Origin of the sequence: uncultured Plantibacter sp. (genome assembly GCF_963518075.1) — a bacterium.
In the GTDB taxonomy this organism is placed as follows: domain Bacteria; phylum Actinomycetota; class Actinomycetes; order Actinomycetales; family Microbacteriaceae; genus Plantibacter; species Plantibacter flavus_A.
Window position 1 is genome coordinate 1 of the sequence record NZ_CAUQHZ010000016.1, and the last position, 55,217, is coordinate 55,217.

The following is a 55,217-nucleotide window of genomic DNA, read 5'->3' on the forward strand; positions in this document are numbered from 1 at the left end:
CGCCGGAAGCGGCCCCGCCGCGGGGCGTGCGCGTGAGCGCGCCCCTCCGGAGGGGCGCGCTCACGCCGTAGACCCGCGCTCGCGTCAGCGCACCGCGCTGGCCCAAGGGCAGGGCGGCAGGTCAGTGGTGGAGGATCGCGACCGCGTGGGGACCGAGCCGGAGTGATCCGTCCGTCGTGACGACCTCACCGAAGCTGTCGAGGAGTTCGCCGACCCGCAGTGCGAGCTCGACCGGCTCCGTCCCGAAGTTGACCGCCAGGGTCGCCGAGCCTCGACGCAGGACGAACGATCCGGTCGCCTCGTCGACGATCGCCGTCGTGTCGGCGAAGGCCGGATCGGTGAACGCCGGGACCGTGCGTCGCAGCTCGATCACCCGTCGGTACCAGGTCAGCAGCGTCGCGTGCCGTCCGCCGGATCGCTCCGACCAGTCGAGCACCGACCGACGGTAGGTCTCGGGATCCTGCGGATCCGGCACGTCGTCCTCGTTCCAACCCATCCGGGCGAATTCGGCGATCCGGCCCTTCGCCGTCGCCTCACCGAGCTCGGGCTCCGGGTGCGAGGTGAAGAACTGCCAGGGCGTCGAGGCAGCCCACTCCTCCCCCATGAACAGCATCGGGGTGAACGGTCCGAGCAGCGTGACGGCGGCGGCGATGGCGAGCTGGCCGTCGTCGAGGGTCGCGGCCAGCCGGTCACCGGTCGCCCGGTTCCCGATCTGGTCGTGGTTCTGGTCGGAGACGACGAGCCGCCAACTCGGCGTCCGTTCGAGGTCGATGCGGCGGCCGTGGTGGCGCTTGCGGAAGCTCGACCAGGTGCCGTTGTGGAAGAACCCCTCCTCCATGACCTTGCCGAGCGCGCGGAGCGGCGCGAAGTCGGCGTAGTAGCCGGACACCTCGCCGGTGAGCGCCACGTGCAGTGCGTGGTGGAAGTCGTCGCTCCACTGCGCGTCGAGACCGTACCCGCCGGCACCGCCGGGGCCCCGGGGCGTGATGAGCTTCGGATCGTTCAGATCCGACTCGGCGATCAGCGTGAACGGTCGGCCGAGGTCGGCGCTGAGCGCATCGACCGCGGCGTCGAGTTCCTCGAGGAGGTGGATCGCACGGGTGTCGTGCAGGGCGTGAACCGCATCGAGGCGCAGGCCGTCGACGCCATACTGCTCGAACCACAGCAGTGCGCTGTCGATGATGTACCGACGCACCTCGTCGGAGTCCGGCCCGTCGAGGTTGAGGCTGTCGCCCCAGGTGTTGCCGGCGCCGTCCGCGAGGTACGGACCGAAGCGCGGCAGGACGTTGCCGGAGGGACCGAGGTGGTTGTACACGACGTCCTGGATGACGGCGAGCCCGCGCTCGTGACACGCGGCGACGAAGCGACGGTAGCCGTCCGGTCCGCCGTAGGCCTCGTGGACCGCCGACCAGAAGACGCCGTCGTAGCCCCAGTTCCAGACGCCGTTGAACGCGTTGACCGGCAGGACCTCGACGGCGTCGACGCCCAGCTCGACCAGGTCGTCGAGGCGTTCGATCGCCCCGTCGAAGGTGGCCGCCTCGGTGAAGGTGCCGATGTGGAGCTCGTAGAGCACGGCACCGATGAGCGAGCGACCCCGCCAGCCGGTCCCGTCGCACGGCACGGGGTCGGACGCGACGACGCGTGACGGCCCGTGGACGCCCTCCGGCTGCCGACGCGAGCGGGGATCGGCGAACGGACCCTCGCCGTCGACGAGGTAACGGTAGTCACTGTCGACGACCGCGGCACGTGGCTCGGCACCGTCGAGCGCGATCCACCACCCGTCGGAGACGTCGCGGTCCATCGGGTGCTGCTCGCCGTCCAGGACGAGGTCGACGCGCTGGGCCTCAGGTGCCCAGACGCGGAACCCGTCAGCCGGACTCGTGGTGCTGGTCGTCATCGTACTCACTCCTCGCCTGCGGTCTCTGCTGCATCGTCGGGCCGCGTCAGGACGGCGACGGGATACTGCTCCAGCAGCGCCGCGAGACGGACCTCGCCGCCCTGCAACTCACGGCCGGTCAGCACGTCGACGAGCCGGCCTTCCGGCAGCGTGACCGTGGTCGACGTCCAGCCACCGTGCTCCGCGAGCCGGAGCGAGAGCCGGGTCGCCACCGTGGTCACGCCACCACGTGAGAACGCGACGACGTGGTCGGCGGCCGGCCCGTCAGCTCCGATGGGGGTGTACTCGGCGAACCGGGACGGGTGCTCCCGTCGCAGGCGCAGCAGGCGACTGGTCACGAGGAGTTTCGCCGCTCCGTCGGCGTCGACCGGCGGCAGCCAGCCGTCGTCGAGACGGGCGAGCACCGCGCGACGCTCGGCGTAGTCGACCGGGCGACGGTTGTCGGGGTCCACGAGCGATCGATCCCAGAGCTCGCTGCCCTGGTACACGTCCGGCACGCCCGGCATCGTCAGCTGGATCGCCTTGGCGACCAGACTGTTCGACCACCCGGCCGCCTCGACGTCCGCGACGGCGTCGAGCAGCGCGGCGTTCGCACGACGGCTGTCGTACAGTCCGTCGACCGCCGCATGCAGGGCGGCCTCGAACGTCTCGTCCGGTGCGGTCCAGGTGGTCGAGTCGCCGGCCTCACGGGCGGCCTTCTCGACGTAGGCGTGCAGTCGCTCGCGCTCGATCGGCCACGCACCGACGGCCGCCTGCCAGACCAGCTGCTCGAGCTGCCGGTCGGGGAAGCCGTTCGAGGTGTGGAGGGCGACGGCGTGCTCCGCCCACCGGTCCGCGACCTCACTCAGCGCGTCGATGCGGGCACGGACGTCCTCGCTGCGCTTCGTGTCGTGCGTGCTGAGTGTCGTCATCGAGGACGGCCACTCCGCCTGCCGCCGCGCCTGTCGGTGGTGGAACTCGGCGACGCTGATGTCGGTCTCGGCGGGGTCTCCGCCGACCTCGGTCAGCGAGGTGAGCGCCGTGTAGCGGTAGAACGCGGTGTCCTCGACGCCCTTCGCCATCACCATGCCCGAGGTCTGCTGGAACCGCGCGGCGAGCGGATCGGTCGCGCTGCGGAGACGGGGCGCCAGCGCGGCGAAGGCGTCGGCGAGCTCCGGGCGGCGGGTCTCCGCCTCGTCGAGGGCGGCGTCCAGGTACTCGTCGCCGAGCGGCAGGTAGGAACGGTAGACGGGGAACGCGGTCAGGATCTCGGCGAGCGCGTCGACGGCGTCCGGTACCTCGGGGACGAGCCTCGCGAGGCGTCGGACCTCGGAACCGAGGATTCCGTCGGCGATGCCCCGCTTGGTGGTGTGCACGAGGTCGTCCCAGGCGTCGCGCGTCAGCTCGACGCCCGCGAGCTGACCGAGCGTCGGCAGACCGGTCGGGTCGACGAGCACCCGGTCGACGTCGCCCAGGGCGTCGTAGCCGGTGGTGCCGAGCGTGGCCCACTCGGCCGGCAGGTCCTCTTCACCCTCGAGGATCTTCTCCACCCAGATGGGTGCCCCACCGATGCGCTCGGACAGTCGCTCGAGGTAGGCACCGGGGTCGAGGAGCCCGTCCGGGTGGTCCACGCGGATCCCATCGGCGAGGCCGTCGTCGAACCAGCGACCGATCTCGACGTGCGAGCCGTCGAAGACCGCCGGGTCCTCGACCCGGATGGCGGCGAGCGTGTTGACGGCGAAGAACCGTCGGTAGTTCAGCTCGCTGTCGGCGCGGCGCCAGTTGACGAGTTCGTAGTGCTGCCGGTCGTGCACCTCGCGCGGGCTCGCGTCGTCGTCGGCCGTCCCGGGGGCGATGGGCAGTCGGTGGTCGAAGTAGCGCAGTTCGCCGTCCTCGACACTGAGGTCGTCGAGCGCGCTGCGGCCGTCCTCGTCGTCGCCGAGGATCGGGACCCGGATGCGACCGTCGCCGGCCTCCCAGTCGACGTCGAACGCGGCCGCGTGCTCTGCCTCCCGACCGTGCTGGAGCAGGTCCCACCACCAGGCGTTCTCCACCGGCGTCGCGACGCCCATGTGGTTGGGGACAGTGTCGATGAGGACGCCGAGGCCCGCAGCATGGGCCGCTTCGGCGAGTGCCTTGACCCCGTCGGCACCCCCGCGTTCCGGGTCGACCTCGGTGTGGTCGACGACGTCGTAGCCGTGGGTGGATCCGGGTTCCGCGCGGAGGATCGGCGACAGGTAGACCCAGTCGGCGCCGAGGGCCTGGAGGTAGTCGACGAGCGCCGCGGCGTCCTGGAGGCGGAAGTCCGCCGTCAGCTGGAGCCGGTAGGTCGAGACGGGCACGGCGGAACGCTGTGGCCCGTCGCCGGACACGTCGGTCATGATGCGACCCCCGATCGCAGGAGGGTGAAGGAGGTACCCTGCACGATCACCGTCGTCGACCCCTCGGCGAGCATCTGCTCCGGGTCACTCGACTCGACGAGCGTCCACGGCAGGCCGGGAGCCTTCGGCAGGTTGAACTCCACGCCGTTCTCGGCCGCGTTGAGCAGGAGAGCGAACGAGGCCGATCCGGCGTGACGGAACACGAAGGTGATCGAGCGGGCGTCGGGGTTGTCCCAGTCCTCGTCGGCGAAGGGCTCGTCGTCGGACCGGGTGATGAAGACCCGGTCGTCGGCCTTGGAGCCCGGCCCCTGGCGGAACCAGTCGGGTCGCAGGGCCGGCTCGGCGAGGCGCAGGGCGATCAGGCGCTTCGTGAACCCCAGGAGGTCGTGGTCGGCGTGCTCCCAGTCGAACCACGACACCTCGTTGTCCTGGCAGTACGCGTTGTTGTTGCCGCCCTGGGTGCGGGCGATCTCGTCGCCGCCGAGGATCATCGGGACACCGGCCGACAGCAGGACCGTCGCGAGGAAGTTGCGACGCTGGCGGTCGCGGCGCGCGTTCACGGCCGGGTCGTCCGTCGGGCCCTCCGCGCCGTTGTTGCTGGAGCGGTTGTCGCTCTCACCGTCGTTGTTGTCCTCGCCGTTCGCCGCGTTGTGCTTCCTCGAGTACGCCGTGAGGTCGGCGAGTGTGAAGCCGTCGTGCGCGGTGACGAAGTTGACGCTGGACAGCGGCGAGCGCCGGGACGCCTCGTAGACGTCGGGGCTGCCGAGGACGCGCTGCGACATCGTGCCGAGCACACTGTCGGCGCCGTTCCAGAAGTCGCGGACGTCGTCGCGGAACTTCCCGTTCCACTCCGACCAGCTCGCCGGGAAGCCGCCGACCTGGTAACCGGCGGTGTCCCACGGCTCGGCGATCATCTTGATCGGCGCGAGCACCGGGTCCTGCTCGATGAGCGACAGGAACGCGCTGTGGATCTCGGCTGAGCCGTCCTGGCGCGTGAGCGTCGTCGCGAGGTCGAAGCGGAAACCGTCGACGTGCATCTCGGTCACCCAGTAGCGCAGGGAGTCCATGATGAGCCCCAGGGCCGCGGGGTGGCCGACGTTGACGCTGTTGCCCGTGCCGGTCGTGTCGAAGTAGTGCTCGCGGTCCTCGTCGACGAGGCGGTAGTAGGACGCGTTGTCGATCCCCTTGAACGACAGGGTCGGGCCCATGTGGTTGCCTTCGGCGGTGTGGTTGTACACGACGTCGAGGATGACCTCGAGGCCGGCCGCGTGCATCGCCTTGACCATGGCCTTGAACTCGTCGACCTGCCCGCCTGCGTCGCCGGCCGCCGCGTACTCGCCGTGCGGGGCGAAGAAGCCGATGGAGTTGTAGCCCCAGTAGTTGCGCAGGCCCTTCTCCTCGAGGTGGCTGTCCTGCACGAACTGGTGCACGGGGAGCAGTTCGACCGCCGTCACGCCGAGGTCGGTGAGATAGCGGATGGCCGCCGGGTGGGCGAGGCCGGCGTAGGTGCCGCGGATCTCCTCGGGCACCTCGGCGAGCTGCTTGGTGAAGCCCTTCACGTGGACCTCGTACACGATCGTCTCGGAGAGCGGGATGCGCGGAGCGACGTCCTGGCCGTCGGCGTCCCAGTCGAACGAGGACGGGTCGGTGACCACGCCGAGCGCGACATGGCCGGCGGAGTCGCTGTCGTCCATCGTCTCCGGTGCGTCGAGCCGGTGGCTGAACTGCGCCTGGCCGAGGTCGTAGCGCCCGGTGATCGCCGTCGCGTGCGGATCGAGGAGCACCTTGGCCGGGTTGTGACGGAGCCCGTTCGCCGGGTCCCATGGGCCGTCGACACGAATGCCGTACCGGGTCCCGGGGACGAGGCCATCGACCAGTCCGTGGAACACGTGGCCGGTTCGCTGTTCGAGGCGCGTCTGCTGCTCCTCCCCACCCTCGGGGAAGATGCACACGGTGACGGCGTCGGCGGTCTCCGAGTAGATGGCGACGTTCGCACCATCGCCCCGAAGGGTGACGCCGAGCGGATAGGGGGTCGAGAGCGTCATGGCGCCCTTTCACTCGAAGGGATCGATCGTTGTTGAGACGGTACACCGGCCGGGTGACTTCCCCGGATCCGGACGAAACGTGGTAATGGGCCGATCAGAACGCGAAGATGCCGATGGCTACGCCGATCGCGAGGCCCGCGGCGGCCGTGGCGGCGGCGAGGAGCATGGCGATCCGCGGGTCGACGCCCTGGTCGACGACGAGTCCGAGTCTGGCCCGGACGCGGCGGACCCGCCGGACGCGCGACGCCGACCAGATCTCTCGCAGGCTCGACGCGACCTCGTGGGCGGCGGGTCGGTCCTCGGGCTTCCGGGCGGTCATCGACCGGAGCAGGGGGTGCCAGGCGGCGGGGAGTTCGGGCGGGATCACCGGGTCGCGGTGCAGACGCGCGACCGCGGCCTCCACGACCCCGCCGTCGAACTCCCGGCGGCCGGTGATCGCTTCCAGGAGCACGAGCCCGAGCGAGTAGATGTCCGTCTCAGTGCTGACCGTCTCGCCGAGCGCCTGCTCGGGCGACAGGTAGGACGCGGTACCCGAGATGGCCTCGGTGTTCGTCAGCCGGGACCCTCCGACGAAGTGGGCGATGCCGAAGTCGGAGAGCTTGACGAGGTTCGCGTGCCCGAAGGCGGCGATGTCACTGAAGAGCATGTTGTCGGGCTTGATGTCGCGGTGCACGATCGACCGGTTGTGGATGAAGGACAGCGCGTCGGCGACCTGCGCACCGAGCGCGGCGACGTCACGAGGGAGCATCGGGCCGGCCTGCAGCTTGTCCGTGAGCGTGGCACCCGGGATGTACTCCATGACGAGGAACCGGTGCTCGACCCCGCGGTGGACGACGGAGCCGGAGTCGTAGAGCTCGACGAGGCCCGGGTGACGGAGTTCGCCGAGGAGGCGGATCTCCCGCTCCTGGCGCAGCCGGTCGTTCGCAGTCGCGGCCTCGTCGCGGAAGAGTTTGACGGCGACGGGACGGGAGAGCAGTTCGTCGCGAGCCCGGTAGACGTTGGCGGACCCGCCGGAGCCGAGCTGCTCGCCGATGCTGTACCGCCCGTTCGACAGGCTGACACCGGTGACGACCGTCTCGGTGTGCTCGGTGAACATCACCGATGGATCGGTGATCGACCCGGCGTGTGCCGGCGGTCGGTGCAAGGAGTCGCTCACGGCCGCCCCCTTCACGGTGCAGTCGATGTTGGCCGCGCCACCGCGTTCTCGGCAGGCTGTTCCAGCGACCACGTTACAAGGCGTTCGTCGTTCAGCCGGATTCCTGTCGGAGTGTTGAGAACGGCTAGCGCACCTGGTAGGCGTCTGCAAGACCACGATGCTCCCTTGCGGGCCCCGAACCGCGACGAGGACCATGGAGGGGGCCGGGGAACCCGGGCCGAGTCGTCTGCTGCGAGGAGCACCCATGTCCACTGTCGCTGAAACCGTCGTCGCAACCCTCCAGGCCAGCGGTGTGCAACGCGTCTACGGCCTCCCGGGCGACTCCCTGAACGGCTTCACCGACGCCCTCCGCTCCTCGGGCGGCATCGACTGGGTGCATGTGCGTCACGAGGAGGCCGCCGCCTTCGCCGCAGCCGCGGAGGCGGAGCTGACCGGCGAGCTGGCGGTCGTCGCGGCGAGCTGCGGCCCCGGGAACCTCCACCTCATCAACGGCCTCTTCGACGCGAACCGCTCGCGGGTGCCGGTGCTCGCGATCGCCGCGCACATCCCGAGCTCGGAGATCGGCAGCACCTACTTTCAGGAGACCCACCCCCAGGAACTGTTCCGCGAGTGCAGCGTCTACGTCGAGCTCGTGTCCGTCCCGGAGCAGCTGCCGCGGGTGCTCGAGATCGCGATGCGCACCGCCGTGGAGCGCCGCGGCGTGGCCGTCGTGGTCGTACCGGGCGATGTCATGCTCCAGCGGGCCGTGAGCGAGCACGTCTCCGCCATCCGCGCCACGCAGCCTCGGATCCTGCCGTCGGAGCACGAGCTCGACGAGGCCGCACGCATCCTCAACGCCGGCAAGCGCGTCACGATCCTCGCCGGTGCGGGTGTCGCAGGGGCTCACGCGCAACTCATCGAGACGGCGGACGCCCTCGCCGCACCGATCGTGCACGCCCTCCGGGGCAAGGAGCACGTTGAATACGACAACCCCTTCGACGTCGGCATGACCGGCCTTCTCGGATTCGCGAGCGGCTACCACGCGATGCTGTCGTGCGACGTGCTCCTCATGCTCGGCACCGACTTCCCCTACCCGCAGTTCTTCCCCGAGGATGCGACCGTCATCCAGGTCGACATCCGGGGTGAACAGATCGGCCGGCGGCACCCGGTGGACCTCCCACTCGTCGGCACTGTCCGCGACACCCTCGACGCGCTGCTGCCGAAGCTCGAGCGCAAGACCCATCGCAAGCACCTCGAGGAGTCGCTCAAGCACTACCGCAGTTCGCGGAAGGGGCTCGACGATCTGGCGACGGCCGACCACGACGGTCAGGCGATCCACCCGCAGTACCTCGCGAAGGTCGTCGACGAGCTGGCGACGGACGACGCCGTGTTCATCCCCGACGTCGGCTCCCCCGTCGTCTGGGCCTCGCGCTACCTCACCATGAACGGGCGGCGCCGGCTCATCGGATCGTTCAGCCACGGCAGCATGGCGAACGCCGTCTCGCACGGGCTCGGGGCGCAGGCGTCCCACCCGGGTCGTCAGGTCGTCGCGCTCGCGGGCGACGGTGGACTCACCATGCTGCTCGGCGAGCTCATCTCACTCACCCAGAACAAGCTGCCCGTGAAGATCATCGTGATCAACAACTCCTCGCTCAACTTCGTCGAGCTGGAGATGAAGGCGGCCGGGTTCGTCAACTACGGCACCGACCTCGAGAACCCCGACTTCGCCCGCGTGGCCGAGGGCATGGGTGTCCACGGCGAACGCGTCGAGCGGGCGAGCGAGCTGGAGGGTGCCATCCGTCGGGCCTTCGACCACGACGGTCCGGCGCTCGTCGACGTCGTGACCGCCAGGCAGGAGCTGTCGATCCCGCCGACGATCACCGCCGAGCAGATGAAGGGGTTCACCCTGTACGCGCTCCGGACGGTCATGTCGGGCAGGGGCGACGAACTGCTCGACCTCGCGAACACGAACCTGCTGCGCCGCATCCTGCCCGGTCACTGAGTGACAGCCGGATTCCCCCGCGGTATCCGGAGACCGCCGGGTAGACTCGTCTACCGTGTCCAGACTTCTCGTTACCGGCGGCGCCGGATTCATCGGCTCGAACTTCGTCCACTACGTCCTGAACAACACCGATCACTCGGTGACCGTCCTCGACAAGATGACCTATGCAGGCAACCGCGCCTCACTCGACGGCCTCCCGGCCGATCGTTTCGAGCTCGTCGTCGGCGACATCCAGGACGCGACGCTCGTCGACGAGCTCTTCGCCCGTCACGACGCCGTCGTGCACTACGCGGCGGAGTCGCATAACGACAACTCCCTCCACGACCCGCGCCCGTTCCTCGACACGAACATCATCGGCACGTACACGCTGCTCGAGGCGGCTCGCAAGCACGGGACGCGGTTCCACCACATCTCGACCGACGAGGTCTACGGCGACCTCGAACTCGACGACCCGGAGCGCTTCACCGAGCAGACGCCGTACAACCCGTCGAGCCCGTACTCCTCGACGAAGGCCGGCAGCGACCTCCTCGTCCGCGCCTGGGTGCGTTCCTTCGGCGTCAAGGCGACCATCTCGAACTGCTCCAACAACTACGGTCCGTACCAGCACGTCGAGAAGTTCATCCCGCGCCAGATCACGAACGTGCTCGGCGGTGAGCGCCCGAAGCTGTACGGCACGGGCGAGAACGTCCGCGACTGGATCCACGCGAACGACCACTCGTCCGCCGTCCTCACGATCCTCGACAAGGGGGTCATCGGCGAGACGTACCTCATCGGTGCCGACGGCGAGAAGAACAACAAGGACGTCGTCGAGCTCATCCTCACCCAGCTCGGCCAGCCGGCGGACGCCTACGACCATGTGAACGACCGTCCCGGCCACGACCTCCGTTACGCGATCGACTCGTCGAAGCTGCGCACGGAGCTCGGCTGGACCCCGGCGTTCAGCGACTTCGAGGCCGGCCTCGCCGACACGATCGCCTGGTACCGCGACAACGAGTCGTGGTGGAAGCCGCAGAAGGCCGCCACCGAGGCGAAGTACCAGGAGCAGGGTCAGTAACCCTCCAGTGGCATGACGAAGGCCCGTCCGGCAGCAGCCGGGCGGGCCTTCGTCGATCCGTGCCCGGTCCCTGCACGTGAAGACCCGGTCCCGAAGACCGAGCACCGGTCCCTGAGCCTGTCGAAGGGCGACGCACCCCGTGGGCACTTCGACAAGCTCAGTGACCGAAGGAAGTCCCCGGGGCGAAACACGACTGCCCCGCCCGGAAGTCGGGCGAGGCAGTCGACGTGTCGGGTTCCGCGGCGTCAGTTGACGTTCGCGTAGAGCCATTCGAGCGGGTCGACCCAGGTGACGCCGTCGAGTCGGATCTCGAAGTGGAGGTGCGGGCCGGTGGACATACCGGTGCTACCGGTGAGTCCGAGGATCGTGCCGACCTTGATCGCCTGACCTTCGGTCACGCGGACCGAGCCGTGCTGCATGTGCGCGTAGACGCTCGAGACGAGGCGGCCGTTGATGGTGTGGTCGACGATGACGTTGACGCCGAGCGAGCCTTCACCGTCCTCGACGTGGCGGACGACGCCGTCGGCGATGACCTGGATGGGCGCGCCGTTACCGGGGTTGAAGTCCTGTCCGTGGTGGTCGCTGGAGCACCCGGCGCAGTCGCGGGCACCGAAGCGGTCACCGATGGTGACGCCGACCGCGAACGGCCACTGGATCGTCCCGTTCGGGTTGTTCGTGAAGGTGTTCGCGGGGCGGATGCCCATCGCGGCGGCGGCTTCCTCGACGGTGCTCGTGGTGTAGTCGTCGCGGGTGAACGTCAGCTCGGCCGAACCCTCACTGTCGAGCGACTGCGACGCCTGGTTGCTCAGCCCGTTGCCGTCGCCGAGCTCTGCCTGCGAGGCCTCGGCCACCGAGGTCGCGACGTCTTCAGCGGTGAGCAGCGCGTTGGCGGGCACGGAGGTGGCCACGGCCATGAGGGCGACGAAGCCCATCGCGGCACCCGCGAAGATCTTGGTCGTGATGCGACGCTTGCGCGCGATGCTCGTCGGGCGGGGCGACGCCGGTGCGGCGGCCGGGCGGGATGATGCGCGGGGCTTCGGGGCCGGCTTCGCTGCAGCTGCGCGGCGCCCGCGGGGGGCGTCGACCGTGGACGCGTCGACCGTCACGGTGATGGACTCGGCGGCCGGAGTGGAGTCGGAAGCCACGGCAGGCTCGGTGATGAGGGGCTCTGCCTCGACCGGCGCGATGTCGGAGACATCGGGGGTGTGCACGGCGTCGATCGCCTCGGCGATCATCTGGTCGACCGGGTCGACGGCCGGGGCCGTCTCCTCCTGGTCGGCGCTGGCCTCGTGCGTCGGGTCCTGCAGCACGGACTCCTGGTGCTCCAGTGCGGCCGCCGCCTGACGCTCACGTTCGCGGAGTTCACGGCGGCTGAGCGGCGGCGTCTGCACGGGTGCAGCGTCGTTCTCGACAGACGTGTTCTGCGGGTCCTGAGGGTCGGGAAGCACAGGGGTGTCCTCAGGGCTGGCATGGCGTGACAAGGGGGCGGGGGCCTTTCAATGGGCTTGCAGGAAGGTCTCGACGTCCATCCGCGCGGGGGAACGCGAAGGTAACGAATGCATAAATGCTAGCAACGGGAGGCTGAAAAAGCCATGGCAGTGCTCGGTTTTACTCGGGAAAACCCTGGTCAGAGGCCATATGAGAGTTCTCTTATGAACGAGTCGCCACCGGAGCGTTACCGCGAGCGGCTCCAGCGCGCATGGAGTTTCACCCGGTCGGCGTCGCGAAGCCCTGCTCGACGAGGAGCCGTTCGAGGACCGCGAGCAGCGGCGCATCGGCGGCCATGATGAGCTGCGTGGTGGCCGGGGCACCGTCGAAGCCGGCGACCGTCGCGCCCGCCTCGGCAGCGATGAGTGCGCCCGCGACCTGGTCCCACGGCTTCAGGCCGCTCTCGTAGTAGGCGTCGAGGCGGCCGGACGCGACGCTGCAGAGGTCGAGTGCGGCGGAACCGATCCGACGGACGTCGCGGAAGGTCCCGAGGAGGGCGCCGAGCACGGCCGCCTGCTCCATGCGCCGCGAGGCGGTGTACGAGAAGCCGGTGCCGAGCAGCGCCACGTTCGGTGCCACGCCTCGGTTGACCTCGAGGGTGCGGCCGTTCAGTCGTGCGCCACCGCCGCGGGAGGCGGTGTAGTGCTCACCCAGGACCGGGTTCACCACGGCTCCGGCGAGGGCGGTCCAGGTGGCCGGGTCCGGTTCGCCCTCGACGACCCCGATGCTGACGGCGTACGCAGGGATGTCGTAGAGGTAGTTGACGGTGCCGTCGATGGGGTCGACGACCCAGGTCAGGCCGGAGGTTCCCGTCGCTCCGCCCTCCGTGCCGGTCTCCTCGCCGAGGAATCCGTCGTCCGGTCGTGCTGCGAGGAGGCGGTCGCGGATGAACTGCTCGGACTCGCGGTCGGCTCGGGTCACGACGTCCTCGACCGACGACTTGCTCGCGGCGATCTCGACGCCCTCACGGCGTCGGCGCAGGATCAGCTCGCCGGCCTCTGCGGCGATGTCGGTGGCGATCTGGAGGAGTTCTTCGTGTCCGGTCACCCCACCACCCTATGGCGGCACGACTTGAGTGCCCTTCGACAAGCTCAGGGACCGGAGCGTTTCCGGGCACGCCTCTCCCGGTCACTGAGCTTGTCGAAGTGTCCACGAAGGAGCCTTCGTTGACGGGGTCAGAACGGTGCGGGATCCGGTTCGGTCCGGTGGTGTTTCCCGTCGGGGGTCGTCCACTCGAGGACTCCGCCGGGTCTGTGGTCGAGGTTCCATCCGGGGAGGTGTTTCATGCGGTGATGATGTCGACAGAGACACGCGAGGTTTCCGACATCCGTTGTGCCGCCGTCCTCCCACGCGACGGAGTGATCGAGGTCACACGCTCTGGCGCGTCTGCCGCAGCCCGGTGCCCGACAGGTGCCGTCCCGCAAGCGGACCGCGCGTTGCAGATCGGCCGGAACCCGGTACTGATTCCGCCCGACAGAGAGGACCGCACCGGTTTCCGGTTGGACGAGGATCCGGGTGAAGCTTGGTGCGTTCACCGCGATGCGGGCGGCGGTCTCCGGGTCGATGGGGCCGTATCCATCCAGCGTGGCCGGGGCGTCAGAGACGCCGGCCATGCTGAGCGCTGGGACCGTGATCTGGACGGTGGGGACGATGTGTTCCTGCACTTCGATCGGGTGCGGCAGGACCGGGCTCGACATGACATCTTCCGGGGTGACGCCAGTGAGTGCGAGCGCCGACAGGGCGTCGGCCTGCAGCTGGGCGCAGGTGCGGGTGTCACCGGCATTACGCGATTCGGCGGCGGCTGTCTCGATCCGTTCGACGATGCCCTGCGCGATCGGTGCCGTGGTGAACAGATGCACCCACGCCATCCCGTCCGCTGCGGGTTCGAACTCGACCCGGCGGTCTACCTCGGAGCGGACCGCTCGTGCCGTGATCGATTCCGGATGGAGGCGCTCGCGGAGCACTCGGGCGCGGTTCTTGAGTCCTGCTGCGGTCAGGCGCTCCGCTTCAGGCAGGACCTGCTCGAGGAACGCCGCCCGCCCAGCAATCGGGACGTCGCAGAGTTGGTCGGTGATCACCTGCGCATGCCGCGCCGAGATGCGGCCTGCCTCGAGCGACGCCAGGACCGCCGGCGCCTCGTTCACGAGCCGCTCGGCATCGTTCGTCGCACACTGAACCGTCCGCTCCGGGATCCGGGTCGCCATCGCGAGAGCCGCGCACGTCGACCGGCGGGACAAGGCCTGGCGCTCGGCCGGCGGGAAGACCGCCGGGACCGTCGCGTCCGCGAAGGCATCGGCATAGGCGGCGGAGCGGGCGAGGAGGCGCGCCTTCCGTGCGTCGAGGACAGCCTGCTGCCGGTGAAGGTCCGCCCACTCCTCCGAGAACTCCGCGAGCCGCGCGGCGTACTCGTCGCTCGCGCGGGTCGCGGTGAGGGTGGTCTCGGTCATGGGACAAGTCCACCATGGACCACTGACATTTCAGATGACGAGTCGGTCGGTTGTGGACGTCTCCTCGGGTGCCCTTCGACAGGCTCAGGGACCGGGAGGACGGGCGCCGGACTCCCGAGGTTCCCCGTGTGCCCTTCGACAGGCTCAGGGACCGGCGGGGGCTCCCCGGCTCGCCAGCACCACGAAAAATCGCCCCATCCGGAGGATGAGGCGATTTGTCCGTGGCGAGTGAGGGATTCGAACCCCCGAAGGCTGAGCCGTCTGATTTACAGTCAGATCCCTTTGGCCGCTAGGGTAACTCGCCAAGCGCGCCCGACCGACTTTCGAACAGCCAACCGAAAGCGCTTGACCAATATAGCCGTCAGACCGCCGGACGCGAAATCAGCATCGGCATCCGTCACCGAGCCGCTCAGCGCTCGTCGGACGGCGCCGCTTCGGCGTACTCGTTCGCCGCGGCGGCGACCCGCCGAAGGTACTCGGGTGACGAGTTGTACGCCCGGATCCCACTCAGCCAGCCGTCCTCCGTCCGCATGTCGTAGTCGCTCGCCCGGCAGAGGTAGTTCGCGGCAGCCATCGCCGCGTCGTCGAGGTTCTGCGGGTCGAGCACGCCGTCACCACTCGCGTCGGTCCCCCAGTTCTCCCACGACTGCGGGATGAACTGGAACGGGCCGACGGCACGGTCGTGGACCGGGTCGCCGTCGATGACCCCCTGGTCGGTGTCGGTGATCCCCTCGGTCTCGCCACCCTTCAGCGGCACACCGAAGATCGGCGGTGTCACGACGCCGTCCTCGCCGAGCTTCGAGCCGTCGTGGCGACCGTGGTCGCTCTCGGCGAACCCGACAGCCGCGATCGTCGTCCAGCCGATGCCGCACTCCGGCGTCAGCTCGGCCTTGCGGATGGCCGCACCGGCATAGGACCGCAGGGCGCGCTCGGGGATGCCACTCGCCTCGGCAACGTCGGAGATCCACTGGGGATCGGCGAGGTCGACGTTCGCGACACCGCCGTCGGGGGCGTCGCTCTTCGGCGGGAGCTCGACGGGAACCGCATACGGGACGGGGGCCGGCTCGGGAGCACAACCGCTCAACACGAGCACACCGATCACCAGGGTCGCTCCGGCGAGCGCCCCTCGTCGTCCGACGATGGTCCGCTGGTCCTGCTTCACCGGGCTGCGCATCGCACCCACCCAACCACACCTGCCTGAGCGACACCGGCGCTACCATGGTCCACATGGCAGATTCATCGTTTGACGTCGTGAGCAAGGTCGACAAGATGGAGGCGGACAACGCCCTCAACCAGGCGCACAAGGAGGTCGAGCAGCGGTACGACTTCAAGAACGTCGGTGCCTCGATCGCCTGGAGCGGCGAGAAGATCCTCATGAAGGCGAACACCGAGGAGCGCGTGAAGGCGATCCTCGACGTCTTCGAGTCGAAGCTGATCAAGCGCGGCATCTCGCTCAAGAGCCTCGAGGTCGGCGACCCGTTCGCGAGCGGCAAGGAGTACCGGATCGAGGCGACCCTCAAGGAGGGCATCAGCCAGGAGATCGCGAAGAAGGCCAACAAGCTCATCCGCGACGAGGGCCCGAAGTCGGTCAAGTCGCAGATCCAGGGCGACGAGCTCCGTGTCTCGTCGAAGAGCCGTGACGATCTCCAGGCCACCATGGCGCTGCTCAAGGGCGCCGACCTCGACATCGACCTGCAGTTCGTCAACTACCGCTAGCTGGTCGGACGCGGTCGATCACCTCGATCGCGTCATGATCGACCTCCGCACCACTCTCTTCACCGGAGCACCCGATCCGGTGGGCTCCCGTTCGGCACGGTGCCGGACGAACCGCACCCGCGCGAGCGGGCTCGATGGTTGGAGTGCAGCAGTGGATCACCAGAGACCCGCGGACGGGTCGCATCTCGAACTCTTCCGGACCTCGCGCGCCGGCCAAGAGGTCGGTGTCCCGTGCTGGTGCGCGATCGGTGCGAACCACAGCTACGCCGACTGGCTCGCCGCCGGGCGACCGGATCCGCGCCGTCCGATGGGCTCGCGACGACACCTGCCGCCCACTGAACGCTAGCGGTACGCGGTCGGCGGCTTCGTGAGGTAGCCGCGTCCCCACGCGACGATCTGCTCGAACGCGCGCTGGCGGACGGGCTCCTCGGACAGGAAGACGTCGTGCAAGGCGCCGTCGAGCCGCACGATCGTGACGGTCTCGCCCAAATCGAGCGCGCGTTCCGCGACCGCGTCGACGTCGAGCGCCGTGTCACTCCGCATCATCGCGTCGTTCCACCGCGGCAGCAGGACACTCCGCGCCGAGAGCAGCGTGAGCGCCGGCACGCGCAGCTGCAGGCCCGCGTCGACGAGCCGATGCCCTCGCAGGATCGCGTTCAACCACCCGGGATGCAGCGGGAACCCGTGGACCGGCCGCCAGGCGAGGTCGTAGTCCCAGGCCCCGTCCATCGTGCTCGACACGGAGCGGGTGTAGAACCCGAGGTCGACGACGGGGAGCTGGGCACGCGGATCGATCCGCGATCCGGCCTGGACGAGCGGGGCGATCGCGAGCCGCCCGAGCTGCCTCGCCTGGAATTCGAGCCACGGACTGTTCAGGACGAGACCGGCGACGCGATCCTGGTTCCTGGCCGTCCAAAGACTCAGGGTGAGCCCGCCGGTCGAGTGGCCGAGGAGGACGAGTCGGCGCCGGGTCCGCCGCCCGGCGGCGTGTTCGTCGGAGCCGTGCCCCATCACCGAGAGCGCGGCCTCGATGTCCTCGTCGTAGGTGCGGAGGTCGTCGACGTATCCCGGCGTCTGGTGCGGGCGGAGGCTCCGGCCGTACTTGCGCAGGTCGAGTGCGTAGAACCGCGCTCCGAGCCTGGCCCAGAATCGCGCGAGGTGGCGGTGGAAGAAGTAGTCGGACCAGCCGTGGACGTACAGGACGTCGATGCCGTCCGCGACGTCGGGCAGCAGGAACTCGCCGAGCTGCTCGAGGGGCGGCATCCGGTAGCGGACGAGGGTCGCGACGACGTCACCTTCATCGTCCGGTTCGAGGGTCAGCGTGCGCTGCTGGAAGCCCTCGCCGAGGATGTCGGCGGTCCACCCGCGAGATCCGGCCATACCGCCACGTTACCGCGCCCCGTGATCGGTGGTCGGATGGTCGGGCTCGCCCGCCGACCATCCGACGTTCCGACTACTGCTGGTACGGATTGTGCTGCTGCGGGGCCTGCGGCTGCTGTCCGTAGGGCTGCTGCGCCTGACCGTGCTGCTGCGAGCCGTGGTCGTGCTGACCCTGCTGGTGCTGGCCCTGCTGGTGCTGGCCCTGCTGCTCGTGCTGACCCTGCAGGAACTGCTGACCGTGCTGCTGACCGCTGTGCTGCTCGTGCGGAGCGTCGGCGAGGCCCTCGGGTGCGACGAACCGCGTCGCGAGCACGGCACCGATCGTGAGGAAGCCCGCGAGGGTGACCCCGTAGAGGATCGGCGACAGGAAGCCCTGGTTGACGAAGAACGCCGGGGTGCCGTACTGCTCGACGACACCGCGCACGATGGTGACGATGAGCACCACGAGCAGCAGGACGCCGGTGCCGACGGCCGCGGCGATGCCCACCGACTGGATCAGGTCGCGGGCGGTGCGGACCCGCGTGAGCGGACGGACCATGATGAGGATGAGTGCCGCCCCTGCGCCCCAGAGGGCGATGTTGACGAGGTTCGCACCGAAGCCCAGCAGGACGTCACCGACGGGGAAGTACTCCGAGATGCTGAAGAACGACCCGATGATGCCCACCAGTGCGACGGCCGCAGCGATACCCGCTGCGATGCCGACCGACACGAGCGCGAGACGCGTCTCGCGTGCACGAGGGTTCGGCGCCTTCTGCGGAGCCTGCCCGTACTGCTGCGGCTGACCGTACTGACCCTGCTGCGGCTGACCGTACTGCCCCTGGGGGGCTCCGTACTGACCGGTCTGCTGCGGTTGGCCGTACTGCCCCGTGTCCTGACCGTACTGGCCGGTGTGCTGCGGCTGGCCCGGGTGCTGCGGCTGGCCGTACTGGCCCTGCTGCGGCTGACCCCACTGGCCCGCCTGCTCACCGTTCTGCGGCTGGCCCCACTGGCCACCCTGCTGCGGAGCCGGGGTCTGCTGACCCGCCTGGTCCCACTGCTGCTGCACGGAATCCGGGTGCATCTCGCCGTAGCGCGGCTGCTGCTGGTGCTGCTGCCGGCCGTCGGCGACGAATGCCGGCGGCTCGGACGGCGGTACGGACGTCGGCTGCTCCGACGGGACGTTCTGGGGCGCGTTGGGGTCGGTCATCCGTCCAGCATAGTGACCGACGCCCGTCGGAACCGGGTTCCGTCGAGCGGCTTGACGCGGGGCGATCGGCGGGATCGCGGGCGCGGCTCAGGCGGACGGTGTCCCGGTGCCCGAGGGCTGCGCGCGCGAGATCGCCACCATCTCCTCGCGCGGCACCACCTTGATGCGGGCGCGACCCTGTGGTTCACCGAGCGCGATCTCATGCTGGTCGAGGAGGTGCCAGCCCTCGAGGTCCGTGTAGGCCACGCCGCGCGACTCGAGCAGCGCGACGACGGCCTCCTCCTCGGGTTCGGCCGGCGCCCACCAGTCCGCCTGATCGTTGATGACGTGGCTGATGGTCTCCATCGCGTCCGACTTCGTGTGGCCGATGAGGCCGACCGGACCACGCTTGATCCACCCGGTCGCGTAGACGCCCGGGACGCGCTCGTTGCTCTCGGGGTGGAGGACCTTGCCCTCGTGGTTGGGGATGACGCCGTGCCGCGAGTCGAAGGGCACGCCGGGCAGCGGACTTCCGAAGTACCCCACCGCGCGGTAGAGCGCCTGGATCGGCACCTCGCGGATCTCACCCGTGCCCTCGACCCCGCCCTGACCGTCTGGTCTCGTCCGCTCGTACCGGAAGGCGGCGACCTTGCCGGAACCGTCGTCGACGACTTCGACCGGCTTCGCGTAGAAGTGCAGATGCAGTCGGCGCGAGGCCTGACCGGTCTCGCGCTTGCGCCACTGCTGCAGGACGCGGTCGATGACCATGACCTGCTTGTTGCTCGCCACCGCCGCCTTCGACGCGTCGTCGTAGTCGAAGTCCTCGTCGGCGAGGATCATGTCGACGTCGTTGAGCTCCCCGAGTTCGCGGAGCTCCAGCGGCGTGAACTTCACCTGTGCGGGCCCGCGACGCCCGAAGACGTGCACGTCGGTCACCGGCGACTGCTGCAGCCCCTCGTGGACGTTGGCCGGGATCTCGGTCGGGAGCAGATCCTCCGGGTGCTTCGCGAGCATGCGAGCGACGTCGAGCGCGACGTTCCCGTTGCCGATCACGGCGATCGACTCCGCTTCGAGCGGCCAGGTGCGTGGGACGTCGGGGTGTCCGTCGAACCAGCTCACGAACTCCGCGGCACCGTACGACCCGTCGAGGTCGATCCCCGGGATGTCGAGCGGGGCGTCCTCGACGGCACCCGTGGAGAAGATCACGGCGTTGTAGTGGTGCTTGAGGTCGTCGAGCGTGATGTCGACGCCGAAGCGGACGTTGCCGAAGATCCGGATGTCGCCTCGGTCGAGGACGTCGCGGAGCGCGTTGATGATCCCCTTGATACGCGGGTGGTCGGGCGCGACGCCGTAGCGGACCAGGCCGTACGGGGCCGGAAGCTGCTCGAAGAGGTCGATGGAGACGTCGAACTTCCGTTCCGCCTTGAGGAGGATGTCTGCCGCGTAGATGCCTGCGGGTCCTGCGCCGACGATGGCCAGCCTGAGCTTGGTCACGGTGGTTCCTTTCGTGTCCCCGTGCGGGGTTCCGGGTGCAGCCGGTGGAGCGCTCCGGCCGTCATGCATGCGCATCTGGGATGCCGTGCCGCCCCGGTGGAGCGGCGCCGCCATCAACTCCTTCGGTCGACGATCGCCTTCGCGAAGTGCACGAGCGCCTTCTTGACCGAGCCGTCGGGCAGTGGAGCGAGTGCAGCGATCGCCTCGTCGGCCCACTGCCGGGCCTCGGCGAAGGTCCGCGCGGTCACGGCGTGGTCGCGCAGGGTGGCCACGAGCGCGGCGAACCGGACGGGGTCGTGGTCCGTCTCCGTGACCTCGGCGTCGAGACGGGCGACGAGCGCTGCCGCCTCGGGGTCGGCGACGGCCTCGCGGCGCAGGTAGAGCATGGGGAGGGTGACGACGCCGGCCCGGAGGTCGGTGCCGGGGACCTTGCCGGTCTCCTCCGGTTGCGGCGAGAGGTCGATGACGTCGTCGATGAGCTGGAAGGCGATGCCGACCTTCTCGCCGAACTCGACGACCGCGGTCTCGTACGCCTCGGGGGCGTTGGAGAAGATGACGCCGCTCCGGGCCGCGGCGGCGATGAGCGACCCGGTCTTGTCGGCGAGGACCTGGATGTAGTGCTCGACCTCGTCCTGGCCCTCGCGAGGACCGGTGGTCTCGTGCAGCTGCCCCAGCACGAGCCGCTCGAACGTGGCGGCCTGGATCCGGATCGCCCGCTCGCCGAGGTCGGCCATGATCTGGCTGGCGCGCGCGAACAAGAGGTCGCCGGTGAGGATGGCGGTGTTGTTGCCGAACACCTGGTGGGCGCTGGGCACGCCTCGACGCTTGTCGGCGTCGTCCATGACGTCGTCGTGGTAGAGCGAACCGAGGTGGGTGATCTCGATCGCCTCGGCCGCCCGCAGGACGTTGTCGGTGATGCCGTCGCCGAGCTGGGCGATGAGCATGGTGAGCAGGGGGCGAACCCGCTTGCCGCCGGCCTCGAGCAAATAGCGCGCGGTGACGTCCACGAGGTCGTCGGTGAACCCGAGCTGCTCCTCCAGACCGATCTCGAGTCGGGCCACGCCGTCGTCGATGGTCTTGGCGAGCTTGCGGTCTGCACCGGTCGCGAACATGCGTTCGGCAAGCCCGGCCTGGCTGGCCAGGTTGCTGACACGGCGGGTCGCGCTGGGATTCACAGCTCTAGCCTAGCCGGGGCAGCCCGTCACCGGTGCCGGAGGACCGGAATCGACGGGCGCGGTCAGGCGATTGGCAGCTGTGGTCGGACCACATGACTCGAATCAGCGGAGTCGCACGCCCTCGGCATCGTAGAACGCCAGGTGCGGGAACTCGTGCGCGAGGTCGAGCAGCATCGAGTACCCGTCGGTGTTGAGGGGCGGCCACGTCCAGGCGTCGACGCCCTGAGCGGTCGGCAGCGCAGCGCGGAAGAGGCCGGCCTCGACGCCGGTCCCGAGGTGTTTCGGTGGCACGACGACGAGGGCGATCCTGGCCGACGGCCCCGACGCGACGAACTGGAGCCGCGCACCGGTCGCGTCGTCTCGCACGATGAACTCTCGGGTGCCCGGGGTGTCAGGCGGGATCTCCGTGGTGTCGTAGCGCTCGTACGGCTTCGCGAACGCGGACTTCGCCCGCCTGGCGTTCATGAGGATGACGACGAGCACGAGACCGACGATCGCGATGCCCCAGATCCACGGGCCGCCTGGCAGGGTGTCCAACATCCCTCCAGTATGCCCGGCCCGCCTGGACGACCCCGGGAGATGCCCTTCGACAAGCTCAGGGACCGGAGGAAAGCTCAGGGACCGGAGGAAGGCTCAGGGACCGGAGGAAGGCTCAGGGACCGGAGGAAGGCTCAGGGACCGGAGGTCAGGTGAGACCACCGTCGACGGAGCGGCCGTACTCGATCGGCTCGTCCGGCACGAGGACCTCGGTGTCGCGATTGAGGCTCTCCCCGCGGAAGAAAGGCCGCGAGGCCTTTCGGCCGTACCAGAGCAGCATGAGCACGAACCCGAAGGCCAGCGAACCGACTCCGATGACGAACGTGCCGCCGACACCGAACAGGACCGTGTAGCCGTAGTCCACGTCGAACATGTCGATGCAGCTCTGCACGAAGGCGTAGGTGAGCATCAGCGCACCCAGCAGCGGGAACAGCCCCTTGAAGAAGAAGTCCTGTGCGGAGCGGAAGAGCACCTTGCGGAAGTACCAGACGCACGCGTACCCGGTGATGCCGTAGTAGAAGGCGATCGCGAGTCCGAGCGACAGGATCGAGTCGGCGAGGATGTTCTCGCTCACGAGCGTCATGCCGACGTAGTAGACGATCGCCACGATGCCCATGACGAGTGTGGAGAACGACGGGGTCTTGAACGTCGGGTGGACGGTCGCGAACCGTTTCGGCAGCGCCTTGTAGGCGGCCATCGAGAGCGTTCCACGAGCTGTCGGCAGGATCGTCGTCTGCGTCGAGGACACGGCCGAGATCAGGACGGCCACGACGAGGATCCAGGCCCAGGGACCGAGCACGAGGTCCTTGAGCGCGAGGAAGATGTCGTTCGCGTTGTCCTCGTTGCCGAGCCCGGTGCCCGTGTCGCCGAGCCCGGCGTAGGCCATGGCGGCGACCGTCACCGTGACGTAGGTGACGAGGAGGACGACGGTCGAGATGAGCGCTGCGCGACCCGGGATCTTCTGCGGGTCCTTCGTCTCCTCGTTCAGGGCCAGGCAGGTGTCCCACCCCCAGTAGATGAACAACGCGAGCAGCACGGCCTCGATGAACCCGTGATAGTCGCCGAAGGCGAACGGATTGAACCAGTCGAGCGAGACCGGCGTGGCGTTCGGAGCCGTGCCGTTCGCGACGCCGATGAAGGCGAACACGGCGAACAGCACGAGCGCGAGGTACTGGATCGCCAGGAGGATGTTCTGGATCCGCTCCCCCAGCTCGATGCCGCGGTACGAGACCCACGTCATGAGGGCGATGAACACGACACCGGTGGCGGTGACGAGTGGGACGTTCGAGGCGAGGGAACCGTCGCCGATGAGCAGCCACAGGTACTGCCCCGCGATCTGTGCGAGGTTCGCGAGCACCACGATGCCGGCGAGCGCGACGCCCCACCCGCCGATCCAGCCGGTGACCGGGCCGAAGGCCTTCGTCGCCCAGGTGAAGGTGGTGCCGCAGTCCGGCACGTCACGGTTCAGCTCGCGGTAGGCGAACGCGATGAACAGCATCGGGATGAAGGCGACGATGAAGGCGATCGGCGCCTGGGCGCCCACGGCGAGCACGACGAACCCGAGCGTCGCGACGAGCGAGTAGACCGGCGCGGTCGACGCCAGGCCGATGATCACGGAGCCGAAGAGGCCGAGGGTGCCGGTGGCGAGACCCTTGCCGCCGGTGGGTGATGCCGGCTGCGACCCGCGGGCCGTGTCCTGTGCTGTCATGACGGAACGGTAGGGCCGGGTGCACCCGTGTGTCAATGCTCCCGTTCGGGACTGGGCTACGGAATCAGTCGCGCGGCCTCATGGGAAGTGACGGGATCAACCGGTTCCACCCCTCGAGAATGCCGAGACGAACCCCGATGGTGACGCGACTCAGGCCGGCTTGAGTCCCCGGTGCAGGGCGACGATCCCGCCGGTGAGGTTGCGGTACGCGACGTGCTCGTAGCCCGCTTCGCGCAGCCAGGCGGCCAGCTCCGGCTGGCTCGGCCAGGCGCGGATCGAGTCGTTCAGGTAGGTGTACGCCTCGGCGTTCGACGATGCGACGCCCGCCACGAGCGGCATGACCCGCTCGAGGTAGAGGTTGTACGCGGCGCGCATGGGCCCGAACGTCGGCGTGGAGAACTCGCAGATGACGATGCGGCCGCCGGGCTTCGTGACCCGGAGCATCTCGGCGAGGGCGTCCTTCGGACGGACGACGTTGCGGAGGCCGAAGGAGATCGTCGTGGCGTCGAACTCCTCGTCGGCGAAGGGGAGGTCGGTCGCGTCGGCCTCGACGAACTGGATGTCGGAGCGGTCGGCGTACTTGTCGCGACCCACGGCGATCATGCCGGGCGAGAAGTCGGCGGCCACGACCTGCGCCCCGTTGCGGGCCAGCGCCGCGGAGGACGTGCCCGTGCCGGCGGCGAGGTCGAGGATGCGCTCACCGGCGGCCGGACCGACCGCACGAGTGGTCGCGATGCGCCACAGGGCGTCGTTCCCGACGGAGAGGACCGCGTTCATGCGGTCGTACTTCGTCGAGACGTCGTCGAACATGGCCGAGACCTGCTCGGGCTGCTTGGAGAGGTCGGCGCGGTTCACCCGTCCATCCTACGTCCGCGCCGCTGGGAGCCGGCCGTCCGAGCACGGCTCCCAGGCTCACGCTCAGTAGTCGATGCGTCCGTGCCGGTTGTGGAACTCGCCGGTGGGACCGTCCGGACCGAGCAGGGCGAGCGCGACGGTCGCGTCCGTCCCCTCGGTCACCGTCTGGTGGCCGCCGTGCCCGTTGAAGTCGGTCGCCGTGTAGCCCGGGTCGCTCACGTTCACCCGGAACCCGGGCAGGTTCTTCGCGTACTGCACGGTGAGCGCGATGACGGCCGCCTTCGACGCGGCGTACGGGATCGTCGGCACCGCGAACTCGTCGGCCCCCTCGGTGGTGAGGAAGCGCGGCCACCCGACCCCGGAGGCGACGTTCACGATGACGGGTCGGGACGAACGACGCAGGAGGGGCAACGCCGCCTGGGTGACGCGGACGAGACCCACGACGTTCGTGTCGAGGACGTCCTGCATCGACTCCGGCGCGAGGTCGTCGACGCCGAAGGACGTGCCGAGCACGCCGGCGTTGTTGACGAGCACGTCGAGCTCCGGGAGCGCCGCGAGGGCCGCATCGACGCTCGCCTGGTCGGTGACGTCGAGCTGGACGGGGTGGGCGCCGAGTGCGGCGACGGCATCGCCACGGCCCAGGTCGCGCATGCCGGCGTAGACGGTGTGGCCGGCGTCGATCAGTCGGCGTGCGGTTTCGAGTCCGAGGCTCTTGTTGGCCCCGGTGATGAGTGTGGTGGTCATGGGTCCATGCTCCGCCCGGCAGGGTCGGCCCGCCAGGCCCCGGTCGACAGGAGGACCGGCAGTACCAGGATGCGGACCGCCGCCGGGGGCACAATGGCCGCATGGACGAATTCGCCGGTGTGCTCCGGGCCTGGCGCGAACGGGTCTCCCCTGCCGAAGTCGGTCTCCCCGCCGGCCCAGGACGACGGACTGCCGGCCTGCGCCGCGAGGAGCTCTCCGCCCTCGCCGGCATCAGCGTGGACTACATCGTCAGGCTCGAGCAGGGTCGCGCCAAGAACCCTTCGCCGCAACTCCTCCGGGCGCTTGCGGTCGCCCTCCGACTGACGGATCAGGAGCGCGATCACCTCTACCGGGTCGCCGGAGCCGCTCCACCACCGCCCGGGGTCGTCCCCCGGCACATCGGTCCTGGCGTCCAGCGCATCGTCGACCGGCTCGGCGACGTGCCGCTGGCGGTCTTCTCCGCCGCCCACGACATCCTGCTCTGGAACCCGCTGTGGGCCGCGGTGAACGGCGATCCGTCCGCCCTCGTCGGCGACGATCGCAACCTGGTGTGGCGGCACTTCACCGCGGGGCACGAGGGCACCGACTTCGACGAGCAGCACGAGGAGGAGTTCGCGAGCGACCTCGCCGCAGACCTCCGGGCCGCGGTCGGGCGCTACCCGCGGGACGACGAGCTCGCACGACTCGTGGCCCGGCTGCGATCGGTGTCGCCCGAGTTCGAGCGACGCTGGGCGGAGGCCAGGGTCGCGGAGCACCGGGCGAGCCGGAAGACGGTCACGCGGACGCCGGTCGGACCGATCACCGTCGACTGCGACGTCCTGTCCACGCCGGGCGGCGACCTGCGCATCGTCGTCTACACGGCGGCACCGGGCACCGAGGACGCGGCGAAACTCGCACTGCTCGGGGTCACCGGGTTGCAGACGATCGGCACGCCCGGCCGGTGAACGCCCCGCCGACCAGGCCGTGAGCACCCCGCCACCGGTCGGGCTGCGGCGGGGAGTGACCCCTCCTGCGCGGGCGTAGGGTTGAACGGTGACCATTCCCCTGACCTCGTCACTGGTCGCCCAGACCGTCGCCATCGACGACCCGCGCCAGCTCCTCCCGTTCGCCGACCAGACCTCGCCGCTCCTCTGGGTGCGGAAGGGTCACGGGCTGGTCGGACTGGGTGAGGCGCTCCGCCTGGAGTTCTCGGGCCCCGACCGGTTCGCGCGTGCCGCGGCGGCCTGGCGGGACGTCTGCGCCGCAGCCGTGGTGACGGACGAGGTGCGACGCCCCGGGACCGGCCTGGTCGCGTTCGGCACGTTCGCCTTCGACGACGAGTCCTCCGCGACGAGCGTCCTCATCGTGCCGCGCACGATCATCGGCCGGTACCCCGACGCGAGCTTCATCACGCGGGTCTCCCTCGGCGACGGCGCCGAGGACGTCGATCCCGTGACCACGGCGTACGGGCCGGAGTACCGCATCCAGCTGACCCCCGGCGTGCAGAGCCGCGAGGGCTACCTCGAATCGGCCGAGCGCGCCATCGCCCGCATCAAGGCCGGCGGCCTCAGCAAGGTCGTGCTCGCTCGCGACCTGACCGGGCACCTCCCCGAGGAAGCGGACCGCCGCCGGGTGCTCCACGACCTCGCCCTCGCCTACCCCGACTGCTGGACCTACGCGGTCGACGGCTTCATCGGCTCGAGCCCGGAGACGCTCGTCCGAGTGGATCGGGGTGCCGTCTCGGCGCGCGTCCTCGCCGGCACGATCTCGCGTGGTCCCGACGCCGAGAGCGACCACGACCAGGCCGTCGCACTCATGACGAGCGCGAAGGACCAGGGTGAACACCAGTTCGCCGTGCAGTCCGTGCTGACCGCTCTGCAATCTCACAGTCCGCAGTTGCGCCGCAGCGAGGTCCCGTTCACCCTCAAGCTGCCGAACCTCTGGCACCTCGCGACCGACATCGAGGGACGACTCTCGGACGGCTCGTCCTCGCTCGACCTCATGGACGGCCTGCACCCGACGGCCGCCGTCGCCGGAACCCCGACCCGCGACGCCGTCACCCTCATCCGCGAGTTGGAACCGTTCGACCGCGGTCGCTACGCCGGTCCGGTCGGGTGGGTGGACGCCTCGGGCGACGGCGAGTGGGCGGTGGCCCTCCGTTGTGCGCAGATCGCACCCGACGGTGACATCACGGCCTACGCCGGCTGCGGCATCGTCGCCGACTCGGATGCCGCGACGGAGCTCGTCGAGACGAAGATGAAGTTCCGTCCGATCGTGGAGGCCTTCGGCTGAGCCGAGGCCCCACCGGTTCAGCTCGCCGCGAGTCGCGCCTGCTCGACGGCGATGTCGTAGTCGGCCGGCGGCCACTGCGGATCGATGTCCTCGAGGGCGTCGAGCAGCAGACGTTGGACCGCGATGCGCGCGTACCACTTGCGGTCCGCCGGCACGACGAACCACGGGGCTGCCTCGGTGCTCGTGCGCTCGAACGCCACCTGGTACGCGTCCTGATACGCCGGCCACAGCTCCCGTTCGTCCACATCGCCGGGGTTGTACTTCCAATGCTTGTCCGGACGCGCGAGCCGATCGGCGAGCCGTTCCTTCTGCTCCTCGGCGCTGATCTGCAGCATCACCTTGACGATACGGGTCCCGCTCGCGACGATGCCCGCCTCGAAGTCGTTGATCGCTCCGTACCGACGCTCGATCTCGTCCGGCTCCGCGAGCCGACGCACCCGGCCGATGAGGACGTCCTCGTAGTGCGAGCGGTCGAAGACGCCGATCTGACCGGGCTTCGGCAGGTGCGGCTCCACCCGCCAGAGGAAGTCGTGGGAGCGCTCCTCCTCCGTGGGCTTCTTGAAGGCGTAGTGGTGCACGCCCTGCGGGTCGACTGAGCCGACGACGTGCTTGACGATGCCGCCCTTGCCCGCCGTGTCCATCGCCTGCAGGACGAGGAGCACCGCTTCCGGGGCTCCCTGCGTGCTCGCCGCGAAGAGTCGCTCCTGCAGTTCGGACAGGGCGGGCACCCCCGCGTCCAGCTCGAGCCTGCCCTGCTGCTTGTCGCCGTCGAAGCCCGGCGTCGACCGGGGATCGACGTCGGCGAGGCTGAACCCCTCCCCCACGCGCAGCGTGTCTCGGGGTGGTGCGGTCCAGGTCGATGCGTGCTTCGATGCCGTCATCCGCCCATTGTGGCCGCAGGTCGCGTCGGAAGTCGACCCCGGGAGGACCCACGGATCAGGCGCGCGGCAGCGGGACCTCGATGAGGACGGGACCGGTCACCGGCGCGGTGAACGCCTGGTCGAGTTCCGTGCGGGTGCGGGCCGAGCGGTACTCCCAGCCGTAGGCCGTCGCGAGCGACTCGAGCCGGACGTGCTGCGGCGTGTACTGGACGCGGTCGAAGAGCGCTCCGGGTGCACTCTGGGCGACCTCGAGCGCGTCGAAGATGGTGCCACCGCCGTCGTTGCCGACGATCACCTGGAGACGCGGCGCGACGCCGTCGTCCAGGAGGAGCGCGCCGACGTCGTGGAGGAAGGCGAGATCGCCGAGGAGCACCCGCGTCACACCGGGACCCCCGTCGGCCTGGCTCGCCAGCGCGATCCCCGTGGCGGTGGCGATGGTGCCGTCGATGCCCGCGAGTCCGCGGTTGGCGTGCACGCTGATCTTGCGGCCGGGGACGAGGCCGTCGGCCACGCGGATGAGCCTCGACGCACCGACGACGAGACGGTCGTGCGGCCAGGTGGCGCGCCAGACCGCGTCGACGAGGACCTCGCGGGTGACCGGGAGCCGGACGGCCTCGAGCTCGGCCCGGACGGAGGCCAGTCGCTCGGCGGGTGTCGTCGAGTGCAGCCCGTCGAGATCGGGGGCTGCGGGCGAGGGGTCGATCACCCGTTCGCGGGATCCGACGACCCACGCTCCGAGCCAGGCGCGATCCGCGGGGCCCGCCTCGACGGCGACCGAGGACACGATCCGGTCGGCCCGTCGTCCGGGGTTGTAGACCTCGGCTCCGGCCGGGGCGACGACGATCGTCTCGACCTGCGGCTGCTGGAGCAGGAGCGGGACCTCGCGGCTGAGTGTCGGGTGGCCGAACACGACGACGCGCTCGACGGCCTCGCGGTAGTCGTCCTCGCGCAGCAGCTCCCGGTAGGCGGCGATGACGTTCCGCCCGAACCGTGATCCGCTCGACACCTCCGCGATGAGCGGCCACCCGCCGTCCGTCGCGAGCTGCTCGGCGGCCGGGCCGGAGTCGTGCCCGGCGACGACGAGGGTCCTGGGTCCACGCTCGAGCACGAGATGCGGTCGACCCGGGTAGAGCGGTGCCTCCGTGACGGCGTCCGTCGCGACCGGGACATCGGGGGCCGTCTCGGTCACCTCGGGTTCGAAGCTGCCCGAGAGCGGCTCCCGGAACGCGAGGTTCAGGTGCACCGGGCCCGGGTCGAGGACGTCCGTCGCGGCACGGTACGCCCGCCGGGCGAGATCGCGGGCGGCGTCCTGCTCACCCGATTCACCGGTCGGGGCCTCGACGACCACAGCGAGGCGCGCGGCGAACCCGTAGAGGTCGTCCTGCTTCGTCGTCTGGTTCGCCCGGATGCCGTGCGCCTCGGCGGGCCGGTCGGCTGTGAGGACGATGACCGGCACGCGAGAGTGATGCGCCTCGAGGACCGCCGGATGCAGGTTCGCGGTCGCCGTCCCCGAGGTCGTGATCACGACGGCCGGACGGTCGGTCTCGACGCCGAGGCCCAAGGCGAGGAAGCCGGCGACCCGCTCGTCGATGCGCACGTGCAGGGTGATCCGTCCGGAGGCCGCGAGCTCGGCGGCGGCGAGCGCGAGCGCCTGGGACCGGGAGCCGGGACAGACGACGACGTCGGAGACACCCGCGGCGACGAGCGCGTCGAGGAGCGACCATGCCGACGCGCTGGCCGGGCTCGACGAGGGAGCCGAGCCGACGGGCTCGGGAGCGGCGGACGGGTTCACGAGGCGCTCGGGGCGCCAGGCGGTCTGCGGCCGGAGCCGTCGTCGGGCGTGTCTGATCCTGGCGCGGGGTCGTCGTGCGTCGTCGCGTCCGGGCTCTCACCCGACTCGTCGTCGAAGCGGCTGAGCTCGTCCTCGAGGTCGCGGATGCGCTTCGTCTGCGCGCGGTCGGCGTCGAGCTTCTTGAGGAAGTCCGGGTCGTCGTCCGGGGCTGAGCCGCGGGGCACGGCCTTCGGAGCGCGGACCCGGCCGATGATCCACCAGAGGACTCCGCCGATGACAGGCAGGAGGAGGATGGCGATGATCCACGAGGTCTTGCTGATCCCTCGGACACGGTCGCGCGGCATCGTGGCACAGTCGACCACCGAGTACACGATGAAGACGACTGCCGCGACGGCGAGGCCGATCCAGAGACGAACCATGTCTCCATCGTAAACGCCAGGTGACGTGATTACCTGGGGTTGCCTTCAGGCGGGACGCCTAGACTTAGGTGGTGAAACGCGTTCCCGCCGCCGTCCGGTACACCATCCTCCGCCTCCTCGCGTTCGTGGTGCCGCTCCTGCTCCTCGTCTTCCTCACGGGTCTGCAGCCCTGGGTCGCCGCGATCATCGCCGCGATCATCGGGCTCTGCGTGTCCTACATCTTCCTGCGCACCCCGCGGGAGACCGTCGCGCAGGAGCTGTACGCCCGTCGACACGGCGACAAGCCGACGCCGCACGACGACGAGGACTCCGAGGACGCGGCGCTCGATGCGAGCGCGGCGACACCGGAAGCGTCGTCAGCCGGCGATGCCGGGCGTGTAGAAGAACGCCAGACCGAGGATCACCCCGAACGCTAGCTGCACGAGCCCCGTCAGCTTGAGCGCCAGGATCTGCTCTTTGGCCGTCGTGGAGAACAGCACGATCACGCACGCCGGGATGGCTGCGAGCAGCGCGAACATCGTGAACCAGGCGATCGGGTAGAAGAGCGCGAGGAACGCGGCGATGCCGAACGGCACGAGCAGCAGGACGCAGTAGAGCACCTTCGACGCGATCCGGCCGATGAAGGTCGACAGGGTGCGCTTCCCGACCGCCTTGTCCTGTTCGAGGTCGCGGAGGTTGTTGACGACGAGCGCGGCACAGGCGATGAGGCCCGCGCCGATCGCGCCGAACCATGCCTCCTGGTTCACGGTCCCGACCTGGACGAAGGTCGTGCCGAGTGTGGCGACGAGGCCGAAGAACACGAAGACGAAGACCTCGCCGAGCGCGAAGTACCCATAGGGACGCTTCCCGCCCGTGTAGAACCAGGCGGCGACGATCGCGACCGCCCCGACGAGGAGCAGCCACCAGAACTGGGTGAGGATCGTGAGGACGATGCCGGCCACGGCCGCGATCCCGAAGAACACCAGCGCGACGGTGAGGACCGTCTTGGGCTTCGCCGCGCCGGTACCGGTCAATCGGCTCGGGCCGACCCGGAGGTCGTCCGTTCCGCGGATGCCGTCGGAGTAGTCGTTGGCGTAGTTGACGCCGATCTGCAGCGCGAGCGCGACGACGAGGCAGAGCAGTGCACGGACCGGGTGGTAGACCCCGGGGCCCGCGATGATCGTCGCGGCGCCGGTGCCGATGAGCACGGGGGCGACGGCCATCGGCAGCGTGCGGATCCGCGCAGCACCGACCCAGTCGCCGAAGGTCGCCGGCTTCGCGAGGGGGACCTTGCGACCGCCACCGCGTGCGGGGTTGCCCGATCGTCCACCGTTCGCGCCACGACCCGCCGTGGGGCGCTGTGCGGACGTCTTCTGCTGTTTCGGCGCTGCCGGCCGTGCTCCATGTGCCACGACGGCGAGTCTACCCGCGGAGCCTCCGGGCGGACGGCGTCACAGAGCTCCGGCGGCCTGGAGGGATTGGAGGACCGCCGGGGCGATGTGCTCGGCGAACGCCGGGGTGAGGTGCACGCTGTCGTACTTCGTCGGCGTGGTCCCGGCGAAGGCCGGGCAGACGCCATCCGCACAGCTGAACGGGAGCGACGAGACGAAGCGCTCGCCGGCCGCGGCGGCCGCGGACTCGGTCGCCGCCGCGAAGTCGTTCCAGGCCGCGTCGACGCCGACGGCGCAGTCCTGCGGACTGGACACCCTCGAGTAGCAGGACCCGAGATCCGCGCCGAGGGGCGGCGGCGCGAGGAACACGACGCGGCCGGGGACCTGATAGCCCGCAGTCTCGGCGAGCGCCGACGCGACCATCGACGTCGTGTCGAGCGATCGGCCGTCGGTGGTGCGACCTGCGGCGAACGCGTTCGAGACGATCACGAGGTCGGGCTGGTCCGCGGCGATGCGTTCGGCGATGTCGTGCTTCCGGGTCGGGCAGTCGTCCATCACCCCCGCGCCGCTGTTCTGGATGAGATCCTGCGTGAAGCGGCACCCGTACAGACCGATGGTGGTGATCCGTACGGCCCCGCCGCTCTGATCGGCGATGGCCCGGAACGCCGGCGCGTAGGCGAGCGCGGTCGAGTCGCCGACGAGGTAGACGTGCTTCGGCGCAGCGGCATCCCCCCAGGTGCACGAGCCGTCGTCGGGCGTCGAACCCAGGTCGAAACAAGCCCGGGCGGGGTTGGTGCTCGAGGTCGCGCGGATCGCGTCGTCGAGGCTCGGCGAGAGGTTGTCGGGCCATGCGGAAGCCTGGCTCGCGAGTTGCAGCTCGGCGGCGATGCCCTGGAGCGGGTCTCCCGCCGGTGCCGCGACTGCCGCCGGTCCCCCGGTGGCCACCGGCATGCGGAGCGCGGGGCCGATGGCGATCACCGCGAGCCCGGCGACGATCACGAGCCCGACCGCCGAGTAGAGGAACTGGGAGGCGAACCGCTCGCGCCAGGCGGTCCAGGCGGCGTCCCTGGCGTCGCGGTCGCCGTGGAAGGAACCCACGAGCGGCGTGCGGTGCAACGGCTGTTCGATGAGCAGGAAGGAGAGCACCGAGACCCCGAGGATGAGCCCGAGCATCCCCGGGACCGTGCTGAGGGCGGTGTCGGGGACGAGCATCGGTACGAACACGAGGATCGGGAGGTGCCAGAGGTAGAGCGAGTAGGAGATCGCTCCGACGCCACGGCTCAGCGGGTTCGTGAGCGGGAACATCCAGCGCGGGTACGCGGGACCGGCTCCGGTCCCGGCGGCGATGACCAGCATCGCGGCGGCGACGGGGGCGACCGCCCAGGGACCGGGGAACCCGATCGACCCGGTGATGAGCAGCGCGGATGCGACGATGCCGACGAGCCCCGCCCATCCGGCGACCACCCGGAGCGCCAGCGGCACCCGGGCGAGGAGCGGAGCGAACACGGCCAGGAGTGCGCCGGCCCCCAGCTCCCACACTCGCGCGCCGGTCGCGAAATAGGCGGCCTGCGGGGCCGCCCCCGACTGCCACACGGCGACGGCGAAGGAGGCCGCGATGAGGATGACGAGGACGCCACCGACGACGAGGCGCGAGCGCATCACGGGTCGGGCTCCGCGGGCCGCGACGGCGAGGAGGACGAGGAGCAGCACCGGCCACACGAGGTAGAACTGCTCCTCGATCGAGAGGGACCAGAAGTGCTGCAGCGGTGATGCGGCGTCCGTCGCGTGGAAGTAGTCGGTGCCCGACGCCTCGAAGCGCCAGTTCGAGACGAGCAGCGCGGCCGACACCGCGTCCCACCAGGTCGCGAGCGCCCGCGGCGCGTTGAAGAGCCACGACGCCAGCGCGACGGTCGCGGCGAGGACGACGAGCGACGCGGGCAGGATCCGCTTGATCCGCCGACCGAAGAAGGCCGGCAGGGAGATGCGTCCGGAACGCTCGTGCTCGCGCAGGAGCAACCCGGTGATGAGGAAGCCGGAGATCACGAAGAACACGTCCACACCCACGAAGCCGCCGGCCGGTCGGCCGGTCGCGTGGGCGAGGATCACGGCGGTGACTGCGACCGCCCGCATCCCCTGAATGTCGGCGCGGAACGCCGTCGTCGGCCTCGTGGGCGCAGCGCCCGTGTCGGTCCCCGTTGTCACCTGTCGTCGTCCCCCGGCTACGGTCGCTCGTCGACACGCATGAGAGAGCATGCCCTATGCGACAACCGCCTGCAAACCGGCCCTCGCGGTCACGCGGAGGACGGGCTCAACCCAGTCGCGAGCGGAGTGCGACGAGGTCGGGTTTGCCGCTCGCGAGCAGCGGCAGCTCTGCCAGACGGACCAGTCGGGCGGGGCGGGCCGGGCGGCCGAGCGCCTCCGCGACCGTGTCCCGCGCGGCCTGGAGCAGTGCGTCGTCCGCCAGATGATCGGCGGGGGTCGCGGCGTCCGTCACGATCACGGACGCCTGACCGAACCGCTCCTCGGCGACGGCGACGACGACGGCCTCGGCCAGCCCCGGCACCGACCGGACGACCGCCTGCACACGGTCGAGGGAGATGTTCACCCCGCCGCTGATGATCACGTTGTCGGCCCGCCCGGTCACCCGGACGACGCCGTCGACGAACTCGGCGGTGTCGCCGGTGCGGTACCACCGTCGGCCGCCGTCGTCCGGGAAGGCGGTCGCCGTGCGGTCCGGTTCGCCGAGGTAGCCCTCGGCGAGCACCGGCCCGGCGAGGAGGAGCTCCCCGTCCGCCAGCCGGGGTTCGACACCGGGGAACGGCACGCCGTCGTAGAGACAGCCGCCGGACGTCTCGCTGGAACCGTAGCTCCGCACGACGCGGATGCCGAGCGCTGCGGACCGCTCGAGCAGCGGAGCGGGGGTGGCCTGTCCCCCGACGAGCAGCCCGGCGAGTCCGGCGAGCGCGTCGCGCACGGAGGTGCTCGTCTCGGCGGCGTCGACGAGCAGGCGCAGCTGCGCCGGCACGAGGGCGACGAAACCGTCATCGGCGTCGAGCCGCTCGACGAGTCCGCAGAACGCCCGGGCGTCGAACGATCCAGCCGGGGTCTCGATCGGCCTGGTCCCGGCGACGATCGACCGGAGCAGCACATTGACGCCGGCGATGTAATGCGTCGGGAGCGCCAGGATCCACTGCGACGATCTGCGGTGGGCCCCCGGGCCACCCAGAGCCATCGCGGAACCCGCCGCGCTGGCCAGGAGGGCGTCGGCCGCGAGGGCGACCCGCTTCGGCACACCCGTCGAACCGGAGGTCTCGATCACGAGGGCCACCCGGTCGTCGACCACGGCCGGTGCCGCGGACGATCCGTGTTGCATCGGGAGGACCGCGGGTCCGGAACCGTCGAGCGCCGTGTCCAGGGCCGCGAGCATCGCCGAGGCGGACGCGTCGACGGGGAGCAGCTGACGGGTCATGGATTCAGCGTACGCCGGGTACGTCGCAACTCCGCCGCCCCCTCGGCGTCTCGGAGCTCAGAACTGCCAGGGGAACGGAGCCCAGTCCGGCTTGCGCTTCTCCAGGAAGGCGTCGCGTCCCTCCACCGCCTCGTCGGTGCCGTACGCGAGGCGGGTGGCCTCGCCTGCGAAGACCTGCTGGCCGACGAGACCGTCGTCGACGGCGTTGAAGGCGAACTTGAGCATGCGGATGGCGGTCGGCGACTTGCCGAGGATGGTGCGGGCCCAGGCGACCCCGGTCTGCTCCAGCTCGGCGTGCGGGACGACCGCGTTGATCGCGCCCGCCTGCAGCGCGCGCTCCGCGTCGTACTCCTGGGCGAGGAAGAACACCTCACGGGCGAACTTCTGGCCCACCTGCTTGGCGAAATACGCGCTCCCGTACCCGGCGTCGAAGGAACCGACGTCGGCGTCGGTCTGCTTGAACCGCGCGTGTTCCCGACTCGCGATCGACAGGTCGCACACGACGCCGAGGGAGTGCCCGCCACCCGCGGACCATCCGGGCACGAGGTTGATGACGACCTTCGGCATGAAGCGGATGAGCCGCTGGACCTCGAGGATGTGCAGGCGGCCGTTGCGCGCAGCGTCGATGCCGCTCGCCGTCTCGTCGTCTGCGGCGTCGTCGCTCGCGTACCGGTAGCCGTCGCGACCACGGATGCGCTGGTCGCCGCCCGAGCAGAACGCCCAGCCGCCGTCCTTCGCGCTCGGACCGTTCCCGGTGAGCAGCACCACACCGACGGTCGGGCTCTGGCGCGCGTGGTCGAGCGCGCGGTACAGCTCGTCGACGGTGTGCGGGCGGAAGGCGTTGCGCACCTCGGGGCGGTCGAACGCGATGCGCACGAAGCCGCCCTCGCGCGCGACGTGGTACGTCAGATCGGTGAGGTCCTCGAACCCCGGTACGACGTCCCAGATCTCCGGGTCGAACAGTTCGGACACTCGATCGCTCATGCGTCCAGCCTAGGCACTACTTCGGCTTGTCGAGGTCCGCGTAGGGCTTGAGCGCCTCCAGGTAGTCGGCGCGGTCCGCCTCCTTCAGGAGCGCGTAGGAGTCGAGGTGCAGCTCGATGCCCTCCGCCGCCATGTCGGAGTAGTCGACGTCGAACTCGCGGTCCTTCGCGACCGTGCCGGCCGAGTCGAGCGTGAGATCGACGATGCTCGTCCGGAAGTCGCCGGCCCCCGTGATGGCGTTGTAGGTGTGCAGATCCCACAGCGCCTGGGTGTCGAGGGTCTCGCCACCGTACCGTTCGGTGAGCTCGCCCGGCTCACGCCAGGAGGACGGCGCGTTCTGCATGTCGAGGTTCGCGATGCCGTAGCGGAGCAGGACCTGTCGGATGAGCTCGACCACCCGCGACTTCTCCTCGAAGGTGCGCACGGTCGTCGTCGTCTGCCACACCGGCGCCGTGTACTCGAAGAGCATGGAGTCCCCGCCGTACCCGTTCTGATCGACTTCCGTCTCGGCGGGCTGTCGCTCCACCCAGTCGAATCCGAACTCCGCGGTCAACGCCGTCCGGATCTCCGCGAGCATCTCGTCGGACGTCCCGACGAAGTCCTCGTAGCTCGGCCCGTCGAGGGTCTCCTTCGCGTCGACGTAGGCGGACCCCGGGTAGGTGTCCCAGATCGGGTCGTGCTCCTCGTCGCCGCTGCCGCCGGCGGAGGAGGAGCCATCCCCCGCCCGGTCCGTGGCGAGACCTCCGACCGCCATCGCCGTGGCCGGATTGACGACGAGGAGGAGCACCAGCGCCAGCACGCCCCAGCGGCGCCGCACCTTCCGGCGGATGACGATGACACTCCCGACGAGCAGCACGATCTGCACGACGACGACGAGGACGAACGCCACGAGGATGGCCCATGCCCCCTCGCCGGGCCGGTAGCTGACGGCCAGCAGGACGGTGAAGAGGGTGACGGCCACCACCGCGCCGAGCAGGGCGAGCGGCGAGAAGGAGGCGACGACACCCCGACTCCGCGCGCCGAGCTCGTCCCACCCCGTCGGGGATGCACCGGCGGCAGGCGGGTGCGCCGCCGGAGTCCGCTCGCCGTCGTCGGCGTGGATCGCCGCGACCTTCGGTTGCGAGGTGGGCGCGCGTTCCGCCGCCTTCCGTTGCCGACGCGACGACGGCTTCCGCGATGCGGGCTCCCGCGGTGTCCGTCGTCCTCGGGACCCCGGACGCCGGAACCTGGCGGTCTCCGCCTCCAGCTCCTCGGGCGTGCGCTCCGGGGCGGCTGGCACTCGCGCGGTCGAGGACGCGGCCACCGGCGGCGCCCCGGGGATCGGCGGGGCGTTCGGATCGCGCGGCTCGTCTGAGGATCCGCCGGGCGCTTCCTCGATCACCGGGGGCACCTCGGCCTCGGGACTCCGCTCGAAGATCGGCTCGGGCACCGAGAAGGCGGCGGTTTCGTCCGCGGGCACGCTTCGCCGATCGCCGGGCATCGGCTTGCGTCGGGAGAACAGCGGCACGGGATCGATTGTGTCACGGGCGTCCCGCGACGGCTTCCGACCTCCGGGTGCAGGATGGGGACATGCAAGCGAACCTCGACGACGTCCTCGCCACCGCCCGCGTGGTCTCCATCCCCCTCCGCGTCCGGTTCCGGGGCATCGACACCCGCGAGGCCGTCCTCTTCCGCGGGCCCGCCGGGTGGACGGAGTTCTCCCCCTTCGTCGAGTACGACGACCAGGAGTCGGCCGCGTGGCTCCGGGCCGCCATCGACTTCGGCTGGTCGGACCTCCCACCCCTCCACCGGGATCGCATCCTCGTGAACGCGACGGTTCCAGCCGTGGATGCGGCGGACGTCCCGTCGATCCTCTCCCGCTTCCCGGGCTGCCGCACTGCGAAGGTGAAGGTCGCCGAGCGCGGGCAGGTGCTCGCTGACGACGTCGCGCGCGTCGCCGCCGTCCGGCGGGCCATCGGACCCGAGGGTCGACTCCGTGTGGACGCCAACACCAACTGGAACGTCGACGAGGCCGAACACGCCATCCGCGCCCTCGAACCCTTCGACCTCGAGTACGTCGAGCAGCCCTGCGCGACCGTCGCGGAACTCGCCGAGGTCCGGGAACGGGTCTCCTCCCTGGACGTCGCCATCGCGGCGGACGAGAGCGTCCGCAAAGCCGAGGACCCCCTGGCCGTGGCTCGCGCCGGCGCCGCAGACCTGCTCGTCGTGAAGGCGCAGCCCCTCGGCGGCGTGCACGCCGCGCTCCGCATCGCGGGCGAGGCCGGCCTGCCGATCGTCGTCTCGAGCGCACTGGACACCTCCGTCGGCATCTCCATGGGTGCCCACCTCGCGGCGGCCCTGCCGGAACTCGACTACGACTGCGGGCTCGCCACCACCGCGCTCCTCGGCGGCGACGTGACGACCGCCCCGCTCGATCCCGTGGACGGCGGCATCGCCGTCCGGCGCGTCGAGGTGGACGCCGATCTCCTCGAGCGTTTCACGGCGTCACCGGAGCGCTCGGCGTGGTGGCTCGACCGACTCCGCCGTACCCACGCGTTGCTCGGCTAGCCCTTCGACAGGCTCAGGGACCGGAAAGAGGCTCAGGGACCGGTGCGTCGGAGACCTACAGGCCGCTGTAGGCGTGCAGACCCTTGAAGAACACGTTCACGACGACGAAGTTGAACATCACGGCGCTGAAGCCGATGATCGCGAGCGTGGCCGCCCGTGATCCGCGCCAGCCGCGCGTCGCCCTGGCGTGGATGTACCCGGCGAAGATCACCCAGATGATGAAGGTCCACACCTCCTTGGTGTCCCAGCCCCAGTACCGACCCCAGGCGCGCTCCGCCCAGATGGCACCGGCCATGAGCGTGAACGTCCAGAAGATGAAGCCGATGATGTTGACGCGGTAGGCGAGGTTCTCGAGACGCTCCGCGCTCGGGAGGGTGAGCAGGAAGCGGAGACGCCCGGAGCCCTGGGTGGGCTGCACGAGCCCGAGCCGACGCTCACGACGCCCCTGCAGGAGCTGCACGACGCTCAACGCGAAGCCGATGGCGAAGAACGCCGTACCGAGGCTCGCGACGAACACGTGGATGACGAGCCACGCCGACTGCAGCGCCGGTGGCAGCGGCACGACCTCGACGTAGAAGTTCGCGGTCGCAAGGCCGAGGAGCACGGTCACGAGGCCGATCACGAAGCTGCCGAGGAACCGGAGGTCCACGCGTGCGATGACCACGAGGAACACCGCGACGATGAGCAGCGTGCCCGTCATCGCGAACTCGTACATGTTCGCCCACGGGACACGACCGGCGGCGATACCGCGCGTCACGTCCGCGACGAGGTGGAGCAGGAAGGCGATGACCGTGAGCGAGACCCCGACCCGCAGACTCGGCGACTTGCGCGACGCCTGCTGCTCGGGCTCGTCCGCGGGACGGCGGGTCTTGCGCGGGACACCGTCGCTCGTGACGATCGGTGCGGCGGTCCGCGCCGCGGCGGAGGCGAGTGCGCCGACGCGTTCCTCGGCGGCTGCCGACCGTTCCAGCTCGGCCCGCTCGGCCGCGTCGATCGCCGCGGTGACCTCGGCGCTGCGGCGCGCGAGGTCGAACGTGAAGGCGATGAACGCCAGCGCGTAGACGGCGACGGCCGACCAGAGGCAGAGGTTCGAGATTTCGACGAGGGTCACGGGGTGATTCTACCTTCGGGTTCGGACGGGACAGGCGTTGGACTGTGCGCTTCGGCGATCGCCGCGACGGCCGCTTCGAGGCCGGGGTCCTCGCCGCGGGCGAGCCCGGCGTATTCGAGGGAGACGGTGCCGTCGCTCCCGGTCACGGCCTTCACCCAGACGCGGCGTCTGGCGACGAAGAGCGAGGTGATGAGGCCGGACAGGGCGAGGATGGCGAACGCGAGCACCCAGAGCTGGGTCGGGTCGTGGTGCACGTCGAACGAGGCGAACCGCTTGACGGAGCCGGCGTAGTTCTCGGTCGACGGGTTGGCGGCGACGTTGTCGAAGGACACCGTGCCGAGGCCGTCGGGGAGGTCCGTGATCTGGCCAGGCGTGAGTTCGATCGACTCGACGCCGGTGTCGCCGCCCGTGAGCTGCTTCATGTCGTCGACGTCGAGCGCGTAGACCGACTTCGGAGCACCGGCGTTGATACCGAGGTCGCCGGAGTAGACGTTGAGCGTCAGCACCGGGTAGGCGAGGTCGGGGTAGGACGAGAAGAACGGCGGCTTGGACGCGGCCTGCGTCGGATAGAAGAACCCGATCATGCCGAGCTGCTCAGCCAGACCGTCCGGGACCTTGACGATGCCGAGCGAGGTGAGCTGGGCGTCCTGCGGCAGGAACGGGATGGAGTCGCTGAACACGACCTTGCCCTCGGGATCGCGGACGGTGATCGTCGGCGCGTAGCCGTTGCCGAGCAGGTAGACGTCGGTGCCCTCGAACCGCAGCGGATCGTTGACCTTGATCGTCGCGTCCTGCGGCTTCCCGCCGGGCGAGGTCGTCGTGACCTTCGCGCGGTAGTCGATCGCCTGACCGTACGCGTCGAGGTTCTCGGTCTCGTAGGTGACGCCGAACTCGTCGAGCGTCAACTTGTAGGGGGCCAGCTCCGACTCGTTGAAGAAGCGGCCGGGGTTGAAGGAGTCGTAGTCGAGCAGGGTGTTGACGAAGGTCTGTCCCTCGACGAGCACGCGCTGACCGGAGAAGCCGAAGCCGCCGCCGAAACCGACCGTCACGAGGATGCCGACGAGGGCCGAGTGGAACACGAGGTTGCCGGTCTCGCGGAGGAAGCCGCGCTCGGCGGACACCGACGCGGACCCCTCGGCGTCGTAACGCTCGACACGGTAGCCCTGGCGCTTCAACTGCTTCGTCGCGTCGTCGATGAGCTCGGCGGCGGTCGCGCCGCTGTCGTCGCTGCGCCGCTCGAACGCGGAGAGCCGAGACAGGCGCGCGGGCGTCCGCGGCGGGCGGGAGCGCAGGGCGAGCCAGTGGTGCTTCGTCCGCGGGATCACACAGCCGATGAGCGAGATGAACAGCAGCAGGTAGATCGCGGAGAACCAGGCCGAACTGTAGACGTCGAACGCCTGCACCTTGTCGAGGATGGGCGCGAGGTCCGGGTTGTCGGTGAAGTACTGGGTGACGCCGTTCGGGTCGCTCGACCGTTGCGGGACGAGCGATCCGGGCACCGCGGCGATGGCGAGCAGCAGCAGCAGGAAGAGCGCCGTGCGCATGCTCGTGAGCTGACGCCAGAAGAAACGGAGCCAACCGACGAACCCGAGCTTCGGCTGGTTGATGCCGTCGGCCGGAGCCGGTGCGGCGGAGTCGATGTGATCAGAGGGGCGTGACAAGGCCGCTCATCACCCCCTGCAACGAGTACATCCAAGCGGACCAGAGACCAGACACCATCAACACACCGATCACGATGAGGAGCACGCCGCCGATGATGTTGATCGTGCGGATGTGCCGTTTGAGGAACGCCAACGACCCCGTGACCCAACCGAGTCCGAGCGCGACGAGCAGGAAGGGGATGCCGAGACCGAGGCAGTAGAACAGCCCGAGGAGCGCTCCGCGCCACGCGGAGCCGCCCGAGAGGGAGAGCGCGCTGATCGCGGTGAGCGTCGGGCCGAGGCAGGGCGTCCAGCCGATGGCGAAGACGAAGCCGAGCAGCGGCGCGCCGGCGAGGCCGGTGGCGGGTGCCCAGCTGGTGCGCACCGTGCGCTGCAGCCGGGAGAACTGGCCGATGAAGATGAGCCCCATGAGGATGACGACCGCACCGAGGACGCGGGTGATGACGCCCTCCCACTCGACGAACCAGGCGCCGATCGTCCCGACGAACGCGGCGATCGCCACGAACACGACGGTGAAGCCGAGGATGAAGAGACTGACACCGAGCAACACGCGCCGGCGACCCGCACCGGAGCGCCCTTCCTCGACCGTCGTCATGCCGCCGACGTATCCGAGATAGCCGGGGACGAGCGGCAGGACGCACGGCGAGAGGAAGGACAGCAGACCGGCCGCGATGGCGATCGGGATCGCCACGAGGAGCTGGCCGCCGTAGACGAGCTCGCCGGGGGTCACTCTGGGGCGCTCTCGGCGATCGTGTCGCGGATGAGGGTGTCGAGGATGGTGCGGTCCTGCAGCTGCCCGAGGATGCGTGCGGCGACCCGACCTTGGGCGTCGAGGACGATGGTGGTCGGCACCGCGTTCGGCGGGACGCTGCCCGTGAAGGCGAGCTTCGCCTCCCCGCTGTCGACGTCGAGGATGGAGGGGTAGGTGATGCCGAAGGTGCCGTTGAACGCCTTCGCGGTGTCGGCGGTGTCGCGGACGTTGACCCCGATGAAGGTGGCGCCCTGGTCGGTGTACGCCTCGTTGAGCGCCTGCAGATCCTTCGCCTCCGCGCGGCAGGGTGCGCAGGCGGCGTACCAGAAGTTCACGACCATGACCTGGCCCGCGTGGTCCGCGGAGGAGATCTGCTCGCCGTCCTCGCCGACGCCCGAGAAGCTGATCGACTCGCCACGGTCGTCGAGCGCGACCTCGGTCACGCTGCCGTCGCCCGCGACGTACCCCTTGCTGCTGCCCTCGCGATACTGCTCGGCGAGCGGATCGCTCCCACAGGCCGTGAGCAGGAGCGCCCCGACGGCCAGCACGGCGGCGACGGCGAACGTCCTCGATCGGCGGGCCATCAGACGGCCCCGACATCGGTCGCACCGGACGAGAGACGAGCCGCCGGATCGACGTAGCCGACCTCGACGAAGCCCTGCTCGGTCCGCTCGAAGCTGGTGATGCTCGACAGGGCGCACCGTCGCTTCCGCGGGTCGTGACGATAGGGCGCCCCGACCACAGAGCTGTGCAGCATCCAGATGGGCAGCTGGTGGCTGACGATGACCACGTCTCCCGACGGCGTCGCGCGCCAGGCGTCCTCGACGGCCGCGGTCATGCGGTTGACGATCGACGCGTACGGCTCACCCCAGCTCGGACGGGACGGGTTGCGGAGCTTGGGCCAGTTGAGCGGGTTCTTCAGGGCGCGGCTCATGCGCTTGCCCTCGAACTCGTTGAACGGTTCGATCACGCGCGGCTCGGAGACGACGGCGAGCCCGAACGCGGCGGCGACCGGCGCGGCGGACTCCTGCGTGCGCTGCAAGGGGGACGCGTAGAGCGCACCCACCGTGCGGTCGCGGCTCACGAGGTCGTCTGCGGCCGCCTGCGCCATGCGCTCACCGAGCTCGGACAGTCGGAATGCGGGGAGTCGACCGTAGAGCACACGAGAAGGATTGTGCACCTCGCCGTGACGCACGAGATGGATCTGGTCGGCTACCACCCTCCAAGTGTACGTTTCCCCAAGCTGCGGATTCACCGTGACCTCCGTCCAGGTCCGAGCCACGAGCGACGGCTAAGCTGTCGGGGTGAGTGAACGCGTCGTTGTGAAGAACCTGGCCGCCCTGTCCGACGGTCCCGTCACCGTCTCCGGATGGGTCGAGACCGTCCGCGACCAGAAGAAGGTGCAGTTCGTCGTCCTCCGCGACGAGAGCGGCGCCGTCCAGCTGGTGAACCCGGCCGTCCGCGAGGTCGACCCGGAGGTCGAGGGCTCCGCCGACCGCCTCGCCACCACCGAGGCGATCTCCGCCCTCGCGCACGGCTCCTTCATCACCGTCACCGGCGAGCTCAAGCACGACGAGCGCGTCAAGCTCGGCGGCATCGAGGTCAAGGTCGCCACGCTCGAGGTCGTCACCGCCGCCAACCCCGAGACGCCGATCGCTGCGGACTCCTCGCTCGACAAGCGGCTCGACTGGCGCTTCCTCGACCTGCGCCAGCCGAAGCAGGCCCTGATCTTCCGCATCCAGACGACGTTCGAGCACGCACTGCGTCAGTACTGGATCGACAACGACTTCATCGAGATCCACACCCCGAAGCTCATGGCGAGCGCGAGCGAGTCGCGCGCCGAGCTCTTCGAGGTCGACTACTTCGAGGGCAAGGCGTACCTCGCGCAGTCCCCGCAGTTCTTCAAGCAGATGGCGCAGTCCGCCGGCTTCGGCAAGGTGTTCGAGGTCGGACCCGCATTCCGCGCCGACCCGTCGTTCACCAGCCGACACGCGACCGAGTTCACGAGTGTCGACGCCGAGATCAGCTGGATCGAGTCCCACGAGGACGTCATGCAGCTGCACGAGGAGCTCCTCGTCGCCGGCTTCACGGCGGTCAAGGACAAGCACGGCGAGCAGATCTCCGAGCTCTTCGGCATCGAGCTCGAGGTCCCGTCGCGTCCGTTCCCGCGCATCCCGCTGGCCGAGGCCAAGCGCATCGTCGCCGAGCGCGGCTACGAGATCCCCCGCGCCGACGACGACATGGACCCCGAGGGCGAGCGTCAGATCGCGGCCTACGTCAAGGAGACGTTCGGTCACGACTTCGTCTTCCTGACCGACTACGCGTCGAGCATCCGGCCGTTCTACCACATGCGCAACGCCGAGGACGGCTCGCTCACGAACAGCTACGACCTCATCTACAACGGCGTCGAGATCTCCACGGGCGCGCAGCGCGAGCATCGCGTCGACGTCCTCGTCGAGCAGGCCAAGGAGAAGGGCCTGGAGCCCGAGGAGCTCGAGTTCTACCTCGACTTCTTCCGCTACGGCGTCCCGGCGCACGGCGGCTTCGGCATGGGCCTCGCCCGCGTGCTCATGCTCATGCTGCACGAGACCTCCATCCGCGAGGTCACCTACCTGTTCCGCGGCCCGACCCGCCTCGCCCCGTAACCCCGCAAGAAGGACGCCATGCAGATCGTCATCCTGTACGGGACCGAATCCGGCAACGCCGAACGCCTCGCCGGCGACCTCGGCAAGGCCATCGGCTCTCAGCACCAGTGGCGCGTCGTCGACCTCGGCGACGTCGACCCTGCGGAGCTGTCGACCGACGAGATCCACATCTTCATCACGTCGACGTACGGCGACGGCCTCCTCGGTGAGACCGGCCAGATCTTCTACGAGGCGCTCGAGGAGTCCGACGTGGAACTCGACGGGCTCCGGTACGCCATCTTCGGGCTGGGCGACAGCAGCTACGAGGACACGTACAACCAGGGCAGCTCGCTGCTCGACGCCCTGCTCACCGAGCACGGCGCGACCCGGTTCGGTGAGTTCGGTCTGCACGACGACGGCGGGTTCGAGCGCAAGAAGGACGTCGCGCTCGCCTGGCTGCCCGGCGTGCTCGCCGCAGCAGAACAGCTCTGACCACCGCTCTGGTGCGAGCCCGGACGCGACGGTAGCGTGACTCGCACCGACCGTGCGGCGTCCGTCGCAGGTGGGCGAGGGGTGTAGGCCAGATGAACGCGACCGCCGAATCCGTGGTCCTGCGCCTTCGTGCGGCGGGGTGCGTCTTCGCCGAGGACGAGGCGGCTCTCCTCCTCGCCGAATCGGATGATCCGGATCGACTCGAACGGATGGTCGCGGCACGGGTCGCCGGCCGGCCGCTCGAGCATGTCCTCGGCTGGGTCGCGTTCCGGGGCCGCCGGGTTGTCGTCGAGGACGGGGTCTTCGTGCCGAGGCGACGCACCGAGCTCCTGGTCGACGTCGCCCTCCCGCGCCTCCGGAAGGGTTCGGTGGTCGTCGAGCTCTGCTGCGGTGCCGCGGCCGTCGGGAGTGCGCTCCTCACCGAGGCGCCCGGCCCCATCGACGTCTGGGCGTCGGACATCGACCTCGCCGCGGTGGACTGCGCACAGCGCAACCTCGAGCCGCTCGGTGGGCACGCCCTGCGCGGAGACCTGTTCGACGGGCTGCCCGGGGTGCTCGCGGGGCGCGTCGACCTTCTGCTCGCGAACGCCCCCTACGTCCCGACGGCGTCGATGGTGACGATGCCCCCGGAGGCTCGGGAGCACGAGGCCGTGATCGCGATCGACGGCGGTGCCGACGGGCTCGACGTGCAGCGTCGGATCATCGCGCAGGCCCCGGACTGGCTCGCGCCGACCGGCGCCATCCTGATCGAGACGAGCGAACGTCAGGCTCCCGAGACCGCAACGCTCATGCGGGCGGCGGGCCTCTCGGCGTCGATCGTCCGCGACGACGAGCTCGACGGCACCGTGGCCGTCGGCGTCATGGCCTGAGCCCTGCGGGTGCCGGCTCAGTCGAGCTGGAAGTCGACCGCGGAGCGCTCGACCACGAGCTGGCGGACGATCTGCACCACGCGGACATGCTCCGGGTGGACCTGGTAGCGCTCCAAGGCTTCGAGGCTCGGGTAGTCGCCGACCAGCACGACGTCCCAGTTGCTCTCCGGGTAGGCGATGTTGCGTCCGACCTGGAGGCGCTCGATGTCGTCCGGCATGAACCCGGCGAGTGCCTCGAGTTCGGACTGCATCGTGGCGAACGCCGCGTCGCGCTCGGCCTCGTCCGTTGCTGCCAGCTTCCAGCTGACGATGTGGCGGATGGTCACTGGGCCCCCAAGGGTCGATGTGGATGGATGGTCGTGCGGATCAGTCGGCGAGCAGCGCGGACCGCAGGCGGTCGGGGTCGATGCGCCAGTAGTTGTGGACCCTGCCGTCGATGAGGACGACGGGGATCTCCTCCCAGTGGCGGTCGTGGAGCGCCGGATCGTCGAGGATCGAGAGCTCCTCGCGTTCGATCGTGGGGCCGCCGGACGGGAGGCCTGCGACCACCTCGTCGATCACGGCTCGCGCGTCGTCGCAGAGGTGACAGCCGGGCTTGCCGATGAGCGTGACGTGCAGAGTGGACACCTCCTCAACTGTACGGGGTGCTCGAGGCCGCAGCACGTCCAGAGATCCGACACGTGTGGTGTTTCTCGACGACATCTGGGACGATGCCGGAATGATGATGCCGTTGAACCCAGGATCCAGAACCATAGGTTGCGGATCCACCCGACACAGACGCTCTGGCATGCGCCGGTCGAGGTCCGTTGTCATTGAGTGATGCCTACACATTCGGAAGCCGCGACCATCCTCGGCGAGCGGTTGCGGGCCGCCCGCAACGAGCGACAGCTGACCCTCGAGGACCTGGGCGTGTTGGCGGGGATGCACTGGACGAACATCGGCAAGATCGAGCGAGGGCAGGTGCACCCGAGCGTGGAGACGCTCGTCCGACTGAGTACCGCGCTCGACCTCGACCCGGCCCCGTTCATCACGGGCCTCAACGCGGACATGTACCCGGGCCGGGCGCACAAGCTGACGGCCCGCGACCTGCTGGCCGCTCGCCGCGACCAGGAACGCTGATCCGCGCATCGGAGACCACTCCCCTCCACCGGATGGCGTCCGTCAGAAGGTGACCCGCCAGAGGTACTGGTGACCGCCGGGACGGAACCAGGACACCTGCACACTGGTCGCGCGGGCCAACTCGGTGCCCAACACCTCGAACTCCAGAGCGCTGCCAGGCGTCAGGCGACACGGTTCCAGTGGGGCGAGGAGTCCGGGCCCGTTCAGGCGCAGCACGACCCAGTGCACGGCTTCGTCACCGACGTTCCGGAGTCGATAGCGAGGCGCGTCGTCTCGTTCGACGACGAACGGCACCCGGTACGCGAGCTCGCGTCGGTTGCGGCGGGCGGTTGGAGGAAGATCGCGGGTCATGCGAACACCGTACGAAGGACCGCCGACGATCTCGGGCCGACGGATCGCGTGCCGCGACGCGCTGTGGATCAGTCCCCTCCGGCCTCGCCTGTGGAGGAACCTCGACGCCGCTCGACCCGCGGGAATCCCACGCCACGACCGGCGACGAGACGATCACCTCGACAACGCCAGAAAGCGCCGTACCCCATTGGGCAGGCGCTTCCGGTGGACGAAGAGTCGTCAGGCGCTCCGAACGGAGCAGCCGGCTACTTCTTGTTGCGGCGCTGGTGACGGGTCTTGCGAAGCAGCTTGCGGTGCTTCTTCTTCGCCATACGCTTGCGGCGCTTCTTGATAACAGAACCCACGGATTTACCTCACAGAATTGGGGGGCTTGGCCGCAGGGATCGCGACCGAAGAGAACAAGTCTTGTTGCCAGTCTAGCCGATTGCAGCGCGCGTCGTTCACACGCCGTACGCCTGCAGGCTGCTAGGAGCGGGGAACGCCTCAGCCGGCGTCGGCGACCGGGCGCTGCCGGACGGCGGCGACGGCGGTCTCCGGCACTCGGAACGACTTCCCGAACCGGATGGCCGGGAGTTCCCCCGAATGCACCAGGCGATACACGGTCATCTTGGACACCCGCATCATCTCGGCGACTTCGGCCACGGTGAGGAAGCGGACGTCGGCAGTGTCCTGCGTCATCGAACCCCTCCTACGCCTCTGGAAACCTGCTTGAACGGCGCCCCGAGGACCGGAACGCCGCATGGCAACTCTAGAGGTCCGACGCCCGCCCTGTACATCCCCTGTGTGAACGGTATGCGAGGCCGGGCTAGGGGCGGAGCTTCTTCGTGACCGACTGCACCGCGTGGGTCACGTCCGCCGCGACCTTGCCGACCGATCCGGCGACCGCCTTGGCCTGGTCCGGCAGCGACAACGCCGCGAAATCGACACCGTCGTCCTGGTAGTCGACGCTGAGGAACGGGATGAGCCAGTCCTCCACGTCCTCGAGCGGCGCCGAGTCCAGGCTGTAGTAGCGGTGCTGGCCCTCCTCGCGCACCTCCACGAGCTCTGCTTCGCGCAGGACCTTGAGGTGCTTCGACACCGTCGGTTGACTGAGGCCGAGCTGGGCGACGATCTCGGAGACGCTCGTCCCGGTGCCACCGTGCCGTTCGAGCAGCAGCGCGAGGATGTCCCGCCTGGTGGTGTCAGCGATCACGTCGAAAATGTCGGCCATGGTCCAACGATAGTGATGGAGCGCACGGAGTACCATTGCCTCCGGCGCAGTCCTGAGGTGTTGAGGGGTCAGATGAGCGGCAATGCCATGGGTCGTCGTCCCGAGATCATCGTGCGCCACGGCCTCGCGAGGGTCCGGGAGGCCGTCAGCGACTTCGCGGCGAAGTCGACCTCCCGGTTCGCCATCCTCGTGTTCAGCTTCCTGATCTTCGTCTTCACGATGCTGTTCTCACTCCCCATCGCGAGCGCCGACCGCCAGGTGACCCCGATCGCCGACGCGCTCTTCACCGCCGTCTCCGTCATCTGCGTCACCGGGCTCTCGACCGTCGACATGGCCACGCACTGGTCCCTCTTCGGTCACGTGCTCGTGTTCATCGGCGTCCAGATCGGCGCGCTCGGCGTCCTGACCCTGGCCTCGATCCTCGGGTTCGTGATCGCCCGACGACTCGGGCTCCGCCAGAAGCTCATGGCGGCGAGCGACACGAACCCCCTGCGGTCGCACCACGGCCCCGTCGCCGAGGGTCAGGCCGTCCGCCTCGGGGAGATCGGCAACCTGCTCGTCACCGTCGCCGTCAGCGCGCTCGTGATCGAGGCGGCACTGGCGGTCCTGCTCTTCCCGCGCATGCTGCTCGACGGCATCAACCCGTGGGACGCCGCCTGGAACAGCGTCTACTACGCGGCCATGGCCTTCACGAACACCGGTTTCACGCCGAACGCCGAGGGCCTCGCGGCGTTCGAGAACGACTACTGGTTCCTCAGCATCCTCATGCTCGGGGTCTTCCTCGGCAGCATCGGCTTCCCGGTCATCTACGCGCTGAGCCGCAACTTCCGTCGGCCGAGCCGCTGGTCGCTGCACGTCAAGCTCACGCTCGTCACGACCATCATCCTGTTCTTCGCCGGAGCGCTCGCCTTCATCCTGCTCGAGTTCAACAACCCCGAGACCTGGAACAAGTGGAACCTCTGGGACACGATCTTCCAGGGGTTCTTCCTGTCGGCCATGACCCGGTCGGGCGGCTTCTCCACCGTGGACATCGGCGACCTCAACGGCTCGACCCTGCTCGTCGCCGACATGCTCATGTTCATCGGCGGCGGCTCTGCCTCGACCGCCGGCGGGATCAAGGTCACGACGCTCGCCGTCCTGTTCCTGGCGGCGTTCGCCGAGGCCCGCGGCCGCGAGGGCGTGGAGGTCTTCCGCCGGCGCATCCCGCAGGACGTGCTCCGCGTCGCCGTGAGCGTCGTCCTCTGGGGCGCGACGATCGTGGCCCTGTCCACGATCGTCATCCTGCAGATCACCAAGGCTCCGCTCGACCACGTGCTGTTCGACGTCATCTCCGCCTTCGCGACCGTCGGGCTGAGCACCGGCCTCGTCGCGGACCTGCCCGACGCCGGGGTGTACGTCCTCGCCGTCACCATGTTCCTGGGCCGCGTTGGTACAGTGACACTCGCTGCAGCCGTGGCCGCGAGTCAGAGCGGCCAGCTGTTCAAACGTCCCGAAGAGAGGCCCATCGTTGGTTGACCGCATCAAGCACGACGCCCCGGTCCTCGTCATCGGACTCGGTCGGTTCGGTGCGGCCTGCGCCGGCGAACTCGACCGGCTCGACCGCGAGGTGCTCGCGATCGACGACAACTCCGACCTCGTGCAGAAGTGGTCCGACCGGGTCACGCACACCGTGCAGGCCGACGCGAAGAACATCGAGGCGCTCCGGCAGATCGGCGCGCAGGACTTCTCGGTCGCGGTCGTCGCGGTCGGCTCCTCGATCGAGGCGAGCGTGCTCATCACCGCCAACCTCGTCGACCTCAAGATCCCGCAGATCTGGGCCAAGGCCGTCTCGCAGTCGCACGGCAAGATCCTCGCCCGGGTGGGGGCGAGCCACGTCATCTACCCCGAGCGCGAGGCCGGCGAACGCGTCGCCCACCTCGTGTCGGGCCGCATGCTCGACTTCATCCAGTTCGACGACGACTTCGCGCTCGTCAAGATGTACCCGCCGAAGCCCATCCGCGGGCTGAACCTGACGGAGTCGGGTGTCCGGACGAAGTACCGGATCACCGTCGTCGGGGTGAAGTCACCGGGGAAGCCCTTCACCTACGCGACCGCCGACACCGTCGTGTCGAACCACGACCTCATCATCGTCTCCGGCACGTCGGCCGACATCGAGCGCTTCGCCTCGCTCGAGGGCTGAAGCCTCCTCAGGTGAGGCTGCGCGCGTAACAGCGTGACTGCGGCTCGTCGACGTACGACCCGAACGCCTCGATCGGGTGGTATCCCTCGCGCTCGTAGAACCGCATCGCGTCCGGCTGTTCCGTGCCGGTCTCGAGGAGGAGCTCACCGAGACCCAGCGACCGCGCTTCGTCCTCCAGAGCCCGCAGGAGCGCCGTAGCGACGCCGGTCCCCCTGGCCTGCTGCACGACGAACATGCGTTTGATCTCCGCCCGGTCCTCACCGAGCATCCGCAGGCCGCCGCAGCCCAGCGGGGTGTCGTCGACGTCGCTGGCGAGCAGGAAGACCGTGATGTCGGCTGCGGTCGGCGGTGTGCCGGGTTCGTGATCGTCACTCCCGTAGCGGGCGTCGAGTTCGCGGCGCTGGGCGGCCCGCAGCGCGATGCCCGCCTCGTCATCCCAGGCCACCCGGCTGATCCTGATCGTCATTCGCGTTCTCCAGTCATTCCGTAACAAGCATTACGGTAACATCGGTTCCGAGGTGATCACGACATGGCAAGAACCAAGGACCCAGCGGCCCAGGCGCGGATCTCGCGCGCGGTCTGGGAGGTGCTGGGCGAACGCGGGCCGCACGGGTTGACCCTCCGCGCGGTCGCGGAGCGGGCCGGGTGCACGACCGGCCTCGTCCTGCATCGCTTCCCCGACAAGCGCGCGCTGCTGCTGCACGCTCGCGATCTGCTCCACGAGCGGACGGCCGCGCGGACCGAGGCGCTCGAAGCCGCAGCGGAGACCCCGCGTGACGCCCTGCGCGCCGTCCTCCGGCAGGCCCTGTCCCTCACGGACGAGACGCGCCAGGAGGCCCGGGTCTGGCTCGGCTACCTCGCGGCGGCGCTCGACGACGAGGTGCTGGCCGAACGGCACCGTGCGGGTCACGGTGTGTTCGTCGCGCGCACCCGCCGGCTCGTGGCCGAGATCCGCCCCGAGCTCACCGAGGCCGAGGTCACCGCGACGGCCACCGCCGTCGTCGGATTCATCGAGGGCGCCAGCACCCTGAGCACAGCCGACGACGACCACTACGACGCCGCTGCCCAGCTCGCCGCGCTCGACCGGCTGCTGCTCGTCCTCGGGCTCGACGAGACGGGCGGCGAATGATCGTCGTGGAACGCCGGGCCGATGCTCCGGCCCATCGGCGAGATCGCTTCGCCGAGCTGCTCGAGGAGTACCACCGTCGGACCGAGCACGAGAAAGTCCTCGGCCGAGAGCCGCGTCCGGACGAGCCCGCTCCGACGACCACCCTCCCCGACCGCTACCGGGCCGAGATCACCGACCCGGGCACGACCTTCGCCTCCGACGAGGTCCTCCTGGCCGTCGAGGGCGACCGGGTGCTCGGCTGCGTCGTCCTGACGGAGGGCCCGTCGCCGGAGCTCAAGCGACTCTGGGTCGACCCGCGCGCCCGTCGCCGGGGCGTGGCCGCAACCCTGCTCGAGGTTGCGACGACCGTCTCCCGGCAGCGGGGCGACGACGCCGTCCGTCTCTCCGTGTGGCACTGGCGCTCCGCCGCGATCGCGCTCTACCGGCGGTCCGGCTTCGTCGCGGTCGCGTCCTGGGACGGCAGACCCGGCCTTGACTGCTTCGTGCGGTCCTTCGACTGATCGGGTCGCCGCCGGATCAGGACGCCGACAGCTCCTCGGCGCGTGCGACGGCGGCTGCCGCTGCACGGTCGAACGTCTCGCTGAAACCCGCCTCGGCGAGCACGGCGAGCGCCCGTTCCGTCGTCCCCTTGGGGCTCGTGACATTGATCCGCAGCTGCTCGGCGCTCTCCCCCGTCGTCGCGAGGAGTTCCGTCGCACCACGGAAGGTGCCGTCGACCATCACGGACGCCTGCTCCGGGGTGAACCCGAGGCCGATCGCCGTCCGGGTGAGTTCCTCGATGAGGTAGTAGACGTACGCCGGACCGGAACCGGAGATGGCGCTGAGGGCGTCGATCTTCGATTCGGGGATGACGACCACCTGGCCGACGGTCTCGAAGAGCGCGGTGACGACGGCGAGGTCGTCCTCGCTCGACCGGGTGCCCGGCGCGAGCCCGGTGACGCCGAGCCCCACGTAGGACGGGGTGTTCGGCATGGAACGCAACACCGAGACCGACTCCGGCAGGGCGGCCTCGAAGGCCGCACCGCGGATACCGGCCGCAAGGCTCACGACGATCGTGCCCGGCTGCAACGTGTCGGCGATCTCGGCGAGGAGGTCGGCCACCATGTAGGGCTTCACGCCGATCAGGACGATCTTCGCCGCGGCCGCCGCCCGCCGGTTGCCGTCGGCGTCCTGCTCGAGGGCGATCGAGGTCACGCCCGGCAGCTCGGCCAGAGCCTCCGCCTTGGCGATGGTCCGGTTCGTCACCGTGATGCCACCGTCGACCTCGACACCCGGCTGGACGAGACCGCGGAGGACGGCCCCTCCCATCGAACCGGCTCCGAGGATGGCGATGCTGGGCAGGCTGATCGTTTCACTCACCCTGCGATTCTAGGCACCTGCATGCTCGTCGGCACGTGCCCGGCCGCGTCAGTCGGCGAGGCAGGCGCCCGACGGGACCGCGGACTGGAGCGACCCGGCGAGCGCGACGACGGGCAGGACCTCGTCCATCGCGAGCGCGTACCCGACCGGCGCGGAGTTCGCGTCGCGGGCGAAGATCACGCCGGCCACGTCACCGGACTCGGTGAGGAGCGGTCCACCGGAGTTGCCCGGCTGCACCGTCCCGGACAGCGTCACGACCTGACGGCTCGTCGGGTTGTTCCCGCTGATGTCGGCGACGAGGCTCGGCCCCACCACGATGACCTGCGCGCCACCGGCCGTGTACGGGCCTCCGAACGGATACCCGGCGACGACGGCGTTCGATCCGGGCGCCGGATTCGGTGCGAGCGGCAGCGATCGGGCGCCGAGGTCGTCGACGCGGATGACGGCGAGGTCGTCGACCGGGTCGAAGTAGACGATCCGCCCTTCCCGAGGCATGGACCCCGGGACCTCGACGACCGGGTTCGTCACGCCGGCGAGGACGTGCGCGTTCGTCATGACCAGGTCGTCGGCGAAGACGAAGCCGCTTCCGGTGAGGCTCCGCGAGCAGGACTCGGCGGTGCCGCTGATGCGCACCACGGACGCGGAGGCCGTCTGAAGCGCCGGCGTCGAGGTGTCGAGCTGCGGGGCGGCGGGGACGTCCGCGGTTCCGCCGAACGCCTCGATGACGCGTTGGGCCCCACCGTCGACCACCGTGGAGCGGAGCTGCGCGAGCGTGCTCTTCACCTGCACGGGCGTGACGCGGTCGATCGTGCCGATCACCGCGGACGACCCGACCGCCTGGGCGAGCAGCGGGATGCCGAGGGAGCCGACACCGAGTGCCGCGGTCACGAGGACGAGCGCGGTGACGACGAGGTTGAGGGCGGCGCCGAGCAGCCGTTCCAGACCGCGCAGCGGGGTCTTGCGGACGACGGAGCCGATGGCCCCGCCGATGAACGCACCGATCGTGTAGCCGACGGCGAGGACGACCACCGCCGCCGCCACGGCCGCCCAGCCACGCCAGGCCGCGTCCGGCACCCACGAGGCGACGAGCGGGATCGCGAAGAACGCGCCGACCCCACCGGCCGCCAGCCCGACGAGCCCGCCGAGGCTCCCGAGGAGCCCCGCACGCCACCCGCGGATCAGGAAGCCGATCAGGACGACGACGAGGATGATGTCGAGGATCACGCCGGGTTGCATCCTGCGATCCTGCCATCACCCGCCGACAACGGGCTCCGGAAGTGCTGGGAGCAGCCGCATCCGATCAGCGATCCTGTCGACGCATGGAGATCTCCGGGGCCGCCTGCGCCCTCAGGAGGCTCCGACGCCGCCCGCACCCCGGAAGAAGTCGGTGAGGAGCGTCGAGCAGCGCTCGGCCTCCACGCCCGCGT

Annotated in this window: 53 protein-coding genes and 1 tRNA gene; 15 read left to right on the top strand and 39 right to left on the bottom strand. The window is 69.8% G+C overall.

All coding sequences use genetic code 11. The features are described 5' to 3' along the window. Positions 1-121: 121 nt before the first annotated feature. The 4 genes from treZ to RWN05_RS15875 form a co-directional block, all read right to left on the bottom strand. On the bottom strand, positions 122-1,897 hold the full coding sequence (gene treZ / locus RWN05_RS15860; protein WP_314140257.1) for a malto-oligosyltrehalose trehalohydrolase: 1,776 nt from the start codon (positions 1,895-1,897) through the stop codon (positions 122-124). Positions 1,898-1,902: 5 nt separating this feature from the next. Continuing rightward, positions 1,903-4,257, bottom strand: coding sequence for a malto-oligosyltrehalose synthase (gene treY / locus RWN05_RS15865; RefSeq protein WP_314140259.1), 2,355 nt, complete (start codon positions 4,255-4,257; stop codon positions 1,903-1,905). Further along, positions 4,254-6,302 (bottom strand): glycogen debranching protein GlgX, encoded by a 2,049-nt coding sequence (gene glgX, locus RWN05_RS15870; protein ID WP_314140260.1) that lies wholly within the window; start codon positions 6,300-6,302, stop codon positions 4,254-4,256. Before glgX ends, treY begins: the two co-directional genes overlap by 4 nt. A gap of 94 nt (positions 6,303-6,396) precedes the next feature. After that, complete coding sequence (locus RWN05_RS15875; protein ID WP_158596504.1) at positions 6,397-7,458, bottom strand: serine/threonine-protein kinase; 1,062 nt, start codon at positions 7,456-7,458, stop codon at positions 6,397-6,399. A 244-nt stretch (positions 7,459-7,702) separates the two neighbouring features. Here RWN05_RS15875 and poxB point away from each other — a divergent pair, with 244 nt between their 5' ends. Together poxB and rfbB are read left to right on the top strand one after the other, a co-directional pair. Then, on the top strand, positions 7,703-9,439 hold the full coding sequence (gene poxB / locus RWN05_RS15880) for a ubiquinone-dependent pyruvate dehydrogenase (protein ID WP_314140261.1): 1,737 nt from the start codon (positions 7,703-7,705) through the stop codon (positions 9,437-9,439). Positions 9,440-9,494: 55 nt separating this feature from the next. Then, a complete protein-coding gene (gene rfbB, locus RWN05_RS15885; RefSeq protein ID WP_071258697.1) occupies positions 9,495-10,493 on the top strand; it encodes a dTDP-glucose 4,6-dehydratase in 999 nt (332 codons plus the stop codon). 245 nt (positions 10,494-10,738) lie between these two features. On the opposite strand, the gene RWN05_RS15890 is transcribed toward rfbB, so the two are convergent. The 5 genes from RWN05_RS15890 to RWN05_RS15910 form a co-directional block, all read right to left on the bottom strand. Next, positions 10,739-11,941, bottom strand: coding sequence for a peptidoglycan DD-metalloendopeptidase family protein (locus RWN05_RS15890; RefSeq protein WP_314140262.1), 1,203 nt, complete (start codon positions 11,939-11,941; stop codon positions 10,739-10,741). Positions 11,942-12,200: 259 nt separating this feature from the next. Continuing rightward, entirely contained in the window at positions 12,201-13,028 is an 828-nt protein-coding gene (locus RWN05_RS15895; RefSeq protein ID WP_064294581.1) for an inositol monophosphatase family protein, read from the bottom strand. Between the two features lie 128 nt (positions 13,029-13,156). Further along, positions 13,157-14,428 carry a DUF222 domain-containing protein gene (locus RWN05_RS15900; RefSeq protein ID WP_314140263.1) on the bottom strand — a complete coding sequence of 424 codons (1,272 nt, stop codon included), beginning with the start codon at positions 14,426-14,428 and terminating at the stop codon, positions 13,157-13,159. 222 nt (positions 14,429-14,650) lie between these two features. After that, a tRNA-Tyr gene (locus tag RWN05_RS15905) sits at positions 14,651-14,732 on the bottom strand. A 105-nt stretch (positions 14,733-14,837) separates the two neighbouring features. Further along, positions 14,838-15,602 (bottom strand): lytic transglycosylase domain-containing protein, encoded by a 765-nt coding sequence (locus RWN05_RS15910; RefSeq protein ID WP_314140265.1) that lies wholly within the window; start codon positions 15,600-15,602, stop codon positions 14,838-14,840. Positions 15,603-15,655: 53 nt separating this feature from the next. On the opposite strand from RWN05_RS15910, the gene RWN05_RS15915 reads away from it, so the two are divergent. After that, on the top strand, positions 15,656-16,144 hold the full coding sequence (locus RWN05_RS15915) for a YajQ family cyclic di-GMP-binding protein (RefSeq protein WP_056014685.1): 489 nt from the start codon (positions 15,656-15,658) through the stop codon (positions 16,142-16,144). A gap of 342 nt (positions 16,145-16,486) precedes the next feature. Here RWN05_RS15915 and RWN05_RS15920 read toward each other — a convergent pair whose 3' ends face one another. The 8 genes from RWN05_RS15920 to RWN05_RS15955 all read right to left on the bottom strand — a co-directional run bounded on the left by RWN05_RS15920 (position 16,487) and on the right by RWN05_RS15955 (position 25,202). Further along, positions 16,487-17,524, bottom strand: a complete 1,038-nt coding sequence (locus RWN05_RS15920; protein ID WP_314140267.1) for an alpha/beta hydrolase — start codon at positions 17,522-17,524, stop codon at positions 16,487-16,489. A 73-nt stretch (positions 17,525-17,597) separates the two neighbouring features. Then, on the bottom strand, positions 17,598-18,710 hold the full coding sequence (locus RWN05_RS15925) for a hypothetical protein (protein WP_314140269.1): 1,113 nt from the start codon (positions 18,708-18,710) through the stop codon (positions 17,598-17,600). 87 nt (positions 18,711-18,797) lie between these two features. After that, positions 18,798-20,183 carry an FAD-dependent oxidoreductase gene (locus RWN05_RS15930; RefSeq protein ID WP_314140270.1) on the bottom strand — a complete coding sequence of 462 codons (1,386 nt, stop codon included), beginning with the start codon at positions 20,181-20,183 and terminating at the stop codon, positions 18,798-18,800. A gap of 113 nt (positions 20,184-20,296) precedes the next feature. Next, positions 20,297-21,358: a polyprenyl synthetase family protein gene (locus tag RWN05_RS15935; RefSeq protein ID WP_064294587.1), complete on the bottom strand. Its 1,062-nt coding sequence runs from the start codon at positions 21,356-21,358 to the stop codon at positions 20,297-20,299. A gap of 102 nt (positions 21,359-21,460) precedes the next feature. Then, positions 21,461-21,898 carry a hypothetical protein gene (locus RWN05_RS15940; RefSeq protein ID WP_064294588.1) on the bottom strand — a complete coding sequence of 146 codons (438 nt, stop codon included), beginning with the start codon at positions 21,896-21,898 and terminating at the stop codon, positions 21,461-21,463. 145 nt (positions 21,899-22,043) lie between these two features. Next, complete coding sequence (locus tag RWN05_RS15945) at positions 22,044-23,603, bottom strand: APC family permease (RefSeq protein WP_064294589.1); 1,560 nt, start codon at positions 23,601-23,603, stop codon at positions 22,044-22,046. A 150-nt stretch (positions 23,604-23,753) separates the two neighbouring features. Further along, entirely contained in the window at positions 23,754-24,458 is a 705-nt protein-coding gene (locus tag RWN05_RS15950; RefSeq protein ID WP_079003281.1) for a demethylmenaquinone methyltransferase, read from the bottom strand. Positions 24,459-24,521: 63 nt separating this feature from the next. Further along, a complete protein-coding gene (locus RWN05_RS15955; RefSeq protein ID WP_064294591.1) occupies positions 24,522-25,202 on the bottom strand; it encodes an SDR family NAD(P)-dependent oxidoreductase in 681 nt (226 codons plus the stop codon). Between the two features lie 101 nt (positions 25,203-25,303). Here RWN05_RS15955 and RWN05_RS15960 point away from each other — a divergent pair, with 101 nt between their 5' ends. Further along, positions 25,304-26,146, top strand: coding sequence for a helix-turn-helix transcriptional regulator (locus RWN05_RS15960; protein WP_285037956.1), 843 nt, complete (start codon positions 25,304-25,306; stop codon positions 26,144-26,146). A gap of 88 nt (positions 26,147-26,234) precedes the next feature. Continuing rightward, entirely contained in the window at positions 26,235-27,473 is a 1,239-nt protein-coding gene (locus RWN05_RS15965; RefSeq protein ID WP_314140273.1) for an isochorismate synthase, read from the top strand. A 17-nt stretch (positions 27,474-27,490) separates the two neighbouring features. On the opposite strand, the gene RWN05_RS15970 is transcribed toward RWN05_RS15965, so the two are convergent. The 3 genes from RWN05_RS15970 to RWN05_RS15980 are packed head-to-tail and all read right to left on the bottom strand — an operon-like array spanning position 27,491 to position 30,565. Next, entirely contained in the window at positions 27,491-28,354 is an 864-nt protein-coding gene (locus RWN05_RS15970) for a polyphosphate kinase 2 family protein (protein ID WP_314140274.1), read from the bottom strand. A 55-nt stretch (positions 28,355-28,409) separates the two neighbouring features. Further along, complete coding sequence (gene menD / locus RWN05_RS15975; RefSeq protein ID WP_314140275.1) at positions 28,410-30,146, bottom strand: 2-succinyl-5-enolpyruvyl-6-hydroxy-3-cyclohexene-1-carboxylic-acid synthase; 1,737 nt, start codon at positions 30,144-30,146, stop codon at positions 28,410-28,412. Next, on the bottom strand, positions 30,143-30,565 hold the full coding sequence (locus RWN05_RS15980; protein WP_314140276.1) for a PLD nuclease N-terminal domain-containing protein: 423 nt from the start codon (positions 30,563-30,565) through the stop codon (positions 30,143-30,145). Before RWN05_RS15980 ends, menD begins: the two co-directional genes overlap by 4 nt. A gap of 71 nt (positions 30,566-30,636) precedes the next feature. On the opposite strand from RWN05_RS15980, the gene RWN05_RS15985 reads away from it, so the two are divergent. Then, positions 30,637-30,981, top strand: coding sequence for a DUF4229 domain-containing protein (locus RWN05_RS15985; protein ID WP_064294643.1), 345 nt, complete (start codon positions 30,637-30,639; stop codon positions 30,979-30,981). Here the strand turns inward: RWN05_RS15985 and RWN05_RS15990 are convergent. From RWN05_RS15990 to RWN05_RS16010, 5 genes are all read right to left on the bottom strand, one after another. Then, positions 30,922-31,956 (bottom strand): 1,4-dihydroxy-2-naphthoate polyprenyltransferase, encoded by a 1,035-nt coding sequence (locus tag RWN05_RS15990; RefSeq protein ID WP_399543095.1) that lies wholly within the window; start codon positions 31,954-31,956, stop codon positions 30,922-30,924. The genes RWN05_RS15985 and RWN05_RS15990 overlap by 60 nt on opposite strands. 39 nt (positions 31,957-31,995) lie before the next feature. Continuing rightward, positions 31,996-34,137, bottom strand: a complete 2,142-nt coding sequence (locus tag RWN05_RS15995; protein WP_314140277.1) for an acyltransferase family protein — start codon at positions 34,135-34,137, stop codon at positions 31,996-31,998. Positions 34,138-34,243: 106 nt separating this feature from the next. Then, entirely contained in the window at positions 34,244-35,404 is a 1,161-nt protein-coding gene (locus RWN05_RS16000; protein ID WP_314140278.1) for an AMP-binding protein, read from the bottom strand. A 57-nt stretch (positions 35,405-35,461) separates the two neighbouring features. Then, positions 35,462-36,388: a 1,4-dihydroxy-2-naphthoyl-CoA synthase gene (locus RWN05_RS16005; protein ID WP_064294597.1), complete on the bottom strand. Its 927-nt coding sequence runs from the start codon at positions 36,386-36,388 to the stop codon at positions 35,462-35,464. A gap of 16 nt (positions 36,389-36,404) precedes the next feature. Continuing rightward, positions 36,405-37,847 carry a hypothetical protein gene (locus RWN05_RS16010; protein ID WP_314140280.1) on the bottom strand — a complete coding sequence of 481 codons (1,443 nt, stop codon included), beginning with the start codon at positions 37,845-37,847 and terminating at the stop codon, positions 36,405-36,407. A gap of 110 nt (positions 37,848-37,957) precedes the next feature. Here RWN05_RS16010 and RWN05_RS16015 point away from each other — a divergent pair, with 110 nt between their 5' ends. Next, the gene (locus RWN05_RS16015; RefSeq protein WP_314140281.1) at positions 37,958-38,935 is read left to right on the top strand and encodes an o-succinylbenzoate synthase; all 978 of its coding nucleotides are present in this window, start codon (positions 37,958-37,960) and stop codon (positions 38,933-38,935) included. A gap of 55 nt (positions 38,936-38,990) precedes the next feature. On the opposite strand, the gene ccsB is transcribed toward RWN05_RS16015, so the two are convergent. The 5 genes from ccsB to RWN05_RS16040 are packed head-to-tail and all read right to left on the bottom strand — an operon-like array spanning position 38,991 to position 43,677. After that, positions 38,991-40,046, bottom strand: coding sequence for a c-type cytochrome biogenesis protein CcsB (gene ccsB, locus RWN05_RS16020; RefSeq protein ID WP_314140282.1), 1,056 nt, complete (start codon positions 40,044-40,046; stop codon positions 38,991-38,993). After that, positions 40,043-41,707, bottom strand: a complete 1,665-nt coding sequence (locus tag RWN05_RS16025) for a cytochrome c biogenesis protein ResB (RefSeq protein WP_285037965.1) — start codon at positions 41,705-41,707, stop codon at positions 40,043-40,045. Before RWN05_RS16025 ends, ccsB begins: the two co-directional genes overlap by 4 nt. Continuing rightward, a complete protein-coding gene (locus RWN05_RS16030; RefSeq protein ID WP_064294602.1) occupies positions 41,691-42,437 on the bottom strand; it encodes a cytochrome c biogenesis CcdA family protein in 747 nt (248 codons plus the stop codon). The genes RWN05_RS16025 and RWN05_RS16030 overlap by 17 nt, the downstream gene beginning before the upstream one ends. Further along, entirely contained in the window at positions 42,434-43,042 is a 609-nt protein-coding gene (locus RWN05_RS16035; protein WP_121292629.1) for a TlpA disulfide reductase family protein, read from the bottom strand. Before RWN05_RS16035 ends, RWN05_RS16030 begins: the two co-directional genes overlap by 4 nt. Further along, the gene (locus tag RWN05_RS16040; protein ID WP_079003291.1) at positions 43,042-43,677 is read right to left on the bottom strand and encodes a histidine phosphatase family protein; all 636 of its coding nucleotides are present in this window, start codon (positions 43,675-43,677) and stop codon (positions 43,042-43,044) included. Before RWN05_RS16040 ends, RWN05_RS16035 begins: the two co-directional genes overlap by 1 nt. 85 nt (positions 43,678-43,762) lie before the next feature. Between RWN05_RS16040 and aspS the strand changes: the two genes are divergently transcribed. From aspS to RWN05_RS16055, 3 genes are all read left to right on the top strand, one after another. Further along, the gene (aspS, locus tag RWN05_RS16045) at positions 43,763-45,103 is read left to right on the top strand and encodes an aspartate--tRNA(Asn) ligase (protein WP_064294605.1); all 1,341 of its coding nucleotides are present in this window, start codon (positions 43,763-43,765) and stop codon (positions 45,101-45,103) included. 18 nt (positions 45,104-45,121) lie between these two features. Continuing rightward, complete coding sequence (locus RWN05_RS16050) at positions 45,122-45,574, top strand: flavodoxin domain-containing protein (RefSeq protein ID WP_079003292.1); 453 nt, start codon at positions 45,122-45,124, stop codon at positions 45,572-45,574. Between the two features lie 92 nt (positions 45,575-45,666). After that, positions 45,667-46,443: a putative protein N(5)-glutamine methyltransferase gene (locus RWN05_RS16055; RefSeq protein WP_314140285.1), complete on the top strand. Its 777-nt coding sequence runs from the start codon at positions 45,667-45,669 to the stop codon at positions 46,441-46,443. Positions 46,444-46,460: 17 nt separating this feature from the next. On the opposite strand, the gene RWN05_RS16060 is transcribed toward RWN05_RS16055, so the two are convergent. Further along, a complete protein-coding gene (locus tag RWN05_RS16060; RefSeq protein WP_064294608.1) occupies positions 46,461-46,769 on the bottom strand; it encodes a Dabb family protein in 309 nt (102 codons plus the stop codon). Positions 46,770-46,809: 40 nt separating this feature from the next. Continuing rightward, on the bottom strand, positions 46,810-47,070 hold the full coding sequence (locus RWN05_RS16065; RefSeq protein WP_274500344.1) for a glutaredoxin family protein: 261 nt from the start codon (positions 47,068-47,070) through the stop codon (positions 46,810-46,812). Positions 47,071-47,262: 192 nt separating this feature from the next. On the opposite strand from RWN05_RS16065, the gene RWN05_RS16070 reads away from it, so the two are divergent. Then, positions 47,263-47,562 carry a helix-turn-helix domain-containing protein gene (locus RWN05_RS16070; protein WP_064294610.1) on the top strand — a complete coding sequence of 100 codons (300 nt, stop codon included), beginning with the start codon at positions 47,263-47,265 and terminating at the stop codon, positions 47,560-47,562. Between the two features lie 42 nt (positions 47,563-47,604). Here the strand turns inward: RWN05_RS16070 and RWN05_RS16075 are convergent, their stop codons facing one another. From RWN05_RS16075 to RWN05_RS16090, 4 genes are all read right to left on the bottom strand, one after another. Then, positions 47,605-47,913 (bottom strand): hypothetical protein, encoded by a 309-nt coding sequence (locus RWN05_RS16075; protein ID WP_064294611.1) that lies wholly within the window; start codon positions 47,911-47,913, stop codon positions 47,605-47,607. Between the two features lie 245 nt (positions 47,914-48,158). Then, entirely contained in the window at positions 48,159-48,257 is a 99-nt protein-coding gene (locus RWN05_RS16080) for a 30S ribosomal protein bS22 (RefSeq protein ID WP_003792170.1), read from the bottom strand. 139 nt (positions 48,258-48,396) lie between these two features. Continuing rightward, complete coding sequence (locus tag RWN05_RS16085; protein ID WP_314140287.1) at positions 48,397-48,591, bottom strand: helix-turn-helix domain-containing protein; 195 nt, start codon at positions 48,589-48,591, stop codon at positions 48,397-48,399. Between the two features lie 127 nt (positions 48,592-48,718). Continuing rightward, entirely contained in the window at positions 48,719-49,123 is a 405-nt protein-coding gene (locus RWN05_RS16090) for a helix-turn-helix transcriptional regulator (protein WP_064294613.1), read from the bottom strand. A 72-nt stretch (positions 49,124-49,195) separates the two neighbouring features. Here RWN05_RS16090 and RWN05_RS16095 point away from each other — a divergent pair, with 72 nt between their 5' ends. Both RWN05_RS16095 and RWN05_RS16100 read left to right on the top strand, forming a co-directional pair. Beyond that, on the top strand, positions 49,196-50,638 hold the full coding sequence (locus RWN05_RS16095) for a TrkH family potassium uptake protein (RefSeq protein WP_064294614.1): 1,443 nt from the start codon (positions 49,196-49,198) through the stop codon (positions 50,636-50,638). Beyond that, positions 50,631-51,302: a TrkA family potassium uptake protein gene (locus tag RWN05_RS16100; RefSeq protein WP_056013885.1), complete on the top strand. Its 672-nt coding sequence runs from the start codon at positions 50,631-50,633 to the stop codon at positions 51,300-51,302. Before RWN05_RS16095 ends, RWN05_RS16100 begins: the two co-directional genes overlap by 8 nt. A 7-nt stretch (positions 51,303-51,309) precedes the next feature. Here RWN05_RS16100 and RWN05_RS16105 read toward each other — a convergent pair whose 3' ends face one another. Further along, complete coding sequence (locus tag RWN05_RS16105) at positions 51,310-51,768, bottom strand: GNAT family N-acetyltransferase (RefSeq protein WP_314140289.1); 459 nt, start codon at positions 51,766-51,768, stop codon at positions 51,310-51,312. A gap of 63 nt (positions 51,769-51,831) precedes the next feature. Between RWN05_RS16105 and RWN05_RS16110 the strand changes: the two genes are divergently transcribed. Beyond that, positions 51,832-52,431 (top strand): TetR/AcrR family transcriptional regulator, encoded by a 600-nt coding sequence (locus tag RWN05_RS16110; RefSeq protein ID WP_314140290.1) that lies wholly within the window; start codon positions 51,832-51,834, stop codon positions 52,429-52,431. Next, the gene (locus RWN05_RS16115; protein WP_314140291.1) at positions 52,428-52,931 is read left to right on the top strand and encodes a GNAT family N-acetyltransferase; all 504 of its coding nucleotides are present in this window, start codon (positions 52,428-52,430) and stop codon (positions 52,929-52,931) included. The genes RWN05_RS16110 and RWN05_RS16115 overlap by 4 nt, the downstream gene beginning before the upstream one ends. Positions 52,932-52,947: 16 nt before the next feature. Here RWN05_RS16115 and proC read toward each other — a convergent pair whose 3' ends face one another. Then, on the bottom strand, positions 52,948-53,790 hold the full coding sequence (proC, locus tag RWN05_RS16120; RefSeq protein WP_314140292.1) for a pyrroline-5-carboxylate reductase: 843 nt from the start codon (positions 53,788-53,790) through the stop codon (positions 52,948-52,950). 48 nt (positions 53,791-53,838) lie between these two features. Further along, a complete protein-coding gene (locus tag RWN05_RS16125) occupies positions 53,839-55,026 on the bottom strand; it encodes a MarP family serine protease (RefSeq protein ID WP_314140294.1) in 1,188 nt (395 codons plus the stop codon). Between the last annotated feature and the right edge of the window lie 191 nt (positions 55,027-55,217).

Excerpts from the sequence above, each read along its gene's own strand:
- treZ (WP_314140257.1), bottom strand. The coding sequence starts at position 1,897 with ATGACGACCAGCACCACGAGTCCGGCTGACGGGTTCCGCGTCTGGGCA.
- treY (WP_314140259.1), bottom strand. The coding sequence starts at position 4,257 with ATGACCGACGTGTCCGGCGACGGGCCACAGCGTTCCGCCGTGCCCGTC.
- glgX (WP_314140260.1), bottom strand. The coding sequence starts at position 6,302 with ATGACGCTCTCGACCCCCTATCCGCTCGGCGTCACCCTTCGGGGCGAT.
- poxB (WP_314140261.1), top strand. The coding sequence starts at position 7,703 with ATGTCCACTGTCGCTGAAACCGTCGTCGCAACCCTCCAGGCCAGCGGT.
- RWN05_RS15900 (WP_314140263.1), bottom strand. The coding sequence starts at position 14,428 with ATGACCGAGACCACCCTCACCGCGACCCGCGCGAGCGACGAGTACGCC.
- RWN05_RS15910 (WP_314140265.1), bottom strand. The coding sequence starts at position 15,602 with ATGCGCAGCCCGGTGAAGCAGGACCAGCGGACCATCGTCGGACGACGA.
- RWN05_RS15915 (WP_056014685.1), top strand. The coding sequence starts at position 15,656 with ATGGCAGATTCATCGTTTGACGTCGTGAGCAAGGTCGACAAGATGGAG.
- RWN05_RS15920 (WP_314140267.1), bottom strand. The coding sequence starts at position 17,524 with ATGGCCGGATCTCGCGGGTGGACCGCCGACATCCTCGGCGAGGGCTTC.
- RWN05_RS15925 (WP_314140269.1), bottom strand. The coding sequence starts at position 18,710 with ATGACCGACCCCAACGCGCCCCAGAACGTCCCGTCGGAGCAGCCGACG.
- RWN05_RS15940 (WP_064294588.1), bottom strand. The coding sequence starts at position 21,898 with ATGTTGGACACCCTGCCAGGCGGCCCGTGGATCTGGGGCATCGCGATC.
- RWN05_RS15945 (WP_064294589.1), bottom strand. The coding sequence starts at position 23,603 with ATGACAGCACAGGACACGGCCCGCGGGTCGCAGCCGGCATCACCCACC.
- RWN05_RS15955 (WP_064294591.1), bottom strand. The coding sequence starts at position 25,202 with ATGACCACCACACTCATCACCGGGGCCAACAAGAGCCTCGGACTCGAA.
- RWN05_RS15960 (WP_285037956.1), top strand. The coding sequence starts at position 25,304 with ATGGACGAATTCGCCGGTGTGCTCCGGGCCTGGCGCGAACGGGTCTCC.
- RWN05_RS15970 (WP_314140274.1), bottom strand. The coding sequence starts at position 28,354 with ATGACGGCATCGAAGCACGCATCGACCTGGACCGCACCACCCCGAGAC.
- RWN05_RS15980 (WP_314140276.1), bottom strand. The coding sequence starts at position 30,565 with ATGGTTCGTCTCTGGATCGGCCTCGCCGTCGCGGCAGTCGTCTTCATC.
- RWN05_RS16000 (WP_314140278.1), bottom strand. The coding sequence starts at position 35,404 with ATGACCCGTCAGCTGCTCCCCGTCGACGCGTCCGCCTCGGCGATGCTC.
- RWN05_RS16005 (WP_064294597.1), bottom strand. The coding sequence starts at position 36,388 with ATGAGCGATCGAGTGTCCGAACTGTTCGACCCGGAGATCTGGGACGTC.
- RWN05_RS16015 (WP_314140281.1), top strand. The coding sequence starts at position 37,958 with ATGCAAGCGAACCTCGACGACGTCCTCGCCACCGCCCGCGTGGTCTCC.
- RWN05_RS16035 (WP_121292629.1), bottom strand. The coding sequence starts at position 43,042 with ATGGCCCGCCGATCGAGGACGTTCGCCGTCGCCGCCGTGCTGGCCGTC.
- RWN05_RS16050 (WP_079003292.1), top strand. The coding sequence starts at position 45,122 with ATGCAGATCGTCATCCTGTACGGGACCGAATCCGGCAACGCCGAACGC.
- RWN05_RS16055 (WP_314140285.1), top strand. The coding sequence starts at position 45,667 with ATGAACGCGACCGCCGAATCCGTGGTCCTGCGCCTTCGTGCGGCGGGG.
- RWN05_RS16070 (WP_064294610.1), top strand. The coding sequence starts at position 47,263 with ATGCCTACACATTCGGAAGCCGCGACCATCCTCGGCGAGCGGTTGCGG.
- RWN05_RS16075 (WP_064294611.1), bottom strand. The coding sequence starts at position 47,913 with ATGACCCGCGATCTTCCTCCAACCGCCCGCCGCAACCGACGCGAGCTC.
- RWN05_RS16085 (WP_314140287.1), bottom strand. The coding sequence starts at position 48,591 with ATGACGCAGGACACTGCCGACGTCCGCTTCCTCACCGTGGCCGAAGTC.
- RWN05_RS16090 (WP_064294613.1), bottom strand. The coding sequence starts at position 49,123 with ATGGCCGACATTTTCGACGTGATCGCTGACACCACCAGGCGGGACATC.
- RWN05_RS16095 (WP_064294614.1), top strand. The coding sequence starts at position 49,196 with ATGAGCGGCAATGCCATGGGTCGTCGTCCCGAGATCATCGTGCGCCAC.
- RWN05_RS16105 (WP_314140289.1), bottom strand. The coding sequence starts at position 51,768 with ATGACGATCAGGATCAGCCGGGTGGCCTGGGATGACGAGGCGGGCATC.
- RWN05_RS16110 (WP_314140290.1), top strand. The coding sequence starts at position 51,832 with ATGGCAAGAACCAAGGACCCAGCGGCCCAGGCGCGGATCTCGCGCGCG.
- RWN05_RS16115 (WP_314140291.1), top strand. The coding sequence starts at position 52,428 with ATGATCGTCGTGGAACGCCGGGCCGATGCTCCGGCCCATCGGCGAGAT.
- RWN05_RS16125 (WP_314140294.1), bottom strand. The coding sequence starts at position 55,026 with ATGCAACCCGGCGTGATCCTCGACATCATCCTCGTCGTCGTCCTGATC.